This window comes from uncultured Fibrobacter sp. (assembly GCF_947166265.1).
Classification (GTDB): domain Bacteria; phylum Fibrobacterota; class Fibrobacteria; order Fibrobacterales; family Fibrobacteraceae; genus Fibrobacter.
Window position 1 is genome coordinate 115,343 of the sequence record NZ_CAMVDO010000006.1, and the last position, 43,442, is coordinate 158,784.

General features: G+C 51.6%; 35 protein-coding genes (1 of these 35 cut by a window edge). 12 read left to right on the forward strand and 23 right to left on the reverse strand.

Annotation, left to right across the window (positions count from 1 at the left end; all coding sequences use genetic code 11):
• The 6 genes from Q0W37_RS05015 to Q0W37_RS05040 all read right to left on the reverse strand — a co-directional run.
• Positions 1 to 219, reverse strand: partial view of an MFS transporter gene (locus tag Q0W37_RS05015; protein ID WP_297699355.1) — the 5' end (the start) only. 3,171 nt of this gene lie to the left of the window's left edge; the window shows 219 of its 3,390 coding nt (coding positions 1-219); the start codon lies at positions 217 to 219; its stop codon lies beyond the left edge, outside the window.
• A 115-nt stretch (positions 220 to 334) separates the two neighbouring features.
• Positions 335 to 1,987 (reverse strand): sodium:calcium symporter, encoded by a 1,653-nt coding sequence (locus Q0W37_RS05020; RefSeq protein WP_297699357.1) that lies wholly within the window; start codon positions 1,985 to 1,987, stop codon positions 335 to 337.
• A gap of 41 nt (positions 1,988 to 2,028) precedes the next feature.
• Positions 2,029 to 2,634, reverse strand: coding sequence for an ABC-type transport auxiliary lipoprotein family protein (locus tag Q0W37_RS05025; protein ID WP_297699358.1), 606 nt, complete (start codon positions 2,632 to 2,634; stop codon positions 2,029 to 2,031).
• A gap of 160 nt (positions 2,635 to 2,794) precedes the next feature.
• Entirely contained in the window at positions 2,795 to 3,742 is a 948-nt protein-coding gene (locus tag Q0W37_RS05030) for an MlaD family protein (protein WP_297699360.1), read from the reverse strand.
• Between the two features lie 12 nt (positions 3,743 to 3,754).
• Complete coding sequence (locus tag Q0W37_RS05035; RefSeq protein ID WP_297699362.1) at positions 3,755 to 4,540, reverse strand: ABC transporter ATP-binding protein; 786 nt, start codon at positions 4,538 to 4,540, stop codon at positions 3,755 to 3,757.
• 7 nt (positions 4,541 to 4,547) lie between these two features.
• Positions 4,548 to 5,609: an ABC transporter permease gene (locus tag Q0W37_RS05040; protein ID WP_297699364.1), complete on the reverse strand. Its 1,062-nt coding sequence runs from the start codon at positions 5,607 to 5,609 to the stop codon at positions 4,548 to 4,550.
• Between the two features lie 80 nt (positions 5,610 to 5,689).
• Between Q0W37_RS05040 and Q0W37_RS05045 the strand changes: the two genes are divergently transcribed.
• Entirely contained in the window at positions 5,690 to 8,011 is a 2,322-nt protein-coding gene (locus Q0W37_RS05045; protein ID WP_297699367.1) for an ATP-dependent helicase, read from the forward strand.
• 111 nt (positions 8,012 to 8,122) lie between these two features.
• Here the strand turns inward: Q0W37_RS05045 and Q0W37_RS05050 are convergent, their stop codons facing one another.
• The 4 genes from Q0W37_RS05050 to Q0W37_RS05065 all read right to left on the reverse strand — a co-directional run bounded on the left by Q0W37_RS05050 (position 8,123) and on the right by Q0W37_RS05065 (position 11,349).
• Entirely contained in the window at positions 8,123 to 8,263 is a 141-nt protein-coding gene (locus Q0W37_RS05050) for a hypothetical protein (RefSeq protein ID WP_297699369.1), read from the reverse strand.
• Complete coding sequence (locus Q0W37_RS05055; RefSeq protein ID WP_297699371.1) at positions 8,256 to 8,402, reverse strand: hypothetical protein; 147 nt, start codon at positions 8,400 to 8,402, stop codon at positions 8,256 to 8,258. The genes Q0W37_RS05050 and Q0W37_RS05055 overlap by 8 nt, the downstream gene beginning before the upstream one ends.
• 13 nt (positions 8,403 to 8,415) lie before the next feature.
• Complete coding sequence (locus Q0W37_RS05060; protein ID WP_297699373.1) at positions 8,416 to 8,742, reverse strand: hypothetical protein; 327 nt, start codon at positions 8,740 to 8,742, stop codon at positions 8,416 to 8,418.
• 132 nt (positions 8,743 to 8,874) lie between these two features.
• Complete coding sequence (locus Q0W37_RS05065; RefSeq protein ID WP_297699375.1) at positions 8,875 to 11,349, reverse strand: MBG domain-containing protein; 2,475 nt, start codon at positions 11,347 to 11,349, stop codon at positions 8,875 to 8,877.
• A 258-nt stretch (positions 11,350 to 11,607) separates the two neighbouring features.
• On the opposite strand from Q0W37_RS05065, the gene Q0W37_RS05070 reads away from it, so the two are divergent.
• Entirely contained in the window at positions 11,608 to 12,753 is a 1,146-nt protein-coding gene (locus Q0W37_RS05070) for an ATP-binding protein (protein WP_297699377.1), read from the forward strand.
• A gap of 83 nt (positions 12,754 to 12,836) precedes the next feature.
• On the opposite strand, the gene Q0W37_RS05075 is transcribed toward Q0W37_RS05070, so the two are convergent.
• Positions 12,837 to 13,115: a hypothetical protein gene (locus Q0W37_RS05075; protein ID WP_297699379.1), complete on the reverse strand. Its 279-nt coding sequence runs from the start codon at positions 13,113 to 13,115 to the stop codon at positions 12,837 to 12,839.
• A 36-nt stretch (positions 13,116 to 13,151) separates the two neighbouring features.
• On the opposite strand from Q0W37_RS05075, the gene Q0W37_RS05080 reads away from it, so the two are divergent.
• The 3 genes from Q0W37_RS05080 (at position 13,152) to Q0W37_RS05090 (ending at position 14,610) form a co-directional block, all read left to right on the forward strand.
• Positions 13,152 to 13,298, forward strand: coding sequence for a hypothetical protein (locus Q0W37_RS05080; RefSeq protein WP_297699381.1), 147 nt, complete (start codon positions 13,152 to 13,154; stop codon positions 13,296 to 13,298).
• A gap of 248 nt (positions 13,299 to 13,546) precedes the next feature.
• On the forward strand, positions 13,547 to 14,290 hold the full coding sequence (locus Q0W37_RS05085; protein WP_297699383.1) for an Rpn family recombination-promoting nuclease/putative transposase: 744 nt from the start codon (positions 13,547 to 13,549) through the stop codon (positions 14,288 to 14,290).
• Positions 14,291 to 14,328: 38 nt separating this feature from the next.
• Complete coding sequence (locus Q0W37_RS05090; RefSeq protein ID WP_297699385.1) at positions 14,329 to 14,610, forward strand: hypothetical protein; 282 nt, start codon at positions 14,329 to 14,331, stop codon at positions 14,608 to 14,610.
• 81 nt (positions 14,611 to 14,691) lie between these two features.
• On the opposite strand, the gene hflX is transcribed toward Q0W37_RS05090, so the two are convergent.
• Positions 14,692 to 15,861, reverse strand: coding sequence for a GTPase HflX (gene hflX / locus Q0W37_RS05095; protein WP_297699387.1), 1,170 nt, complete (start codon positions 15,859 to 15,861; stop codon positions 14,692 to 14,694).
• Between the two features lie 151 nt (positions 15,862 to 16,012).
• Here hflX and Q0W37_RS05100 point away from each other — a divergent pair, with 151 nt between their 5' ends.
• From Q0W37_RS05100 to Q0W37_RS05110, 3 genes are all read left to right on the forward strand, one after another.
• Entirely contained in the window at positions 16,013 to 18,490 is a 2,478-nt protein-coding gene (locus Q0W37_RS05100) for an ATP-binding protein (RefSeq protein WP_297699389.1), read from the forward strand.
• Between the two features lie 9 nt (positions 18,491 to 18,499).
• Positions 18,500 to 19,579, forward strand: coding sequence for an ABC transporter permease (locus Q0W37_RS05105; RefSeq protein WP_297699391.1), 1,080 nt, complete (start codon positions 18,500 to 18,502; stop codon positions 19,577 to 19,579).
• Positions 19,580 to 19,989: 410 nt separating this feature from the next.
• A complete protein-coding gene (locus Q0W37_RS05110; RefSeq protein ID WP_297699393.1) occupies positions 19,990 to 21,138 on the forward strand; it encodes an ABC transporter ATP-binding protein in 1,149 nt (382 codons plus the stop codon).
• 139 nt (positions 21,139 to 21,277) lie between these two features.
• On the opposite strand, the gene Q0W37_RS05115 is transcribed toward Q0W37_RS05110, so the two are convergent.
• Both Q0W37_RS05115 and Q0W37_RS05120 read right to left on the reverse strand, forming a co-directional pair.
• A complete protein-coding gene (locus Q0W37_RS05115) occupies positions 21,278 to 23,824 on the reverse strand; it encodes a DNA gyrase/topoisomerase IV subunit A (protein ID WP_297699395.1) in 2,547 nt (848 codons plus the stop codon).
• A 151-nt stretch (positions 23,825 to 23,975) separates the two neighbouring features.
• A complete protein-coding gene (locus Q0W37_RS05120) occupies positions 23,976 to 25,562 on the reverse strand; it encodes a hypothetical protein (protein WP_297699396.1) in 1,587 nt (528 codons plus the stop codon).
• Positions 25,563 to 25,677: 115 nt separating this feature from the next.
• Here Q0W37_RS05120 and Q0W37_RS05125 point away from each other — a divergent pair, with 115 nt between their 5' ends.
• Entirely contained in the window at positions 25,678 to 26,964 is a 1,287-nt protein-coding gene (locus Q0W37_RS05125) for a cyanophycin synthetase (RefSeq protein ID WP_297699398.1), read from the forward strand.
• A 67-nt stretch (positions 26,965 to 27,031) separates the two neighbouring features.
• Positions 27,032 to 27,202, forward strand: a complete 171-nt coding sequence (locus Q0W37_RS05130) for a hypothetical protein (RefSeq protein WP_297699400.1) — start codon at positions 27,032 to 27,034, stop codon at positions 27,200 to 27,202.
• Positions 27,203 to 27,212: 10 nt separating this feature from the next.
• Here Q0W37_RS05130 and Q0W37_RS05135 read toward each other — a convergent pair whose 3' ends face one another.
• The 9 genes from Q0W37_RS05135 to Q0W37_RS05175 all read right to left on the reverse strand — a co-directional run bounded on the left by Q0W37_RS05135 (position 27,213) and on the right by Q0W37_RS05175 (position 39,900).
• Positions 27,213 to 29,261 carry an ATP-dependent DNA helicase RecG gene (locus Q0W37_RS05135; protein ID WP_297699402.1) on the reverse strand — a complete coding sequence of 683 codons (2,049 nt, stop codon included), beginning with the start codon at positions 29,259 to 29,261 and terminating at the stop codon, positions 27,213 to 27,215.
• A gap of 2 nt (positions 29,262 to 29,263) precedes the next feature.
• Positions 29,264 to 30,262: an MlaD family protein gene (locus tag Q0W37_RS05140; RefSeq protein WP_297699404.1), complete on the reverse strand. Its 999-nt coding sequence runs from the start codon at positions 30,260 to 30,262 to the stop codon at positions 29,264 to 29,266.
• A 132-nt stretch (positions 30,263 to 30,394) separates the two neighbouring features.
• A complete protein-coding gene (locus tag Q0W37_RS05145; protein ID WP_297699406.1) occupies positions 30,395 to 31,678 on the reverse strand; it encodes a GspE/PulE family protein in 1,284 nt (427 codons plus the stop codon).
• A gap of 173 nt (positions 31,679 to 31,851) precedes the next feature.
• Positions 31,852 to 35,025, reverse strand: a complete 3,174-nt coding sequence (locus Q0W37_RS05150) for an efflux RND transporter permease subunit (protein WP_297699408.1) — start codon at positions 35,023 to 35,025, stop codon at positions 31,852 to 31,854.
• A gap of 12 nt (positions 35,026 to 35,037) precedes the next feature.
• Positions 35,038 to 36,090 carry an efflux RND transporter periplasmic adaptor subunit gene (locus tag Q0W37_RS05155; protein WP_297699410.1) on the reverse strand — a complete coding sequence of 351 codons (1,053 nt, stop codon included), beginning with the start codon at positions 36,088 to 36,090 and terminating at the stop codon, positions 35,038 to 35,040.
• A 16-nt stretch (positions 36,091 to 36,106) separates the two neighbouring features.
• Positions 36,107 to 37,528 (reverse strand): TolC family protein, encoded by a 1,422-nt coding sequence (locus Q0W37_RS05160; RefSeq protein WP_297699412.1) that lies wholly within the window; start codon positions 37,526 to 37,528, stop codon positions 36,107 to 36,109.
• Between the two features lie 168 nt (positions 37,529 to 37,696).
• On the reverse strand, positions 37,697 to 38,005 hold the full coding sequence (locus tag Q0W37_RS05165) for a YbaB/EbfC family nucleoid-associated protein (protein WP_072800809.1): 309 nt from the start codon (positions 38,003 to 38,005) through the stop codon (positions 37,697 to 37,699).
• A 156-nt stretch (positions 38,006 to 38,161) separates the two neighbouring features.
• Entirely contained in the window at positions 38,162 to 39,577 is a 1,416-nt protein-coding gene (gene gatA, locus Q0W37_RS05170) for an Asp-tRNA(Asn)/Glu-tRNA(Gln) amidotransferase subunit GatA (protein WP_297699414.1), read from the reverse strand.
• Positions 39,577 to 39,900 carry a DUF4321 domain-containing protein gene (locus Q0W37_RS05175; protein ID WP_297699416.1) on the reverse strand — a complete coding sequence of 108 codons (324 nt, stop codon included), beginning with the start codon at positions 39,898 to 39,900 and terminating at the stop codon, positions 39,577 to 39,579. Before Q0W37_RS05175 ends, gatA begins: the two co-directional genes overlap by 1 nt.
• 123 nt (positions 39,901 to 40,023) lie before the next feature.
• Between Q0W37_RS05175 and Q0W37_RS05180 the strand changes: the two genes are divergently transcribed.
• Positions 40,024 to 41,718 (forward strand): proline--tRNA ligase, encoded by a 1,695-nt coding sequence (locus Q0W37_RS05180; protein WP_297699418.1) that lies wholly within the window; start codon positions 40,024 to 40,026, stop codon positions 41,716 to 41,718.
• Positions 41,719 to 41,903: 185 nt separating this feature from the next.
• Complete coding sequence (locus Q0W37_RS05185) at positions 41,904 to 43,205, forward strand: FKBP-type peptidyl-prolyl cis-trans isomerase N-terminal domain-containing protein (protein WP_297699420.1); 1,302 nt, start codon at positions 41,904 to 41,906, stop codon at positions 43,203 to 43,205.
• The last annotated feature ends 237 nt before the right edge of the window (positions 43,206 to 43,442 follow it).

A 43,442-nucleotide genomic window follows, 5' to 3' on the forward strand; every position in this document is an offset into this window, starting at 1 on the left:
GTGAAAACGGCCTGCAAAGTAGCTCGCAGCAGGGATCATAAAGATGCTGGGCGCAAAAATGGCCACTTGCAACAGCATGCTGCGCCACCAGAAGGCGGACCCTTCGAACGAGAACGAGAGCCATCGCTGAAAGTGGACGAACAGGCCCATTTGCACAAAAATGCTACAGAAAACAAAAATCAGGTACGCAATGGAACTCTGGTACTTGGTCAGTTTCATAAATCCTCAAAACTATTTCTTCTTGAACACCTTGTAAAAGCAGAAGGTGCACATCCCGATAATGCTTGCCCACGAGAGCACCATAAAAATCAGGCCGCTAGTAGAAAATTCCATGTTATGCCTCCTCATTGTCGGAATCGCCGACGGTCATGTTCTGCTTGTGAAGAATGGTGGTTTTTCGGGCAGGGCCGTTTTTTTTCCAGGCGTAGTAGATGGCAATGTTCAAAAGCACCACGAGGGCGAGCAGGAATCCGCGAACGCCCCAGGTAAAGCCAATCTGCGAGAATTCGCTACCGAGGAATGTGACCTTGGCGTCGGCCGGAACGTTGCTTAACAGAAGTACGCCCATGCCATCGTGAATAATCCAGGCGACCAGCACGACTGCCAGGTAAATCGGGCACACGTACATAATGATCGGCCTAAAGAATCGGGGGAGTTTCAAGGCGGCACCGTCGTTCATCAAGGCGAAAGCTTCGCATTCCGGCTTGCCGTCTTCGCCAATCACGTCGGATTTGCGGCGACCGAGTACGAACGAGAAAATGAACGCCTGAATCGTGCCGAGAACCACGAGCAAGAAGCTTCCGCCCCAGAAGTCGAGCTCATCGACCGCGCCTGCGGCAAGGCCGAAAATACCCACAAGGCCTCCCAAGAAGGTCACGGTACCGGTGGCGGTAATGGAGCCCTTGCGGCTAAACTTCAGGTCGTCTTCGCAGAAACTGATCAGCGGCTGGATAATCGAAATGGCGCTAGTGACGCCCGCGATAAAGAGCATTGCAAACCACAGCGTCTGGAAGAATCCGCCGAACGGCAGCTGGCCGAACACGAACGGCATAGTCTGGAAGCCGAGGCCGAAGGTGCCGAGTTTTGCACATTCTTCAATGTTGTTGCCGGCAATGAGTACGGCCATCGGAATCACGATGGTACCACCAAGAATGATTTCGGCAAAGCCGTTGGTGGCGCCCGCAGTCAAAGACGAAAGCACCAGGTCTTCCTTGGGCTTCAGGTAGCTTGCGTAGCAGAAGACGATGCCCATACCGAGGCTCATGGTAAAGAACACCTGGCCGGAGGCGGCAAGCCAAACGGCGGGGTTAAGAATTTCGGAAAGGTTCGGGTTCCACACGAAGGCAAGACCCTTACCGATGTCGGTAATCGTAAGTACGCGCACCACGAGGATAATGCCCATGATCAAGAGAATCGGCATGGTAATCTTGTTCACGCGCTCGATGCCCTTGCGCACGCCGAACGAAAGGAGTCCCATGTTGCAGGCGAAGGTGAGCAAGAAGAAGAGGATGGCTGCCGGAACCGGGCCAATCTTGGTGTTCAGCATGATGTAGTTGCCGAAGAATTCCTTCATCGGTTCGTAACCGCCGGCGACGACTTCCATCAGTTTGCCCGTGGCGGAGTAGTAGGTAAACGCCAGAATCCAGGACTGGATAAAGATGTAATAGAAGCTGATGAACAGGGGCGGGAGAAGACCGAGCGAACCGAGGTGCTTTGCCCAGGGCTTTTTGTTCAGAATATAGTGGAATCCACCCGGAGCGGTGCCGTGGTGCTTATTGCCGGCTGCGCGACCCAGAGTCCATTCCATCCAAGAAAGAGGAATGCCCAGGAGCAGGAAGGCGATGAGGTATGGAATAATGAATGCGCCGCCACCGTTTGTGGCTGCCTGTACCGGAAAACGCAAAAAGTTGCCAAGTCCGACGGCGGAACCTGCGACTGCAAGGATAACGCCAAGTTTCGAACCCCAGTTGTCTCTAGAGTTTTTCATTTTCTTATTCCTTTAAAAATTTGCGGGGGAAAATTTAGCATTTAGTTCTTGGATGCAATTCCCTTGAGAGCCTCTTCCATATATTTGCCGAAAAGTTTGGAGATGTTTTCTGCCGTAGTTCTCGGTTCACGGTCGTTCATGCTCATTTTTTGGTCGAATATCTTTTCCCAAAGGGCTTCTTCGCTATTCGTGCTCTTGAAGGTCAGCTGGAGGGCGAGGTGGGCATATTGGCTGCTGCCTTCGTCCACTTCTTCGATAGCGACAATGTTTCCGAGGAACTCATAGTCGGGCTTGCCGTTAGGTTTGGTCTCGACGGATTTGAACAGTTCGCTCTTGTTCAGGTACTCGCTTGCGACTTGAGTCATCATCTGTTCGGGGCGGCTAGCCCACAGGTCCAGGTCGTAGAACATGAAGTCGTAGGCGGATTCGCGGTAGACGATGTTTGCACGCTGGTAGGCGGGCTCGATGGTGAACTTGCGCACTTGCAGGCGCTTGTCCTTGAAAGTGCCGGATGACGGCATCTGAACGTTTTCGACCGCGAGGGTGTAGTAGCGCGTGGGCTCCGTATCACCGCCGCCGAGGCATGCCGTGAGAGATAGTGCGAAACAGCATAAAATTGATGCGAGAAAAATGGATCTATAATTCATTATACAATCCTTTCGTCAAAAAATGAAAGCGTGGCCGGGCGGGGGAGGGGTGCAGGGGAGTGGGGCTGGCGGCCTTCGCAACTATGAGCGCGGGCCCCCTCCCCGCTAGATGCATTAAACTTATTTATCATAATTGTTTTTTCTTCTTTTTTTCAAAAAACTACTTCCTCCGGCTCTTGTTTTCTGAACGAATCAGTACCGACGGATTGTTCTTGATTTTCTGTGTAAATTCTTCGAGGTTTTCAAGTACGGCGTTGAGTTCCACGACGGCATCCCCGACCTGATCCTGGTTCTTGTAAACCACCTGGTCGAGCCGCTGCGTGAGCTGGTTGACAGATTCCATCGCTTGCGTAAGGTTCTCGTTCATCGCCTTCGTGTCGATTGCGTCGAGCTTTTCCTTGAGAATGTCGAGGTTTTCGCCCGCCTTGGAGGCGATTTTCGCATCTTCGATTTCGGCAAGAACGTTTTTCATCGAAGAAGCCGCGCTAGAAATGTTGTTTATGGGTGTGTAGAGGTCCTGCGACATCTTGTTCAGCCGCAGGGTCAGCTTGTTCAGGTTTTCAGTTGCGCCTTCAAAGTTTTTGATGGCGTTGCTGATGTTTTCGGTATTTTCTGCCGAGAATACATGGTTCAGGTTGGTGACCAAGGAGTCGACATGTCCTACGATGGAGCTTGCCTGCGAGGCGATTCCGTCAAGCGAAGATTCTTCTGCTGGTATAAAGCCGCCTTCCGGAACATCGGGTTCGTCGAACTTCCCGCCCGAAAGAACAATCTGCTTTTCACCCGTCAGGGAAATCCCGTGAGTCATGCCTGCGCGTGTTCCCCTCTTGATGGGGGTTCCCTTGTCGACACGGAAACGCACGACGACCTGGTTCAGGTTTGTAGAGTCGATGTGTATGTCTGTTACGCTACCGACCTTGATGCCGTTCAGCATCACATGCGCTTCGCCATATAGGCCGATGACCGACTTGTTGAAAATGGTATAGTAGTTGTCGTACTCCCGTGTCAGGTAGCTCGAAAGCACGTAGCCCAGAAATACAAGGATGAGAACCCCGCAAAAAAGCATGAATGCGCCGATTCTGATGCGCTCTCTTCGTGTGGTTTCCATAGTTACTCCGAATCAGTCGATAAAGTCAAAGTGGTAATATTCGTTGTTGTCAGGCTCTTTGGGACATTCTCTGTTAAAGAAAGTCTTCAAAATGGGGTCTTCGCTTTCCAGACCTTGCTTGAGAGTCCCGTCCATATACACGTAGCCGTTTTCAAGGTAAATGAAACGGTCGCAGATAATCTTGATGCTTTCGAGTTCGTGGCTTACGATAACCATCGAAATGCCCAGCGTATCGCGAAGTTCTAGCAGAAGTTCGTCTAGCGAGCGGGCGGTCAACGGGTCAAGGCCGGTTGAGGGTTCGTCGCAGAACAGGAGTTCTGGCTTTAAGGCAATTGCGCGGGCGAGGGCCGCTCGTCTTTGCATACCGCCCGAAAGTTCCGACGGGTACTTGTGGAACGCATGTAGCAGGTGGACCTTTTCGAGTCTGTCTGCGACAATGGCTTCCATCTGGCTCTTGGGCATGTAGGGCATACTGCGGATAAGCGGAAGCATTGCGTTTTCGGCAACGGTCAGGTCCGAAAGGAGAGCGCCGTTCTGGAACAGGACTCCGGTACGCATACGGGTGGTGTAGTCAAGTCCACTCTTGGCAGGGAAAGTTTTCCCGAAGTAGGTGATGGTTCCGCTTTCGGCCTTGTAAAGCTTGAGGATGTTGTTCATGAGGGTTGACTTGCCACAGCCCGAACTTCCAAGAATCATGCGAATTTCGCCCCTTCTAACGTCGAAGGAAATATCGTGCAGGACAGTCTTTCCCTTGTAACCGGCTTTTAGGTGATCTACTTTGAGTGTAATGTCTTCCATGTTTCTCCTAGTAGAATGCGAAACTGAACGCGCAGTCGGCGACAATGATGCTGGAAATCGAAATGACGACGCTAGAAGTTGTCGCTTGGCCGACTGCTTCGGCGCCACCGGTCGCGTTCATCCCCCTATTGCATGCAATCAGCGTGACAAGCCAACCGAATACGATGGACTTGATCGTGCTTTTTAGGAACAGTAGGGGCGGAATGCCTTCGCGAATTTCTTGCATGTAGTTCATGAACGTGATGTCGAAGAAGAAAAATGCGATAACGAAACCGGCGAGGCAACCGGCGATGGCAGAACAGAACGAAAGAATCGGTGTGCAGATAGTCATGGCGACAAAACGCGGAACTACCAGGTATTGTACCGGCGAAATGGCCATGGTCTTGATGGCCTTGATCTCTTCGCAGACGGACATGTTCGCAATTTCCGCGGCGATAGAGCTGCCCGAGCGCCCTGCCAAGATAATGGTCGTGAGAAGGGGGCTGATTTCTGCGAAGATGAGATATCCCAGTCCCGAGGCGAGGTAGGAACCGCCACCGACAGCCTTAAGCATAAAGGAGCTCTGGAGTGCCATGGTAAAGCAGATAAGACCCACCATCAAAAAGCAGATGCCCATGGCTTCGGCGCCAAGGCGGTAAATTTGCTTTGCGTTACCGCCGAACTTGCTTTTCGCCTTGTCAAAACGTCCGTAAATGGTCCAGTAGACGCATGTGTTCAAGAGAATGAAAATCTTTGCGACACTGACTGCCGCAACAATTGTCTTTTCTCCAAGGTCTTCGAGGAAGTTTTTCTTGACTTTGACTTTTACGGGGACTTTCTGCTTTTTAAGGTGTTGCAGGTGCGTCTTGATATCATTGTTAAAGTGGGCGAGCGTAAGCTTGTTCCCGGTCTTTTCGCTAGTTTCTGCAAGAAGTGCGAAAAAGGCGTCTCCGCTGTAGTCCATGTAGGTCAAGTTAGAACCATCTACGCAAAGTTCGCCTGCGTTGAGCTGCTTTATGCAATCGTACAGCAAATTTTTGCTGTTGGCCGCAGTCAGTTTTTCGGGAAGTGTGATGGTCTTTCTTTCCATATAGGTGTAAATTTAGAAAAATAAGAAAAAAATTACATTGCGGATTTTATAATTTTAGGATGAACAGCGATAAATAGATAATGATGGGTGAAATTGACTTGACTAATGGGCCGGTTTCGGCGATTACCGACGGCCTCGATAATGAACAGAGGCTCGCTGTAGAGACTACTGAAGGCTATATTCGCGTGATTGCGGGGGCGGGTTCCGGCAAGACTCGGACGCTTACGCACCGTTACCTGTACCTGGCCAAGGAACTGGGAATTTCGCCGTCGAACATCTTGTGTGCGACTTTTTCGAATAAGGCCGCCTTCGAGATGAAAAAGCGAATCCGCACCATGCTGAAGGGCGACGATTCGGGCTACATTTCGACTTTCCACAGTTTTTGCGTGCGGCTTTTGCGCGAAGATATTCATGTGCTCCAGTTTCCCAAGGAATTTCTGGTGCTCGACGAAGAAGACCAGAAGTCGCTGGTGAAAAAGGCCTACGTTGAACTCGGCTATTCGCTTAAGGATTTGCGCATCAGTAGTGCCATCGACTTTATCGGTGGGCGCAAGGCGAATGATATTTCGTATGTGGAATGGTTTGCGGGGCATGATTCGGCTTCGGCAAACGATGACCTGCTCAAAATGGTGGAGAACGCTCCTGACAAGTGGCACAAGGTCTATTATCGCTACCTTTACGAGCAGAAAAAGAATTTTGCGCTCGATTTTGACGACCTGATTCTGGTGACCCTGTACATTTTACAGCATTATCCCGAAAAGCTCAAGAAATGGAGCGAGCGCATGATGTACGTGATGGTCGATGAGTTCCAGGACATTGACCTGCAGCAGTACCAGCTCGCCGAACTCCTTTCGAGCTACCACCATAATTTGTTCGTGGTGGGGGACCCTGACCAGACGATTTACGGCTGGCGCGGTGCCGATGTGAACCGCATCTTGGAATTTGACAAGGTGCATAAGGACGCGAAAACGATCCTTTTGCAGAACAATTACCGCAGTACGCCGAGCATCTTGAAACTCCCCGATGCGGTTATCAGGAACAACGAGTTCCGTATCGAGAAGGTGCTGCGCCCCATGCGTAGCGGCGGAAAGACGCCCGTGTTCTGCCACGCGAAAAATACCCGCGAAGAGGCTTCGTGGATTGTCGAGAACATCGAGGAAGCGATTGCGAACGGGGTCGCGAAAAAGGATATTGCTGTGCTTTACCGCATGCACGCGCAGTCGCGCTCTGTCGAAGAGGCGCTGATGACAGCCGATATCCCGTACAAGGTCTATAGCGGCGTGGGCTTTTACCAGCGGGCAGAAATCAAGGATGCCATTTGCTACTTGCGCATGCTGGTGTACGGCGACGATATGGCTTTCTTGCGTACGGTGAATACGCCTAAGCGGCAGTTCGGTCCGAAAAAGGTGGCTGCGCTCGCGGCCTTGGCCGATGAACAGGGAATGTCTCTGTATGAAACCTTGCTGCAGATATGTTCTGTGGCGGGAGCTTTGCCGCTTGCCCAGGCGAAGGATGCGGCGGTTGCGAAACCCTTTGCGCTGAGTGCGGAGCAGTGCAAGGCGTTCCTCGCAAAAAGCAAGGTGGGGGAGTATGTGTCGCTCATTGAAAAGTTCCGTTTCAAGTACCGCGACATGCCCATTACCGAGGTGTTTACGCGACTGATGCGCGAATCCCGTTACGAAGAAATGCTGCGCCTCGATGGCGACGAAAACCGCCTCGACAACCTCGCGGAACTCAAGCAGGGATTGCTCGAATTCGAGAATCTGCTCGAAGAAGATGCGACGCTCGACGAGTTCTTGCAGAACATTGTGCTGTTTACGAATGCCGACGAGAACGACGGCGACCGTGACCGTGTGCAGCTGATGACAATCCACAATTCCAAGGGGCTGGAATTCCCCTACGTGTTCGTTTGTGGAATGAACGAGGGCTTTTTCCCGATCAAGCGCATCGAGAATAAGATGCAACTCGAAGAGGAACGCCGCCTTGCGTATGTGGCGCTCACTCGCGCCGAAAATGTGCTGTTCCTGAGTGATGCCGAAGATGGAGTCGGCGAAGAATCGAGCCGGTACCCGTCGCGGTTCCTGCTCGAAATGGACATGACTGATCTCCACGTGGTTCGCGGCGTTTCCGAGAAATTGCTACAGGAGGCTCGCGCCTACATCGCCGAATCCGACCGCAACCGCGAACTTTTCAGCGACGAAACTCTAGGCCTCGTGAAAAAGGCCCCTGTCGCGGAATTTACCGTGGGCGACCGCGTTTTCCACCGCATTATGGGCTTCGGGAGCGTCGCCAAGGTCGACGAACAGGCCCTCTGCTACCAGATTAAATTCGACAAGATTGAAACCCCGCGTGCCATCCAGTTCGACTTCCCGCTTAAGCGGGTGATGGAAGAATTGTCCTAACTTTTACATTTTGTCCGGCTTGTCAACATCAGCCATTCCGACTTCAATGATGCAAGAAAGAACCCCGTTGCCAGGGTTCTTTGTTACATTTGGTAATTATCTAGCCTGTCGCTAGTCCTTTTCCACTTCCATGCACGCAGGGAACACGCAAGGGCTTGATTCCAGCAGGCTCGCGGTTTGCTTCAGCGCAATAATCTTGACTGCGGGAGTGGAATACTCCTTCTTTTGCCTTACCGTTTCCGTGTTATGCATAGAAATCCTTGGGGCTGTCAGCCTGACCCATTTCTTCCATGCAGCCTCCGCTACATTCGAGAAGGCTAGGCCGATATTGAATTTCGATGACCTCGATGGTCGGGACAGTGTAGGGTTTCTTATTTTGTTCGTTATTCATTCGCATTCTCCTACTACTTAACAATCTCTATTTTACCGTTGTGCAGATAGCGTCCCTTCACGCTGGGCTTGCCATTGAGTACGCGGCCCTGCAAGTCAAACCAACGGTCAACCGAGCGGCTGTTCAAGCGGATTTCGCCCGTACGGGTGTTGATCTTACCGATGACAGTCGTGCTGCCGTCCTTGTCCACGATTTCGACATCGAGAGCCTCGGGAATGGAGCTCACACTCGGCGCCGAGAAACTTCGCGATTCGTATTGCGGCATCGGGGCATTCTTCTGGGAGTCTCCGTCGTTTTCATCGCCATTTTCAACCGGCCTGTAAACGAGATAACCTCGCATAGGCAGGATGTAGGACTTGGAGCTCGTCCACCTGAACTGTCCTACCTTGAGACCGTCGGCCTGGTCCTTGGCGACAAAGTCGTAAGACTTTCCGATTAGGTGTGTGGAGTCATTGGCGAAGTCGAAGTAGTGCTACGTGCCGCGGAACTCCCACTGAACACCTTCCTTTTTGAAACCGTAGGGATGCTTTTCGCTAGTATTGAGAGTGACTGGTTCTTTGAAGGTGAGCTTCGTGGCAGTGGGTTGCAGCAGGTAGGGCGTATTTGCCTCAATTTTGTCAGTAACCTTGGCAATATGGACGAGGCCCCAAATGGTGTCGTTGCCAACAATTTTGACATCAATGTCATGAATCTTGTAAAAAACGGCACCTTCAACTGAACCCGCTGCAATTCCAAACGGGAGCACAATGGTGGAATACTTGTCCACTGTGAACGTACGATTGAATTCAACCGAAACGTTCTCGATGTCTTTGGGGATATTTACAGTACCTTCGCCCTTGTACTCGCCGTTGATTTCGGCTCGCTTGCCGTTTTCGTCTTCGAAAACTTGGATTGCAGCGAAAGTGGTTTTCTTAGTTTCAACGGTTAGCGTTCCACTTACGAAATTGATTTCGTAATTATCCGCAGTCAAACCGCCCGGCGTAATGGTATATTCGCCAGTCTTGTTCCCCTTCTTGTAGTTGTATCCATAAGTCAGTGTTCCGCCCAAAACAGATGCATCATCCGAGCCCAAGAAGCCGTTGTATTCAACACCGTCATTCGCAGGCTCATCACCGTAGACAATGGTTTTGTCCTTGGCGGTGATTGTCAAGGGAGCCTTGGTAATTTCAAAAGTCTTCGAAATGGAGCCGGGGTAGTCGCCCATGCCGGTGATGGTCATGTTGGCGGTTCCGGCCGATACGTTGTCAGCACATTCGACCGTATAATCGGTACCAAGGATGAGCGTTGTTTCGCCGTCTTTCACGGAAATTTCGGGACAAATCTCAGAACCAGAGTAAGTCTGGTCGGGGATGGTGGCGATAGTGATATCTGAATGAGTGAGGAGTTTAATAATTCTAAATGTCTTCTCCACATAGCCCAGCGATGAATAGTCGCCTTGGAAGGTGGCTCTTACGGTCGCCGTGCCAGCATTCGTATTATTCATGTAAGAATATACATAGTCCGTGCCTTTGGTGAGGTTGAGCGAGCCGGCTATGACGAGCGGCTCGGGGGTGATTTCGCTGCCTGTGTAGGTCTGGTCGGGCACGACATCTATCTGACCGGCGGTTTTCAGAATAGATACATTCCACCTGCCGTTGCCGGCATCGGTCATCGTGATGTCGTAGTAGCCTGCCGGGGCCACACTTTCAAGGCTGAATTTTGTATTCATCCCCGATTCATAGAATGCCCCTGTGCCACCGGAATAGGGGATGTTCGCTTGGTATGTGTTGTTGTCTAAAAAGAATTTGCTGTAGCTGTTTACTGCATATTTCCGAATCTGACACGACCAACCCTGCTGAAGATTTACAGTGGTCAAGCCGTCGTATATGGTTTCTACGACTTCGCTGTACGGACCATCTGTTAAAAACCTCCACTCGAACTCTGTTGTGCCGTGAGTACCTTGTTCAAACACTGCACTAACTGTCACATTGCCCTTGGGCATCAGGAAAGTATTACTAGTTGATGAAACATCATTGTTTTCAGCATCCTTTACAACAAGGCGGCTTAACCTGTATCCAAAATCAGGCGTGGTGGTTATCGTCACCATTTCCATATACTTAGCCGTAGTAGCACCCGTCAACGTACCGTGCTCGATACCGTCCGCAATGGTGATGGTGTAGTCGGTATCGTCTTTCGGTACGATAACACGGCGGTTGCCGTCCTCGTTGATAGTAAAGTAGTCGCTGGCGATTGAGGTCACATCAGTCTCACCGTGTTTGTATGTTACGCTCTGGCTGATGCTCGATGCCTCCACGAGGTCGATGCCTGTGGTGATTGTCACCATACCGACAACAGTGTTGCCATAGGAATAAGCACCACCTTTTCCGATACCGCTGCCTGGAAAGTATTGATTTGTTCCTCCTATTGCGGTTACCGTTCCGCCCTTGATGGTGATGTTTCCGATTGTAGCCGTATGATTAGCATCATCACCAAAACTTAAGCCCGTACCGATACCAGCTCCCATGCCATTGCCGGTTGCCGTGATGTTTCCGCCCTCGATGACAATATCGCCACCCGTAGCGTTAACATCCCACGCACTGCTCAGACCGATGCCTGCGGAATTATCAGCACCGTTTGCCGTCAGCGAGCCGTTGCCCTTGATGGTGAGCGTAGTGCCTGAACCGCCGACCTGAATGCCCGCCATATTTGTTGCTCCACTCACGCTGTTCGTGCCGACGAGGGTAATCTCCGCTGTTCCAGAGCATACGATGCCGCCGCTGATGGTAACATCGCTTAGCGTAATCTTTGCTCCGTTGGCAATCGTCACCGTGCCTGATGTCAAACCTGTCAGCACGTCACCGTTCTGTGCCTCATAGCTCTCGCTGCCGGAAAGAGTCTTGTTTGTTGCCCATGCACTTGATACAAGAGCGGTAAAGAGTAACATCGCAAGAAATTTGAAACTTTTCATATTCTCTCCAACGAAAAATGATATCGTAAAAATAGATAAAATGTAACTGTTTTTTACAAATGTTAAAAACTGCATACAGATTATTATAGGGGTGTAATCCGGTCAAATTCATCAAGTTCGTCAGCGAAATAACCAAGAAAGTCGATGTTTTTGACAATATTTCGTGTTTATGCACTTGTAAATGCAAAATATCTAGTTTTTATGTGTTTGTAAATGCAGAATATTGACTTTTTGCCAAGAATGAAGTATATTTAAACCATGAACGGCAAAATTTCAAGAATTATCGCAGAGGATGTTTCCCGCAAGTTTTTTAAGGGTAAGGTTATCGTTGTTTACGGTCCGAGGCAGAGCGGCAAGACGACCCTTATCAAGGAACTGCTGCGAGAAATGGCTGTTTCGCCCGTATTTTTGAATGGCGACGATGATTTGGATGTCCATTATTTTGATACGGTGACGGCCAGTCGCTGGACTCAGTTGATGGGCGAAAAGAAGGTTGTTTTTATCGACGAAGGTCAAAAGATTCAGAACCTGGGGCGTGCGGTAAAGTTGCTTGTAGATTCCCGCGACGATGTTCAAGTGGTGATTACCGGGTCAAGTTCGTTCACCTTGGCAAATTCCGTGGAAGAACCCTTGACTGGGCGCAAATTTGAATACAGGTTGTTTCCGTTGAGTTATGCGGAACTTGCTAAGCACTTTGGATTTTTGGAAGAATCGAAAAAATTGGAGCTGCGCCTTATTTACGGGAGCTATCCCGAAGTCGTGACAAACGAGGATGGTGTCAAAGAAACGCTCAAGATGCTTGCGGACAGCTACCTGTATCGTGATTTGATGCAGTACGAAGGAATTCGAAAACCAGCGGTGCTTGAAAAATTGCTGCGAGCGGTGGCCCTGCAGGTGGGCAGCGAAGTCTCTTATAACGAATTAGCCGGACTCATCGGTGTATCGCGAACACTTGTGGAATCATATCTGAAAATATTGGAGCAGGCGTTTATCATTTTCCCGCTGACATCGTATTCGAACAACTTGCGCAACGAAATCAAGAAAGGCGTAAAGTATTACTTCTGGGATAACGGAATCCGCAATGCCGTACTGAACGATTTTACGCCCGTGCCGCAAAGGAACGATATCGGGGCACTTTGGGAAAACTACGCCATCAGTGAACGCATGAAAAGGAACGCCTACGGCCGTGCAGATGGGCTCCCTTATTTTTGGCGGACAACCGACCAGATAGAAGTCGATTACCTCGAAGTCTGCGGCTCAAAAATCAAGGCGTTCGAATTCAAGTGGAACCCCAAAAAGAAAAGCCGCGTCACCAAAGCGTTTACCAACCGATACCCTGATGCAGAGGTGGAAACCATTACGCCGGAGAATTTTGGGGAATGGGTGGGGAACGGTATATTCTGAATCCTTACGAAATATCACTTTTTTAGCCACTTTCGTAAAGGATTAGAAATTGAAATGTTGCGAAATAGATGCTCATATGTAGTTTATTCTTTTATTAAAGCCACTTTTCCATCTTTTTTTTCTTCCCAATCAGGCTTTTTTCCCCCAACGGGTTTTGAAAAATATGTTCGCCCACAAAATTGTTTTTCTAAACTTATTAAACCTTGAACATCCCCTACATTAACCTGATTTGTTTGAATCTGCCCTCCAATTTTTTTGTATAGCTCAAAATTCGCTTGAACAGCCGCTCGGCAGGTCGCTGGTTTGATTTGCAGGGCCGCGTGCTTAATGGTAAGCCTGTCGTGAAGGGCAAGTATCTCCACAACGGAAAAGTAGAAGTAATTAAGTAGGAGCTTGCAATGAACCGTAAATTTGAAAAGAAATATTATATAGCTCCTGCTATAAAGGTGGTAGAACTCCGTCGTCAGGAAAATCTGCTACAATGCAGTAAGTGTAATCTTGAAGAATTGGGCTTGGCTGACCGCCCCAAGGAATTCTTGGGGTAGGTGTTACCGTAGGTTGTCCTCAAAGTTTCCAAAATCGCAAAATACTGAAGTGTGAAATCTTGCCAAAAACGCAAGGTATTGTATTTCAAAAAATTGAACTCACAAGATATCCTTGTGAGTTGTTTTTGTAAAAAGAAATAAATTTTTCGGGGAAATGGGGGGTGAGTGCTTCAAAAATACGTGTATAGTATAAACAGAGAATTTCTCCCTGTTCGCGAAAACCGACGCGTTTCGGCTATGATGAGAAAATGACCAAGAAAAAGAAGATTTTTCGTCGTAAGCATGACCCTTTCTTTCGTTACATTTATGCGATTCCTGCGAACACTCGCGCGCTATTGCGGCTTGCGCAACGTAAAAATCCCGAACTTCGCAGGATGCTGTCCTCGGTGGATATGGATTCTCTGGAGTTGATTCCGGGTAGTTTCAGCAATGTGAAGGAGTGGGGTGAATCAGACCTTGCCTTTAAGGCACGTATCAAGGGAGGCCCTGAAATTTTTGTGGGCATCTTATTGGAGCATAAGTCTTATCGCAAGAGTGATGTTCTTTCGCAGATTTACCGCTATACCTTTGAGGTGATGCAAAATAAGGGCGCAACTGATTTCGGCTGGCTTCCGACGAAGGCGATTATTATTTACAATGGTCAGGGCGACTGGAATCCGATGGCGGAATTCCGTTCCAAGTATCGGGGGCAATTCAATGGCCGCGAATTGCCTTTTGAATGTGTCCTTGTGAACCTTGCGGATATCCCCGATATGGCCTGCTTCAGGGAAACGAATATTGAGGCTGCTGTCGGGACCTTGGTGATGAAGCACGCCTTTGATGCTGACGGCCTGAAAAGTATTGTGGATATGTTGGCCAGATTGCTTTCCAGATTGGAAAACGAGGCTAGGGCTACCCTTTCCGAAAAAATTGTAGTATATTTCCAGAAAAACCTTCGCCTCGGCAATGGGAATGCTAGCATTCCCGCTGCGCTCGGCTTGAAGTTTTTTTAAACGAGTATCTTGATGAAGAAGTCGTGGAGGAATTGCGTATGCGTATGAGTATCGGACAGGTCCTGGGAATCAAGACCGCTGGAGACCGTTTGCGTGCCGCGGAACGCGCCGCAGTTCGCCGTGGCAGGAAACGTGGCTTGGCACAGGGCCTCGAACAGGGCCTTGAACAAGGCATTGAGCAAGGTCTCGAAAAGGGTATCGAAAAGGGCATCGAACAGGAACGTGTACGGAACGATGCTCTTAATACAAAACGGGTTAAGTTTCTCCGTTCGCAGAACGTGCCGGACGATGTAATCTCGGCAATGCTTGCGATTAAGTAGTATTCTCCCCCCAAAAATTTTTTTAAAGCCGATCCCTTGGGATTGGCTTTTTACAAATCGGAAGGGGGAGATAAAGCGGAACTACTCCCGCCACGGGGCTTCGCTGCGTTCTTTCTCTTTCTGTTCGTGGGCTTCGCGCTTTATGTGCCAGGCGGCGAGCTGTTCCTTGAAGGTTTCGCGGAGGCGTTCCATGCCAATGTTCTCGCGGGCGCTCACCTGGATGGCCTCGGGGTAGTTCTCGCGGAGTTCCGTGCGGCGGGCCTCGTCGCAGATTTCGGCCTTGTTGAATACGCGGATACGTGGCGTCTCGGAACTGATGATGCCTTCCAGCGTCTTGTGGGTGACTTCCAGATGCTCCCGGTAGTCGGGAGCGGAGCCGTCTACGACTTCCAGGATGCAGTCCGCGTGCGAGGCGACGCCGAGTGTACTCTTGAAGGTCTCAATTAAGTTATGCGGAAGTTTACGGATAAAGCCTACGGTATCGGATAGAATGATGTTTTCTCCGTCGAGGTAGAGCTTTCGCGTGGTGCTGTCGAGGGTCGCGAACAGCTTGTCTTCTACATACACGTCGGCGCCGGTCAGGCGGTTGGTGAGCGTAGACTTGCCTGCGTTCGTGTAGCCAACGATTCCGATGTGGAAAATGTCGTTTCGGTTTTCTGCCTGGCTTTCGCGGGCGTCCTCGATTTTTTCAAGCTTCTTTTTAAGTTCCTGAATGCGCTTGCGGATCATGCGGCGGTCGGTTTCGAGCTGAGTTTCGCCGGGGCCCTTGGTGCCGATGCCTCCGTTGTGTTGACGGCAAAGGTGTGTCCATGCACCGGTAAGGCGCGGCATCATGTATTGGAGCTGTGCTACTTCGACCATCAGGCGGCTTTCTGCCGTGACGGCGTGCTTCGCAAAAATGTCCAGGATAAGACCCGTACGGTCAAGTACCTTAATTCCGGGGAGTCTCTGTTCCAGGTTCCTGACCTGCGAACCTGACAAATCGTCGTCAAAAACGACCATCTTGGCGTTCAGTTCTGCAAGGGCAGCCTTGACCTCGTTCACCTTGCCTTCGCCAATGAGCGTTGCTGGGCTAAAGTTCTGCACCCTTTGCAAAAAACTCTGCACCACTTCGGCGCCTGCGGTTTCGGCGAGTCTGCCCAGTTCGGCGAGCTGTTCGGAGGCAAGCCAGGGGCGAACCTTCGGGGTAGAGATCCCCACGAGAATGCAACGTTCCTTTTCGGCCTTGTGTTCGATGGTCAAATCCTTCATACGCCCTATATATTAGCAAAAATTTTGTTATAATTGGTTGTCATTTATTATTATGGGAAAGATTAATCTAAAACGTTGGCTAACGCTTAATCCCGCTATTGCTGTAGTTGCACTCTTGGCAATAGTGGTAGTGTGTTTGTATGCATTCTATATGCGTGAGGCGTTCTTTGTGCAAATCGAGCAGACCATTGCCGAAAATACACGCAAGGAAGCCTCTGAAATAGAGACGAAACTTCGTTTTGCCCGAAGCGGAATCCAGCATATTTCTCAGATGGTTGCTCGAAAGATGGATGGCCCCGTCTTGCAGTACCCGAATTCAGTGATTCATCCGCTGCTAACGGAAAGCCCTTTTTCGAGGGTGGAGTATATTCGTGGCGATGGAATTAATATGGTGAACGGGGAGCCTGCGTTTGACGCTTCGGATAGGGAATATTTTAGGCGGGGGATTCTGGGTGAAACCGGAATTTGGATTAATTACTCGCCTCGCTATTCCAAGGAAGCCCTAGTGGATGTCTATACTCCGCTTATTTATAACGATTCCGTTGTGGGGGTACTCACGGGACTTTTGGGCGGAAATACGGACCTGCGTCCTGTTCTGGATTATAGGATCTTTGGCGAAAATACGGTGGGAATCCTGTGCGACCAGCATTTGAACATTATTGTTTCGAATGTCGTCGACAATGATTTTGGAAAATCTTTTGAATCGCGGGCGACCGAGTTCTTTCCTTCCGATGTTGTTGAACTGTTTAAGCAGAATGCCATGCTGGACGAACCGAAGGCGTTCCGTTTTTCTTCGGATGCCGGAACTTCTGTGGCCTGTGTGTTCCAGGTCGGGGGCACGGGGTGGTTTGTGGTTCAGATGGTGCCTTACCATGTGCTTACGAACTATTCCCGCTGGACAGCCTTGAGTGCGGCTGCCGCCGTCTTGATCGTCGCGCTCTTGTTTGCGGTATATATGCATTCGGCGTACAGGACGAATCGTCGGCAACAGACCGAAAACGATGGCCGCCGGCTGAATATTATCAATGCCTTGACGGAGTCGTATGGAAGTGCATTCGAAGTGGACTTGAATACGGGGCGAGTCGTTGTGTATCGACTTAATCCCAACGTGGCAAGGTTGATGCGTGAATTCGACAATCAGGACCTTTTCTATGATCAGCTGCTTGCGCACTATATCAAGCGTGCTGTCTTGCCCGAAGATTACGCGGTTCTGGGCCCCGTCGTTACCTTGGATGTCCTGCGTCGTGAATTTATCAAGCGAGACCGCTTTGAACTGGTTTATCGAGTCCTGGTGAACGGTGGAATTCATTATTTGCAGGTCCATTATGTGAAACCTTCGAGGGACCGTTCGGAATTCGTGGTGGGCTTCAAGAATATCGACGAGGCCATGACTGCCGAACTGGAAAAACGTAAGGAACTGAACGAGCAGAGAATGGAACTTGTCCGTGCCCTGGAACAGGCGCATCAGGCCGATGCGGCCAAGTCGAAGTTCCTGTTCAACATGAGTCACGATATCTGTATCCCGATGAATGCGGTTCTCGGTTACGGAAACTTGTCCAAAAAGCGCCTTGCCAGAATGAGCCTCCCGGCCGAAGAAATGTCGGTGATAGGGCATTATCTTGATAATATCCAAATGGCGGGAACCCAGCTCCTCGATATGATTCAGTCGGTGCTGAACAAGGCTCGCATTGATTCGGGTGCCGAGGTCCTGAATGAAACTCCTGTTCTTACGGTCAAGATGTCGGACTGGCTCGTGGCGACTTTTGAACAGGCCGCCCTTCAAAAGAACGTCTTGTTGCAGGTTTCTAGAAACTTCGAGCATAACTGTGTGGTTGCCGACAAGGTGAAAATTCAGCAGATTTTGCTGAACGTCGTGAGCAACGCAATCAAGTTTACCAAGGAATGGGGACTGATTCGTATTTCGCTAAGGGATTTTCCGCACGAAATGCCTGGCATGTGCTATATCGAAATGGTCGTAGAGGATACGGGTATCGGAATTTCGGAAGAATTCATGCCCCGTATTTTCAATGACTTTGAACGCGAACAGACAGCGCGTACCAGGGGTATTAGTGGCGTTGGGCTAGGACTTAGCATTGTAAAGAAACTGGTGGACCTGATGCAGGGGACGATTGAGGTGACAAGCCGCGTCGGGGAAGGAACCCGCGTTGTCATTAAGACGCCTCATGCGATTGCCGAATGGAATAGCGCTTCCAGGAACGATCTGATGGCTAAGCTTCCGGAGAATTTTGCAGGCAAGCGCGTGCTTCTGGTGGACGATGATTCCATGAACTGCGAAATCGTGGGCGATATGCTTAAGGAATGGAAAATGGACTATTCCTGCGTAGTAGACGGATCGTCCTGTATTCACAAGTTGGAATTTTCACCGTCAGGAACATTTGATGTGGTGCTGCTTAATTTGCAGTTGTCTATCCTCGACGGTTATGATGTGGTTCGCCATATCCGTAAAATGGAAAACGGCCAGAAGGCGAATATTCCCGTGATTGCGATGGCTGCCTGTACCGATGATGTGGACCGTGAAAAAATGATTTCTGTCGGAATAAACGGATTCTTGACGAAACCGATAGAAGCGGAGCAGCTGAAAGAGGCCTTGGCGAAGACTTTTATATAGATTTAGGGTATGAAACTTCGCCTGACACAGGAAACGTTGAAACGATTGAAGCGCTTTCGCAAGAATAAGCGGGCGTTTTGGTCGTTAATCGTTCTGGTGATCGCGTATCTGTTGTCGCTTACGAGTCCGTGGACGGTCAATGACGAACCTCTGTATTTGCGTTACGAGGGAAAGTCCTATTTTCCGGCTTTCGTACGTTATAGCGAAAAGGATTTTGGCGGGGAATACCAGACCGAGCAGGATTACGCTAAACTGTTTGCTGCGGTTCAGGAATGTGAAGAGGATGCTGCCGAAGGTTTTACCCGTGCAGGGGGCTGCCCTGAATTTTGGGCTTTGATGCCTCCGATTGTGCACGACCCATTAAAGGCGGACTTGAGCGAAGAAGGGGCGCCTCCGTTTGCTCCGAGTGCAAGGCATTGGCTTGGAACCGATAGCAATGGCCGTGATGTTCTTTCGCGACTGATTCATGGTTTTCGTATCTGCATCAGTTTCAGCCTGCTTTTGACGGTGCTCGGAACATTCCTCGGAATTGTGATTGGCGGAATTCAGGGGTATCTTGGAAAATTCTGGGATACGGGAATGCAACGTTTTATCGAAATCTGGTCATCGCTTCCGATGCTTTATGTGGTGATTTTGATCGGGAGCATTTACGGGCGCAGTTTCTTGCTTTTGATTCTGATTATGGCGGCGTTCAACTGGATATCGCTCAGCTACTACATGCGTGCGGAATTCCTGAAATTGCGCGGAATGACTTACGTACAGTCCGCAAAGGTTCTGGGGCTTGGACACCGTCACATATTCTTCAAGGAAATTCTGCCGAATGCGATGACTCCCGTGGTGACACTTTTCCCGTTCACGCTGATTGGTGGAATTGGGAGCCTCACGTCGCTGGACTTTTTGGGATTTGGCCTGCAACCGCCGACTCCGAGCTGGGGCGAACTCATGAGCCAGGGACTCAACAACTTGTATGCCCCCTGGATTTCCGTGAGTACGGTCGCTGCATTATTTGTGACGCTTCTCCTTACCACGTTCGTGGGCGAAGGTGTGCGTGATGCGATGGATCCGAAGTCGGGAGATAGATATGTTTGATGAAATGCGACTGAAGGATCCATGCCAAGCGAGTACGATTCATATTGATGAATCGTGGGAGCGCGGAGCAATCGACTTCGGATTTTTATTGTTGCGTAGGTCGATTGCGGAGTCGTGTGTTTATCCGAAGTCGGGAGACAGATATGTTTGATGAAATGCGACTGAAGGATTCATGCCAAGCGAGTACGATTCATATTGATGAATCGTGGGAGCGCGGAGCAATCGACTTCGGATTTTTATTGTTGCGTAGGTCGATTGCGGAGTCGTGTGTTTATCCGAAGTCGGGAGATAGATATGTTTGATGAATCCAGAAACTCTGGGCTCGTTAGTTGTCATGCCCGCGAAGGCGGGCATCTCCAGTTTGCGGGTGTCATTCTGAGCGGAGTGAAACGGAGTCGAAGAATCTAGATATGAATCCTGTACTTTCGGTGAAAAATCTTTCGGTAGCCTTCGGTTTCGACAAGAAGGGCAAACCCCGTGACGGCGTGACTCCTTTGCAGGTGACGGACCGCGTCTCGTTCGATATTTTCCCCGGAGAATTCTTTGCGCTGGTGGGGGAGTCGGGTTGCGGAAAGAGTGTGACGGCAATGAGTGTCTTGCGCCTGCTGCCGCAGCCGAGTGCGCAGATTGTCGATGGTTCGGTGCTTTACAATGCTGCGGCTGTTGAAATTGCAGAAACGGTTGAATCTTCCGTTGCCGATTCGAAAAACGCATCGGTTGATCTCGCCAAGTTGCCGCTTGCGGAATTGCAGAAAGTCCGCGGATCCGAAATAGCCTGCATTTTTCAGGAACCGATGCAAGCCTTGAATCCTGTCGTCACCATCAAGAAACAGTTGCTCGAAGTTTTCAAGTTCAGTGCTCCTTGTAAATCGCAGAAATCTGCACGGCTTTCACCTGAACGTCATTCCCAAAGTTCTTTTAGTTGTCATTCCCGACTTGATCGGGAATCTCCCTTGGCGCTTATCCGCGAACAGCTTGCGCTTGCAGGCTTCAAGGATATTGACCGCGTCTTGGAATCGTATCCGCATGAGCTTTCGGGCGGAATGTTGCAGCGAATCTGCATCGTGATGGCGCTCCTTTCGAAGCCCAAGTTGATTATTGCCGACGAACCGACGACTGCCCTCGATGTAACGGTGCAGGCGCAGGTACTCGCCGTGCTCAAGGAAATGGCGAGTCGCACCGGCACGGCGGTTCTCTTGATTACGCATAATATGGGGATTGTTTCGCAGTATGCCGACCGAGTGGCTGTGATGTATGCCGGGCGCATTGTCGAAACGGGTGCTGTCCGCGACGTGATTGATCGTCCGTTGCATCCTTATACGCAGGGGCTTCTGGCGGCAATTCCCGAAAATCACAGCGACATGCGCACCATGAAATCGATTCCTGGCTCCGTGCCGCATCCGCGTGACTTTGTCAAGGGGTGCCGTTTTGCGGACCGCTGCGAAAAATGCACCTCTGCTTCCGCTGAAATTCGCGAAAAGTGCAAGTCTTCGCAGGAACCTCCGTGCGTTGCCGCTGAAAAATCAGCGACGCATACGGCAAGTTGCTTTTTGCTTTAATTTTCGACTGAGATAAATCCGATACTGGTTCCCGTCGGTCTGAAGACCGACAGGATGACAGTCTTGTTGAAGTCCCCCTCGACCGAAGGGAGGGGGTCCAGTTCTGAATTCTGGCGCAATGACAGGTGGGGTGAGGGCTTTAGTCGAACAACTGCGGGTCAGATTCGTCGGAACCTTCGTCGTCGTTGCTACCGTCGTCGAAGCTGTCGGGCGGGGTGATTCGGGTGGCGCGTTTCACCTTCTTCGCTGTGAACTTGCTGCCCAAGGCCTTGTAACCCTTGATTTCGGCGACTTCGGTCAGGTCGAGTTCTTCCTTCTGGACTTCGCGGCCTACCTGGTATTCCATGAGTTCGCGGGCGTCGTCTGTCGCGAAGAATTCGATCATCTGCGTATCCTTATGGTCGGACACGAGGCTGAATTCCGTGGTCATGGGGCAGCCTTCCAAGTTGAAGCGTTTCACCATGTAGTTGAAGTTGCCGCCTTCGAAGTAGAGAACCGTAAAGACCTGCGCTGGGTCGAACTTGTGGATGTACTTGATGCCTGTTCCCACGAGAATCGGGTCGGCCATGTCGTGGACGCGGGCCGTACCGTTTTCCTTGACAATGAGGATCTTGTCCTTTTCGCCGAATTCGCCGATACGGTCGCCCTTCTTCTGGGTGCTGATGATGCCGGCGAGGGCGTCAAAGTAGAGAACGCGGGCACCCAGGGTGCTTACGCCCTTACGAACGCGCTTGATGCTCTTGACCGGGTACTTGGTAACGATGTTACCCATGGCACCACGGCCCTTCACATCGATAGAGCTGAAATCCACCTCGAAGTTGAGCTTGGTGCGCGGACGCGGCTTGAGTGTGACTTCCACGACTTCGGCTTCGCCGTTCAGGTTGCTCGACATGTACAGAATCTTGCTGCCGGGCGTGCCCTTACCCATAAAGTAATCCTTGTCGCGGGTGACGCCACCCACGTTGAATCGCTTGATGTAGTAGGCGCCGTCCTTGCCGTCCTGGTGAATCACGTTGTAAATGTGGCGGTCGTCGTCTTTCTTGAACTTTTCCACGAGCAAGATGTTCTTGCCCACGAAGTCCTTGTCGCTGACCTTCACGACCTTGAAGCTGCCGTCGGCCTTGAACACGATAAGGTCGTCGTATTCGGATACGTCGAAGAGGTATTCTTCCTTCTTCATGCCGGTGCCCACGAAGCCTTCCTTGCGGTTCACGTAGAGCTTCTGGTTGGCAAGAGCCACATGCACGGCTTCGACCTTGCCGAATTCCGCAATCTGCGTGCGGCGTTCCTTGCCTTCGCCGTACTTCTTGAGGATGTTCTTGAAGTGGTCGATGGTGTAGTCGGTGATGTGTTCCTGGTTGTACTTGCAGGTCGCGATGCTTTCTTCGAGTTCGCGCAGGAGCTGGTCTGCCTTTTCGCGGTCGTAATGGCTTATACGGCGGATCGGAATTTCGATGAGCTTTCCGATTTCTTCGTCGGTGATTTCCTTGCGGTGCAGGCGCTTCACATAAGGCATAAGGCCTTCGCGCACGAAGTTGATAATCTGTTCGCGGTCCTTTGCCTTCTTGATGACCTCGTAGACTTCCTTTTCGATGAAGATCTTTTCGAGCGTGGTCATGTGCCACTTGTCTTCGAGGTGCTTGAGCTCGTTGGCGAGTTCCCATTCGAGGAGCTTGACCGTATGCTCCGTGTTCATGCGGAGAATGTCGGAGACGCCGAGGAATTTCGGGTGCTTGTCGACAATCACGCAGGTGCAGGGAGAAATGGACTTTTCGCAGTCGGTAAAGGTATAGAGGGCGTTGATGGCGACCTGCGGATCTGTGCCCGGCTGCAGGTGCACGAGGATTTCGACTTCCTTGCTGGTGTTGTCGTCCACGTGCTTGATCTTGATCTTGCCTTTGTCGTTAGCCTTCACGATGCTTTCGATCAGGCTCACGGTCGTGGTGCCGTACGGGATTTCGCGGATGGCGAGCGTCTTGTTGTCGACCTTTTCGATCTTGGCACGTACGCGGACCTTGCCGCCGCGCTGACCGTCATTGTATTCGCTGACGTCGATGATGCCGCCGGTATAGAAGTCCGGGTACAGCGTAAACTTCTTGCCCTTGAGGATGGCGATGCTTGCTTCGCAGAGTTCCTTAAAGTTGTGTGGGAGTATCGATGTGGAAAGACCCACGGCAATGCCGTCTACGCCCTGGGCGAGCAGGAGCGGGAACTTGACCGGAAGGGTCACCGGTTCCTGGCTGCGGCCGTCGTAGCTCGGAATCCATTCGGTAGTTTCGGGGTTGAACACGACATCGATCGCAAACGGCGTGAGGCGGCCTTCGATATAACGGGGGGCTGCAGCGCGGTCGCCGGTGTAGGGATTACCCCAGTTACCCTGGGTGTCAATCAGCAAATTCTTCTGGCCGAGGCCCACGAGGGCATCGCCGATGGAGGCGTCACCGTGCGGGTGGTAGGCCATGGTTCGACCGACGATGGTGGCCACCTTCTGGTAGCGGCCGTCGTGGTTTTCGAAAAGGGAATGCAGAATACGGCGCTGCACCGGTTTGAGTCCGTCTTCGTAGTACGGAACGGCGCGGTCCAAAATCACGTAGCTGGCGTAGTCCAGGAACCACCCGTCGTAGAGTTTTTCAAGGTGGTTGACGTTCGAAAGTCCAAGGGTCGAATCTTTAATTTCTTCGCTCATATTTTAAAATGATGACTTTTTTGCTTTAATTTCAACTTACGGACACAATGTAGTAAAAAATCCTGTCAAAAAAATGACACTACTGCACAAAGGTGCAAAAAATCCCCCGGCAGCGCCGGAGGATTCTTGCAAAGGTCTTTGCCGTTTTCGCTTAGAAGCTGAACACGGTTTCGACACCGAAGTAGAGGTTCAGGTCTTCGCCGTAGTCCTTGGTGCTAACAGATGCTGCGTGACCGGCCTTTTCCCAGTCGTTACCCATGGGGAGGATTGCCATGGCAAAGCCTGTGACTTCGAGACCGTCTACAGGTGTGAAATAGGAACGGAGACCGAAGTTGAGCGTTCCGAGGTCTGTGTCGTCATCAAGAGAGTTTGTGTGCAGTTCGCCGACGGCGCCGATGGTAAGTGCATCGGTAAACTTGATGTCGCCTTCACCGTAGGCAAACATGTATTCAGGGAGTTCAGTATCGTGGACGGTCGGGGCCTTGTCGTCAAGCAGGGCATAGAAGAATCCGCCCTTGATGTTCACGTTTGCGATCTTGAACGTGGGTTCAGCCAAGAAGGCATGCGTGGCCTTGGGATCATCTTCGGTCAGGCGGTCGGCATGCAAACCGTAAACGGCGTGGATGGCGAACGGACCAAATTCAAGAGCGGCTTCCAAACCGGCGTGGAGTTCGTTGGCCTTGGGCTCCTGCCAGCTCTTGTAGTGAGCGAACGGACGCAGGGACTGACCGGCATAGTCAAACTGGTAAGCGACATGGGCGTCGTAGCTCTTGCCCGTGCTGGCGTAGCAACCTTCATCTTCGCCGTTGCCAGTGCAGACAACGTAGATGTCGTTGCCGCCACGACCAAAGCCCAAACCGAGCTGCAGACCGTAGAGGTCGAGTTCGAGACCGCGAATGTCGTGTTCCTTCATGCCGGCACCGTAGTCTGCGGGGTCGTTATAGTCGTAGTAGTTGAACGAACCTTCCGCATGGGTCAGGTCGCCAAACTTGACTGTAAAGTTTTCGCCTTCGGTGTACTGTACGAAAGCTCCGTTATAATGGACGCCAGGGGCTTCGTTGTCGGCATCGGCTTCGATTTCGACCTGTGCAGACCACTTTTCGTTAAGCTTTACCTGGAAATCAACGTCAACGGTAGACCAGTAGTCGTGAGTCAGTTCCTTTTTCTGGTCATTTCTCCAGTAGCCGTAAGCGTCAAATTCTGCTGCACCGGAAATATTGAATTCCATAGCCTTCTTGGCTTCGGGGGCTTCGTCTGCCTTGGAAATGTTCAAACGGTCAATAAAGGAGGCTCCGTTGGATTCATCCTTCTTTTCTTCGGCTTTAGCTTGTTCAGCCTTCTTTGCTTCTTCAGTGGCCTTGGCTTCTTCTGCCTTCTTCGCTTCTTCGGCGGCCTTGGCTTCTTCTGCCTTCTTCGCTTCTTCGGCGGCCTTGGCTTCTTCTGCCTTCTTTGCCTCTTCGGCGGCCTTGGCTTGTTCCGCCTTCTTTGCTTCTTCAGCGGCCTTGGCTTCTTCCGCCTTCTTCGCTTCTTCGGCAGCCTTAGCTTCTTCGGCTGCTACGGCTGCAGAGTCGGCAGCCGGCTGTGCTGCGGGCTGAGCGGCTTCGGCCTTCGGGGCTTCGGCGGTGCTTTGTGCCGGCTGTGCTGCGGCCGGGGCGGCTTCATTTGCAGGTGCTGCCTGTGCAAAAGCGCTTGCGGCGGCAAGGCCGAGCACGATTGCAGAAAGTTTCATGGATTTCATTTTTACTCCTTGATTGTGTTAAAATTATACGCTTTAAATATAGCTTGTTTACCTGTGAATGGCGTTGTATGCCGAAATGGACTAATGCTATATTTGTTGTATGCTACAGTCTGGTATGGATTATTTGAATTCAAGACTCATGTTCGGCATGGTCCCCGGACTTGAATCCACTCGCAAACTTTGTGAAGTTCTTGGAAATTCCCAAAACAAGTTCAAGACCATTCATGTGGTTGGTACAAATGGAAAGGGATCGACTAGCTATTATTTGGCGGGCGTTCTGCAGGCTCACGGATTTAGGACAGGGCTTTTTACGAGTCCCCATTTGGTGAGTCTTCGCGAAAGAATCCGCATTGACGGTATTCCCATCGGTGAAGCCGATTTAGACCGATTGTTGTTGCAGGTGAAAGCCGCCGCAGAACAGGTTCATGTAGAACCGACTTTTTTCGAAGTGCTTACGTTGGTCTCCTTCCTTTATTACGCTGAACAGGGAGTCGATGTTGTATCGATGGAAGCGGGAATGGGCGGGCGCCTAGATAGTACCGCTGTGGCCTGCGGCGATATTGTCGTTTTGACGAGTATTGGTCTTGAACATACCGAAATTCTTGGCCCGACCGAAGAGGCTATCCTTTTTGAAAAAATGGCGATTGTCGAGGCCGATGAACGCCGCGTTTCTAAAGCGTTTGTGTTGGGCGGAATCTCGGACTCGTTGAAAAAGGAAGCTCTTGACTATACCCAAAAACGGGGCGATGAATGTATTTTCCCTGTAGTTCGTAACGACATCGAACTTCCGAACCTGGGACATCATTACATTGAAAATGCGAGCCTGTCTTTGACGGCTGCCGAAAAATTTATGCGTCAAAACGGTGGCGTGGCTTATAATGACGCTCTCGCACTTTCTACACTCAAGTCATTGTCCTGGGCGGGCCGCATGCAAAAATTGACGGATGCCCAGGGGCGTTCACGCTATATCCTAGATGGTGCGCATAACTCCCATGCGGTTCGCAGGTTGGTCGAAACCCTTGAAAAGTATTATCACGGATGCAAGTTCCATTGCGTATTCGGGGCTCTCAAGGATAAAGATGTCGGCGAAATGCTTCGGCTGATGTCTCCTTATGTAAGTCATTGGCATATCACCAAGACTCCGTATCCGCGGTTCCGTGAATTGAGCGACTTACGTCAACAGCTGGAATCTTTGGGTTTGCCTGTGGCAAGCGAAGGTGAACTGAACCGAGATTTTTTGAATTCGGTTGATGCCGCGGCGTTGGGCGAAAATACCTCCACTCCGGTGCTTGTGACGGGAAGCCTTTACATGATCGGCGAAACGGTTCAGTTGCTCAAGAATGACTATGATGCACTTTCGTTTTTTAGGGGGATGACTCCTTCTACAAACGAACATCGCTGAAAATAAATTTTGTCAGTTTTTGACATTATTTTGAATCTATATTTACCTGTGTAAAAGAGAGGTAAATATGAATCATTTTAGCGTTGCTTCAAATAATTGGCTGTTTATGGCTTTGCTCGCCTTGACCCCTGCCATTTTTTGGGGAATGTGGGTGGGCTCCGAAAGTGTGGCTGCCGCCATTGCCGCAAGCGTCGCGTATGCAAGTCTTGTAGTGGGTGAACGCCTGGAAGTGGGGTAGTTCAGGTCTTCTAGTGAATTCCGTCTTCGTTCGCCGATTTCTTTTCGGCGTACCAGAGCTGAATCTTTTCACGGGAGTCTTCGTCGAAGGCGTCCTTGTCTTTCAGGATGGATTCCGCCATCTGCAAAGTTTGCGCAATGAGTTCCTGGTCGTGAATCCAGTCGAACCAGCGGAATACCCAGGAACCGCTCTGCTCGTTGCCTTCCAGGTTTCCCGCACCGCGGGTCTGCAAGTCAAGTTCCGCGATTTCAAATCCGTCGTCGGTGTGGCTGAATTGCGTCAGGCGATCGAGCGTGTTGTCCGTCGAAATGTTTTCGGGTAGCATCAGGAAACACCAGGCCTGTACATCGCCGCGTCCAACACGCCCGCGCAGCTGGTGCAGCTGCGCCAGCCCGAATCGGTCGGGCTGGTCGATCGCCATGATGTTTGCCTCGGGGACATTTACGCCGACTTCGATGACGGTGGTTGCAACAAGTATATGCACCGCCCCCTCTGCAAAACGTTTCAGGATTCCGTCGCGAACCTCTTCGTCCATCTGCCCGTGGATTCCTTCCACGACGACGCTTGGGTCGAATGCGCGGAGTTCGCTTACCACGTCTTCGACGCTTCTTGCGTTACTTTCGTCATCGCTTCCGACGCGGCTTACAATCCAGTAGCAAAGGTTCCCGCCTTTCGCTTCGCTGCAAATGAATTTCTTCATGTCCGTACGCTTGTCGGGGCGGACGAGACGCGTCTTGATAGGCTTTCTTCCGGCGGGCTTTTCCTTGATGGATATCACTTGCAGGTCACCGTAGAGCGTCATGGCGAGGCTTCGGGGAATCGGCGTCGCGCTCATCACGAGCATGTCGGGGTATTCGCCCTTTGAAAGCAGTGCCTCGCGCTGGTTTACGCCAAAGCGGTGCTGCTCGTCGATAATCACAAGGCCAAGCTTTGCAAATGTGACGTCTCTGGAATACAGGGCGTGTGTGCCGATAACGGCTTGGCATAGTCCCATCTGGAGTTCGCCCAAGATCTGTCTTTTTTCGGCGGTGCTCGTTGCACCCACCAAAAGCTGGACTCGCATTCCCGCCGCTTCAAAAAAGGGCTTCATCTGTTTGAAATGTTGCCGAGCCAAGATGTCGGTCGGAACCATCAGGGCGCACTGTTCGCCTGCTCCGCATACGGCAAGCATCGCAAGCATGGCGACGACCGTTTTTCCGCAGCCGACATCGCCTTGCAACAGGGCGTGGAACTGCTGCTTTCCGTTGAGCCCGTCGATAATCCGGTTGAGCGCTTTTTCTTGGCCGTCGGTGAGACTGAAAGGGAGCCTCGATTTGGCGAGCATCACCTGTCCGAGGTCTATCTGCCGTTCGTGTCCGCGAATTTTCTGGTTCTCGCGCCGCTTGATCATGCGCAGGCAGAAGGGGAGCAGTTCCAGAACCTTGAGTTCTCGCTTAGCCTTGCGAATAGAATCGAAATCTTTGGGTTGGTGTAGAATCCGCAGGTTCTCGAGCACCGGAGCGTAGTGCAGGTAGTCCGTTAGCTCCCTTGGGCAAATTCCCGAAAGCGAAAGTGCAGGAAAATGGAAAATGACGTTATACCAGTTGCGCAGGGATTTTTGCGTAATGCGAGCCTTGACCATTGTTTCGGTCATGGGGTACACCGGTAATATTTGTCCGTTGAACTGCTCGTCTTCGTCAATGGGCTGCATGTCGGGATGCGTCATCTGCATTCCGCGGTAATCCCCTACAACGCCAGTAGCAACCCACCTTGAACCAATTGTGAGCCTCTTGCTGTGGTACTGCGCCCCCTGAAAAAACGTGAGCGTCAGTTCACCCGTTCCGTCGGCGAGGGTGGCGACAAAGCGACTGCTACGGCCCCGGATGATTCCTGCCCGGATAATTTTTCCGATAACGACGACTCGGTCTCCTTCGTGCAGGTTTCCGATGGGGGTTACCCTTGTCTGGTCGAGGTAGGTTCGCGGAATGTTGTACAGAAAATCCGATAGCGAAACGATTCCCGCCGACTTGAGCGCATCAAGGCTCTTTGGCCCCATCTTGGGAAGGTTGCAGAGGTCCATATCTATTCGGGGAGCGATTCGCCTTTTTCAGCCCTTTCGCGGCCTTTTTCGCGGGCAGTCTTTCCGATGATATTCAGGTTCTTCCAGGAGAACGCCTTCACCGGGTTGCCATTTTCGTCGAGAACCTTGATTCCTTTGGTATCGATGGCCTGAACGAGCTGGTTCAGTTTTCCGATCAGGTCGTTCACCTTATCCACGGTTTCCGAAGAATAGAGAATCTTGCTGTAGAGCTGGTTGTTTTCGATATTGTTGATGATGTCGTTTGTCTTCTGGGCGCCTTCCGAGATCGCCTTGAATGCGGATTCGGCGAGTGTCATTTTTTCGTTGACCATTTCGGTGAGCGTCTTTACGGCGGAATCCGCTTGCAGGGAAACTTCGGCGAGGTCCGCACTAGCCGTGTTGATTTGCTTGAATAGGTTGTTGAGTGCCGGTTGCAGTGTAGAAAGCGTCTGTTCCGTGTTTTCCAGCGTCTGTTCCACGCCGAAAATAATCTGCTCGAAGATGGCGCTTACAGGTTCGTGGAGCGAGTCCCCTTCGACGGCCAGATGGACAAGTTCGCGTATGGCGGCGATTTGTTCGTTCACGTTCTCGATCTGGCGGAGCGCTTCGGCGATGCCCGGTTCAAAATGTCCCTGGAAAATATGGTCGTCCGGCAGAATTTTCCCTGTCTTGGAGGGGATAATTTCTAGCCTGCGGTGCCCCATGATAGCGTAGTTCACATTGTTGAATTGGGTCCCTTCGCGAATGATGATGGGTTCGTTGAACTTGATTTGAACCCTTGCGCGGTCGCCAAGCCAAAGGACGCGGCCGATGGTTCCCACCGTGTAGCCGCGAATGACCACCTGGTCTTCGGGTTGCAGTGATCCCAACTCGTTAAAGTCGACTTCGATGATTTTCCGGGCTTCGTGATGGGCTTCCCACATACAGTAGGCGATGAACGCAAAAAGTCCTATTAGCGTTACAAGCGATATGTAGCCCAAGGTTCTGTCGGAAATTCTCATATGCGGAAATGTAGTAAAATAGTAGGTAGTGACACGAACGTGTCATCCTGAACGTGGTTCGACAAGCCTCCAACCGAGTAAGGTCCCTGAGCCTGCCGAAGGGCGTAGTCGAAGGATCTCTAGTTGAAGTGACTAGTGATTCGTGGTTAGATTCCCGAAGACCCTTCTAATTTCGGCGTTGTCGGTAATTCCTGCTTGAACAAGTCGCTGCGCATTTTCGTGTAACGTTCCATCGACATATTCTCCGTCGCTTTTCAAAATCTCGATGACCGCGGTTCGGCCCGAATAGTTCTGATCGGGGTGGGGGCGGCACCGCACCAGACGCTGTGCCATAATGCCTAGCAGCGATTCCTGCAGCGAATTCTTTGACACTCCTAAATCTTCCAGTCGTGCAAATGTCGCCTTGGCGGAGTTTGTGTGGAGCGTCGATAGGACTAGGTGTCCCGTCTGAGCGGCACGCAGGGCGATTTGTGCCGTTTCCGAGTCTCGTATTTCTCCGACAAGGATTACGTCCGGGTCTTGGCGCAATAGGGCGCGTAGTGCTGTAGCGAATGTAAAATTGCACTTTTCGTTGACCTGCACCTGTGCGGCCCCTTCAAGAGGGTATTCTATGGGATCTTCGATCGTGGTGACATTGACCTGCTTGGAAAGAATTTCCTGAAGCCCCGCGTGTAATGTCGTTGTCTTTCCAGAGCCTGTCGGCCCCGTTACCAGAAAGATGCCCTGCGGGCTGTTGAAGACGTGTCTTAGAAAAAGAAGGTGAGGCTTGCTCAAATGGAGCGAATCGAGCTCCTTAAACGAAGCCTGTTCCGAATCCTTTGCTCCACTAGCAACAGGCAGTAAGCGAAGAACGCATTTTTCGCCACCTTGTACGGGGAGCGTGCTTACGCGTATGTTGGCGCTGTGCCTATAGCCGCAAAACGTAAAGCTCCCGTCGTGGGGGATTCTTTTATCTGTAATGTCGATTTCTGCGAGAATTTTAAGCCGGACAAGTACGGGCTCGCTTGCCCATAGGGGGAGGTTCCTGTATTCGTTCAGTAGTCCGTCCTGCCGGAGGCGAATTCGAAAATGCCCGTGATCCGGTTCTAGGTGTATGTCGGTCGCCTTTCCTTCGAGAGCGTCGTCGATAATGCTTTCGACGAGATTGACGACGGGTTCAGCTTCCCAGGAGGTACTCGTTGCGTTTCCCTGTGAAAAGAAGTCCTTTTCGTTTAGCGGAGCGTCCTTTAGCTGAATGCGTCGAATTTCTCGAGGATTCATTTTTTGGGGCATGATACTTGCGTTAAGCTCCATTCGAATCTTTTCGAGAAGAAATTCATCGCAATCATCGGGGACTGCCACCCTGTAGGGGGCACTTTCGCTTAGAAGTGCGATTCCGTGTTCGTGACACCATTGTGGCGATAATAACTGTTCCATGGTGCGAAAATAAAAAAAGAAGCTGTGGATAAGTGCAAACAAGTGTTTGCAAAATTATAAGAAGAAGATCCCCGCCTGCGCGGGGATGACAGTGTGGGATACGGAATGAATATGTTGAAAAAAAATTCCGAAGCATTGCGCTCCGGAACTTTTTTCTCTCTATTGTCTAAAGGTTATTCCTTGCTACGACGACGCTTGGCGATAATCTTGTTCGCCTTGCTCTTTACCTTGCTTGTAATGGCGTTCGGGAGCCAGAAGAAGGTCGGCACCAGGTACATGGTGAGAATGGCGGACACAATCAAGCCTCCCACCGAGGCGATACCCATCGGCTGCGTCATGGCGGCCACGTTACCACCGAGAGCGAATGCGAGCGGGAGCTGAGCCACCACAGAGGCAAACGTTGCAAGCACAATCGGCTGGAACTTCGTCTTGCCTGCAGTCATGATGGCAGAACGACGTCCCATAGCGCCACTTCGGAGCAGTCGGTTCGCTTCGTCAAGGAGTAGAATAGCGTTGTTCACCACCACACCGATAAGCATCACGATAGCCATGAGTGCAATCATCGAAAGAGCCTTGCCCGTAACGACGAGGGACAGAATCACGCCGATAGCACCCATCGGAATCGTCGTCATGATAATGAACGGCTGTGCAAAGCTTTCGAGGAGGGCAATCAGCAAAATGTAGGTGAGGATGATAGCCATAAGAATTGCGGTCTTGAATTCAGCCACCATGTCGTTCTGCATGTCTGCGTTACCACCGAAACCAAACGAAATGCCATCAGGAACTTGATCCTTCATTTCTTCAGCAAGCTTACCGACCTTACCCATGATTTCACCGGTCGTGTGTCCCGGGAGCAGGTTCATTGACACGTCTACACGGGTGCGTTTGCGCTTGCGGTCGATTCGGGTCGGACCGGCACCGTCTTCAATGAAGAACAGTTCGTTGGCGTTCACGTATCCCTTCGCTGTCAAAATGGGGAGCGTTTCAATGTCGCCATGGCTCTGACGGTCTTTTTCCATCATGCGCACGTACACGTCATATTCTTCGCCGTTATCGGTGAACTGTCCCGCTTCGTAACCGCTCACTGCAATATAGTTGTAGGTGGCGATGGTCTGGAGCGTGACACCGTAGTCGGCGAGAGCCTGGCGGTTCGGAATCATACGGATTTCAGGCTTACCGGCTTCGTAGCTCATCTTCACGTCCACGATACCGTCGATTTTTTCCTTGATCTTGTCCATCACAATCTGCGATGCCTTCACGACGGAATCCTTGTGCAGGCCGCTCACTTCGAGCACCACGTCACCGGCAGAGTTGTTGTTCGTTTCAGAGGCGGAGGTGGACTTGATCGAAATGAATGCGTCGGGAATGTCTGCCAGGTAGGGACGCAACGAGTCCACAATCTGGTCGGTGCCACGATGACCGCCCTTCCAATCCGGCATCTTCTTCTTTTCCCAGTCCTTCAAGAGCTTGATACGCATGGTGGCCTGGTTAACGGAACCGCCGTTGCTGCTTGTTCCACCCACGTTCATGTTGTAGTGAACGATTTCGGGAATATCCTTGACTCTGCTTTCAATAATGCGGGCGACGCTGTCGGTTGTTTCGATGTTGGTACCCACGGGCATTTCAAGCTTTATAGAAATCATACCTTGGTCCTGCTTCGGCATGATTTCGACGGTCAAGAAGTTCTTGGCGAGAACACCCACAAAGAAAATGCCTGCGACAAGGGCGACCACCTGGAAAAGCACACCGGGAATCGAAAGGCAGAACGAAAGTGTCTTGAGGTAGATGAAACGGAATCCGTTCAATGCCTTGGGGAACAGGGCCAAGATGCGTCCGATAATGTTCGGCTTTTCTTCGATGATGTTGCCGTTTTCGTCTTTCTTCTTGCCTTTGAACAGGTAAGCGGCCATAAGTGGCGTCAAGGTGAATGTCACCAGGAGCGACACGAACGTGGCAAACACCATGGTAAGGCCGAAGGTTCTAAAGAAGATACCTGCGATAGACTTCATGAAGGCAATCGGTACGAACACGCAAACGTTGGTCAGCGTAGAAGCCATGATGGCGACCATGATTTCGCTCGTGCCCTTGTAAGCGGCTTCCTTCGGATCGAGACCGTCATTCAGCTTGTTGTTGATGTTTTCAAGCACCACGATGGAGTTCGTCACCAAGAGACCCACGGAACTTGACAGGGCCATGAGCGACATCATGTTGATGCCAAATCCTGCAAAGTACATGAGCGTAAAAGCACCAATCACAGAAATCGGCATCGTAATGGCGGCGATAATCATCGTCGAGAACTTGCCGAGGAAGAGCAACAATAGGACAGAAGTAAGACCGATGGCGATAATGATATTCTGGATCACGTTGTCGATGGATTCGTTCACGGCTTCGGACTTGTCGTAAACGAGAGTCAGCTTGAAGCCTTCGGGAAGCGTCTTCTGGACTTCGGCCATGCGCTTGAGTACGCCCTTCGAAACTTGCACCACGTTGGCATCGGAACGCTTCTTGATGTCGAGAGAAACAGAGTTGATGCCCTTGAAGCGGGAGTTCGATGTAATCTTTTCAACCGTGTCCTTCACATCGGCGATTTCGGAAAGCTTGATGACGCCCTTTGCTGTGGGAATGTCCAGGTTGCGCATTTCGTCGAGGCTTGTGAACTTACCGGCGGTACGCACGGATGTGTTCTTGTGCTTGCCAATCACTTCACCCACGGGGAGGTTCACGTTGGCCTGACCGAAAATGCCCATGATGGTCGCAATATCCACATTGCGGTCGAGCATTTTGTCCTTGTCGAGTTCAATCGAAATCTGACGGGTCGTACCACCGAAAAGGTCCACACTAGCCACACCCGGAACGGATGTGAACAACGGTTCGATTTCGTCTTCCACCTTCTGGCGGAGTTCAGTAGAGTTCAGCGGACCGGTAAACGAAATGGACATAATGGCGGCACCGTTAATGTCCACCTTGGAAATAATCGGAGCCTGCACAGCGTCCGGGAAGTCGGCCGCGGCAAGTTCAATCTTGGAACGGACGTCGTTTGCGGCAACGTCGACGTTCACGCCCATGTTGAACATAGCGACCACGATACCGTAGTTTTCAAGGCAGATGGACTGCACGTAGTCGATACCGTCCACCAGTTCCACCTGTTCTTCGATGGGCTTGATGATGGTCGTTTCGATTTCTTCAGGGTTTGCGCCCTGGTAAATGATGGTACCGGTGACCACGGGAACGTCGAATTTCGGCATCAGGTCGACCACCATCATGCTGTAGGTATAGAGACCAAAAACCACCACGGTCAAGATGACCATGAGCATGGTAATCGGTTTATAGATACTGGCCTTAATCATTCAGCAAAACTCCTATTCGACGATCAGAACCTTGTCGCCGTCGTTCATCTTGGACTGGCCTTCGACAATGATGGTTTCGCCTCCTTCGAGACCTTCGATAATCTGCACGTCGTCCTTGGTCTGTACACCCAGCTTCACGATCTTGCGGAGTGCCTTGCCGTTTTCGTCGACCGTCCAGACGGCGTTCAAACCGTTACGGTAAACGATAGCTTCTGTCGGAACGATGATGCCTTCGACCTGCTGGGCGTCAAGTTCGGCGGTCACGTACATGCCGGGGAGCAGCTTCTTCTTCGGATTGTCGAAGGTGACTTCCACCGGGAAGAAACGGGTGACAGGGTCTGCGGCAAGAGGAATGAGCGTGACTTTTCCCTTGAGTGTTTCTCCGGCGACGGTCACGGTCGCGGAAGCACCCTTCTTGAAGTAGCCGATATCCTGGCTTGTGACGTTCAGCTTGAGGATGACCTTGTTCAGCTTGGCGATCGTTGCGAACCTGGCGCCGACTCCGGGGGTTTGACCGACCTGGAACTTGAGCTCGGTCACCACACCTGCTTCGGGGGCGAGAATTAAGGTGGCGCGGCGGGCTGCTTCGAGGTTCATCTTTGCGACCTTGAGCTGCATTTCCTGAGTGTCCATGTCCTGCTGGCTGATGCCGCCCTTCTGGTGAAGTTCGCGCATGCGTTCCGTAGCCTTTTCGAGAACCGCAATCTGTTCCTGGGCCTGCTGGTACTGGGTGTTGTCACCGGTGTAGAGGTATTCGGCGATTACCTGGTCCTTTTGAACCGTGGAGCCGACCTGCACGTTGATCTTTGCAATGGGGTCACCCATCTTGCAGATGGCGCTGTTCTGGTTCATGCCTTCGATGGTGCCGCTGAACTTGCGGACATCGGTAATCTTTGCTGTGCCGGCCTTCACTACGCGGGCGGGCTTGCCTTTTTCCTTCTGGATTTCTTCGATGGTAGAGGCTTTCTTGGGTTCGTTGTTCTTGGCCTCGTCCTTTTGGTTACAGGCGACGAGGAGCATAGATGCTGTAGCGAGGGTCAGGAGGGTTTTAACAGTCTTGTTCATTCTTTTCCTCTTCTTATTAATATTCACCGGTGGCCTGAAGGAGCGCGTTGTAGGCCTTGTTCCAATTCACGATAGCCTGCATATAGTCAAGCCTTGCGGTGCGGAGGCTGTTTTCTGCACTGAGCAGGTTCAGCTGCGTTTCGCGTCCGAGCTTGTAGGCATCGTTCGTCAGGTCGTAATTTCGTTGCGCAAGATCAATCTGGCGCTTCGCGATTTCAATCTGCGAGTTGGCATCTTCGAGCGTGTTCGCGCAAGACTCAATCTGTACGCGGAATCCGCGTTCGGCTGTTTCTTTCTTAATCTGGGTGCTGCGCAGGTTCGACTTCGCCTGGACCACGGCTTCCTTGGTTTTCATGCCGTTGAAAAGGTTCATGGTGAGGTTCAGGGCGATATACTTGTTAATGTTCTTGTCCCAATCCGGAGCGTCCCACTTGTAGAACTCGTTCTGGTTGTTGGCGTACTTGAGACCACCGACCAATACGATCGTCGGCTTGTAGCCGCCTTCTTCAATCGAGACATTCTTGTTGAGCATTTCTTCGGAGGCTTCGAGCATCACCAGTTCCTTGCGGCGCTTTTTCACGTTCGACATGGCGGTGTCGGGGTAGGTAAAGCCCGCTGCCGGGTCACGGAGGTCACCCTTGAACTGCACGTCGGTTTCCCATTCCATGCCCATGGTGTTCAGGAGGGCGTTACGGGCGAGTACGCGGCTCTTTTCGGTGCTGTTGATTCTAGAGTTCAGCTGGTCCATGGAAAGCTGCACGCGAATCAGGTCGAGTTCGGTGGCAAGGCCGCTCTTGAGCGACTGTTCCACGAAGTTCAGGTTTTCCTGGAGCAAGTTCTTCGATTCATAGAGGATGGTGACTGCAGAATCTAGGTAGATGAGCTGGTCAAAGGCGTTTTCGACGTCGTAGCGGACGTTCGCCTTGGTATTTTCGAGGTTTACCTCTTTCACGTGCTTGTAGGCTTTGGCGATTTCGATACCCGTGCCGACCTTGCCCTGGGCGTAAAGAATCTGGGTGGCGGTGAGGCCTACCGATGACTGCCAGCGGTATCCCTGAGCCTTCATACCGTAAATGAGGCCGTCCATGGCGGGGCCAATTACGTTTTGGTCAAAGGCGTTTGCGTTCGGGTGGCCGTTGTCGTCCTGCTGGCCTGCCATTCCCGTGGCGGCGTCCGTAATGTCGGATGTCTTTTTGACATCATCTAGGCCGAAAATACGGGTGACGGTTGCGTTGAGGTCAATCGTCGGGAGGGCGTTGCCGTAGCCGGCTTCCACCTGGGAGTTTGCCGAAACGAGTTCTTCTTCGGCTGTTTTTACGTCCGAGGACTTTTCGAGTGCTATATTGACAGCCTCTTCTCGCGTATAAGTCGTGGCCCAAATCTGGGGAACCGCGATGCTCAGCGCCAGGGCCGATAATGCTGCTAAATGCCTGGGCATTCTTTCTCCTATATATTTTGCGCCCCAAATGTAAAAAAATATTGCACTATATAAAAGGGGAGGTGGGGTGTTTAGGGGATGAAATGCACTAAATGAAGTATGAACGGAGGAGGGTGAATAAAAAAATCGCCCGCGTTAGCGGGCGAAATTAAGCTTAAAAGGCGCTGATTACATCAGTCCGGGGATTTTCATGCCACCAGTGATGCCGCTGATGCTTTCCTGCGTAGCCTCGTCCTTTTTCTTGACGGCTGCGTTGATGGCTGCCATCAGGAGGTCTTCGAGAGCTTCTACGTCGTCCTTGTCAACGGCATCGGGGTTGATCTTGATCATGGTGACAACGCCCTTGCCATTCATGGCGACCTTCACCATTCCGCCGCCGGCTTCGGCTTCGAAACTCTGTGCCTTGAGGTCGCTCTGTGCCTTCATCATCTTGCTCTGCATCTTCTGGAGATCGCGAAGCATTTTGCTCATATCCATAGTAAAATCCTTTGTATCTAAAATTTTAGTGCTTGTTTGTTCAGTTGCTGGCGTCTGGCTTCTGCTGTACGTCGCCTTACTTGTTTAAGCGTTGACGCCTTTGGCGTCCGCTGCTGCGTTCGGTCATACAGTCAAGTAAACTTGACTGTGCGACACTCACTTGGCAAGCTTTTCCGTAGCAGCGGCGACGCTGAGCAGGTCGGCTTCCATAAACGGCTTGCCGATCCACTGGAGACCCACGGGGAGTCCGCCGGCCATGCCACACGGCACGCTCACGCCCGGTAAGCCGGAAAGGTTCAGGCTTACGGTGTAGATGTCGCTGAGGTAAACGGCCATCGGGTCGGATTCGTTCATGCCGCACTTGAGCGGCAGCCCCGGCATCGTGGGGCTTGCGATCACGTCGCAGCTTTCGAATGCCTTGTTGAAGTCGTCGGTAATCAAGCGACGGACCTTCTGGGCCTGCACGTAGTAGGCATCGTAGAAACCTGCAGAAAGCACGTAGCTGCCGAGGAGAATACGGCGCTGGACTTCCTTGCCGAAACCTTCGCTGCGGGACTTGGCGTACAGGTCGAAGAGCTTGCGGGCTTCCTTGCTGCGGTAGCCGTAACGAACTCCATCGTAGCGGGAAAGGTTCGAACTTGCTTCGGCGGTTGCAATGATGTAGTAGCTGGACACAGCGTAGCTGATGTGCGGAAGGCTGATTTCCTTGAGGGTGGCGCCTTCGGCTTCGAGCTTTTTCAGCATGCCTTCGATAGCGGCCTTGCATTCTGCGTCGAGACCTTCGCCAAAGTATTCCTTGGGAACGCCGATTACCTTGCCCTTCACGCCGGCATTGAGCTTGGCGGTAAAGTCTTCGGTCGGGCGAGTGCTGGTGGTGTTGTCGTGCGGGTCGATGCCGCAGATTGCACCGAGGAGGGTTGCGGTATCCTTAACGGTTGCGCCGAAGGGACCAATTTGGTCCAAAGAGCTTGCGTAAGCCAACAGGCCGTAACGGGATACGCGGCCGTAGGTGGGCTTGAGGCCCACAACGCCTGTGCAGGCGGCGGGCTGACGAATAGAACCACCGGTGTCGGAGCCGAGCGCACAGGCGACCGTGCCACTGGCCACGGCCACGGCCGAACCGCCACTGGAACCACCCGGAACGCGGGTTTCGTCGAGCGGATTCACGACCTTACCGAAGTAGGAGGTCTCGTTGCTCGAACCCATGGCGAATTCGTCCATGTTCGTCTTTCCGACGATAACTGCACCGGCGGCCTCGAGCTTTTCGATAGCGGTCGCGGTGTAGGGGGCGACAAAGTTTTCAAGAATCTTGGAGGCGGCGGTAGTGCGCGTGCCCTCGATGCACATGTTGTCCTTCACGGCAACGGGAATACCGTCGAGAGCGCTGAGTGCCTTGCCTTCGGCGCGGCGCTTGTCCGATTCTGCTGCCTTCTGCAAGGCGCGTTCGTTCAATACGCTAATGTAGGCGTTCAAATTCTTGGTAGATTCAATCTTTGCAAGCGATTCTTCGGCGAGCGAAACGGCTGTTGCGCCGCCAGCGAGCTTAGCTTGGAGTTCTTCAATAGTGAGCATTACCTTTCTCCGGACCATTTCATAATGTAGATGCCGATAATCATGCCGATGACGCTAACCACGTTCAGCTTGATGCCAAAGCCAAGGGCAAACTTGACGAGGTAGAGGTCAAGGACTACGGGTTCAGGCTTGTCGCCAAAACCGATGTTTAAGTTGAATGACGACACGAAGAAATTGTGGACCACGTTGTTGTATCCACCCGCATTCATCAATTCACCGAGCTGACCGAACAGCACACCGAGGCATTCGCCCAGGATTCCGCCGATAATCAGGCCCAATACAATAAACAGCAATAAACGGCCAAATGTATTCTTGCGATTCATGCGAAAGAATATAGTAAATTCGAGTCGTTGGTCGCGAGTGTCTTGCTTAAACCTATTCGTCCATTGCTAAAAAAAGAGGAATATTCTATTTTTTACGCCGAAAAAATTTAAAAGGTTACAACCATGAAACTCTCTAAGTACTTTTACGTGACGCTCCGCGAAACGCCGAGCGATGCCACCATGCCCAGCCACATCTTCCTTATGCGCGGCGGCTACATCAAGCCTGTTTCTACCGGTATCTACTCCATGATGCCCATGGGTTTCCGCGTGATCCAGAAGATCGTGAACATCATCCGCGAAGAAATGAACAAGATTGGCGGTATCGAAGTGGACCTGCCGGTGGTGCAGACCGCTGAACTCTGGAGCGAATCGGGCCGTTACCAGGCTATTGGCGAAGAACTCCTGCGCTTCAAGGACCGCAACAACCACAACATGGTGCTTGCCATGACGCACGAAGAAGCCATGACCGACCTCGTGCGCTACGTGCTCAACAGCTACAAGCAGCTGCCGGTGATGCTCTACCAGTTCAAGACCAAGTACCGTGACGAAGCTCGTGCCCGCGGTGGTTTTATCCGCGTTCGTGAATTCCTGATGAAGGATGCTTACAGCTTCCACACCAGCCAGGAAGACCTGGACCGTCACTACCAGGAAGAATACGACGCCTACCTCCGCATCTACCGTCGCGTGGGCATTGAACCGGTGGTGGTGCAGAGCGATACGGGTATCATGGGCGGTAAGGTCGCTCACGAATTCATGCTCGACACTCCGAACGGCGAAGACTACTTGATTCTCTGCAAGAAGTGCGGCTACCAGGCCAACCGCGAAATCGCCAAGTTCCAGCGCGTGCCGTTCAAGGGCGACGAAAACGCAGCCCTCGAAAAGGTTGCTACGCCGAACAGCGAAAGCATCGAAGAAATCACCAAGTTCCTGAATGTTCCGGCCGAATCGACAGCCAAGTGCGTGTTCTTCGACTTCGAAGGCAAGCTCATCACGGTCGTGGTTCCGGGCAACCTCGACGTTTCCGAAATCAAGCTTCACAACTTGCTGAAGGCGAAGGAACTTTACCCCGCCGAAGACAGCCTCATCAAGGCTTGCGGCATGGTTCCGGGCTTTGCTTCCCCGATCAATTCTCATGACACCCGCATCATCGTGGACGAAGCCATCGCAGATTCCTTCGATCTCGTCACGGGCGCAAACGAAGAAGGCTTCCACTTCAAGCATTGCAATCCGAAGCGCGACTTCCCGAAGTTCGAAGTGGCCGACATTGCTGAAGCTTCCGAAGTCTGCAAGTGCCCCTGCTGCGGCGAACTCCTCACCGAGACCCGCGGTATCGAAATGGGCAACATCTTCAAGCTCGGCACCAAGTTCTCCGAATCCATGGGCGCGAAGTTCCTCACCGCCGAAAAGACGACCGCTCCCGCCATCATGGGTTGCTACGGCATCGGCGTGGGCCGCCTGATGGCTTCCGTCGTGGAAAACAGCCACGATGACTTCGGACCGATTTGGCCCAAGTCCATCGCTCCGTTCCAGGTGGAAATCGTCCCCATCGGCAAGGAAGCTGAACTCGTGGAACTCGCTGAAAAATTCGAAAAGGAACTCGAAGCAGCTGGCATCGACGTGCTCGTGGACGACCGCGACGAACGCCCGGGCGTGAAGTTCAAGGACGCCGACCTCTGGGGTTCTCCGGTGCGTATCGCAATCGGCAAGAAGGGCCTCGCGAACGGCGAAGTCGAATGGAAGTTCCGCAACGAAAAGGAATTCTCCATGGTCAAGGTCGAAGACGTTGTCGAGAAGGCCAAGGCATACTTCGATGAGTAATGACAAGGGGGAGGGGGTTACCCTCCCTAAAACCCTCCCAGCGTACGAAACTAGTTTCTTCGCGGGATCCTTCGGTACAAAGATTTTAAGTGCGGCAGAAATGCTCGCACTTTTTTTATAAAGTTGTTTGAATTGGGGCTTTTTTCTATATTTAACGGCGAAAAATTTTCTCTAAGGAGATTCTTATGGACATGAAGAAGATTGCTCTTGGATCTGCAGCTTTGGCTGCATTTGGTCTTATGGCTTGTAACCAGCAGGAAAGCAGCAAGGCTACGGTTAAGGCGCCTGCCGCCATTACTGCAAATTCGACCGATGATCAGAAGTTTGCCTATATGCTGGGCGCTCAGTTCGGTGGCCAGAACTTTACGATTATTCCTCGCCAGATGGGTGAAGAACTTTATGAAGATGCCCTTTTGCAGGCTATTCGCGACAATGTGAAGGCGAATGAGGATACCAACTTCAACGTCCAGATGACTCAGGATTCCTTGCAGGCTGTGGGAAACCGCTATACGGCGATTGCCCGTAAGCGTATGGAAGAAACTCGCCCGGATAGTGCGACAATAGCCTCTTTTGAAGGAAACAACGAAAAAATCCGTGCCTATATTGATTCCGTGAGCAAGGGCCAGCCGATTGCCAAGGCGCCTGTATCGACGGGTGCTGCTGTGACAATCAAGGGTGATTCTCCGGACAATGCCAAGTTCTCCTATTTGCTTGGTCTGCAGTTTGCAAATCAGTTCATCTCTATTGGAAAACAGTTCCAGACGGAATTTGATGAAGACTATTTTATTCTGGGCATCAAGGAATCCGTGGCCAAGGTAGCTGACTCGACTTACACGATGCAGCTCCCGCAGGATTCTTTGAACGCTGTCGGAATGCGTTATCAGCAGAAGATGCAGAATCTGCGTGCTGAAGCGATCAAGAAACAGCAGGAAGAAGAAGCCAAGCTGAAAGAAGAAATCGCACCGCTCCGTGGCGATACTCTTGCAAACGGTATGCCGCAAAAGCTTAACTACAAGGTGAAGACAACAAAGATTTCTGTGGACAAGGCGATTGCCAAGGATCTTGAAAATCTTGAACCTTTTGCAAATAAGCCGCTTTTGGTGATGTATTTCTCTGCAACTTGCGGCCACTGCGCTCATGCAGCTCCCGAAATTCTTGAAATTGCGAAGGAATTTGCTCCGAAGGGCCTCACGACGGTTGCGGTTGCAAGCGGTGGAAACCAGAAGGTCGGTATCCGCAAGTTCGTGGACAATGCCAAGTGGGACGAAACCATCAACGTGGTTTGGGACGAATCCCGCCAGTTCGGTGAACTTTACAGCGACGGCTATGTTCCGAAGGTCTACGCCGTGAATCCGGACGGAACCTACAAGCTCTATGCCGCTTTCGAAAAGGAAAAGGAAGACCTGAAGAAGGATCTTGAAGGTATCCTTTCGGGCAAGAATGTGGAATGGAAGCCTGAAGCTCCGAAGACGGAAGAAAAGAAGTAAACTAGCATTGAGGTTTGAGCTCGGGCTACGCCCTTTGAGGAACCTTGCTGCGCTAGGTATTGAGTTGAATAATGGCGCCAGGGGCGCATGACAAAAGCTCATTCCTCATCGCTCAAAGCGAGCTTGCGAGCGACCTCGTTACTGTTATGTCACTTGTTGCTGAATTTGATGTTGTAGTTGTTGGGGGCGGTCATGCGGGTATTGAAGCCACGCATGCGGCCTGGAAACTCGGTGTAA

Coding starts and splice junctions, on each gene's coding strand:
- Q0W37_RS05085 (WP_297699383.1), top strand. CDS start 13,547: ATGACCAAGAAAAAGAAGATTTTTCGTCGTAAGCATGACCCTTTCTTT.
- Q0W37_RS05130 (WP_297699400.1), top strand. CDS start 27,032: ATGAATCATTTTAGCGTTGCTTCAAATAATTGGCTGTTTATGGCTTTG.
- Q0W37_RS05140 (WP_297699404.1), bottom strand. CDS start 30,262: ATGAGAATTTCCGACAGAACCTTGGGCTACATATCGCTTGTAACGCTA.
- Q0W37_RS05185 (WP_297699420.1), top strand. CDS start 41,904: ATGGACATGAAGAAGATTGCTCTTGGATCTGCAGCTTTGGCTGCATTT.
- Q0W37_RS05020 (WP_297699357.1), bottom strand. CDS start 1,987: ATGAAAAACTCTAGAGACAACTGGGGTTCGAAACTTGGCGTTATCCTT.
- Q0W37_RS05155 (WP_297699410.1), bottom strand. CDS start 36,090: ATGAACAAGACTGTTAAAACCCTCCTGACCCTCGCTACAGCATCTATG.
- Q0W37_RS05050 (WP_297699369.1), bottom strand. CDS start 8,263: ATGCATAACACGGAAACGGTAAGGCAAAAGAAGGAGTATTCCACTCCC.
- Q0W37_RS05045 (WP_297699367.1), top strand. CDS start 5,690: ATGATGGGTGAAATTGACTTGACTAATGGGCCGGTTTCGGCGATTACC.
- Q0W37_RS05065 (WP_297699375.1), bottom strand. CDS start 11,349: ATGAAAAGTTTCAAATTTCTTGCGATGTTACTCTTTACCGCTCTTGTA.
- Q0W37_RS05030 (WP_297699360.1), bottom strand. CDS start 3,742: ATGGAAACCACACGAAGAGAGCGCATCAGAATCGGCGCATTCATGCTT.
- Q0W37_RS05125 (WP_297699398.1), top strand. CDS start 25,678: ATGGATTATTTGAATTCAAGACTCATGTTCGGCATGGTCCCCGGACTT.
- Q0W37_RS05160 (WP_297699412.1), bottom strand. CDS start 37,528: ATGCCCAGGCATTTAGCAGCATTATCGGCCCTGGCGCTGAGCATCGCG.
- Q0W37_RS05090 (WP_297699385.1), top strand. CDS start 14,329: ATGCGTATGAGTATCGGACAGGTCCTGGGAATCAAGACCGCTGGAGAC.
- Q0W37_RS05060 (WP_297699373.1), bottom strand. CDS start 8,742: ATGCGAGGTTATCTCGTTTACAGGCCGGTTGAAAATGGCGATGAAAAC.
- Q0W37_RS05105 (WP_297699391.1), top strand. CDS start 18,500: ATGAAACTTCGCCTGACACAGGAAACGTTGAAACGATTGAAGCGCTTT.
- Q0W37_RS05110 (WP_297699393.1), top strand. CDS start 19,990: ATGAATCCTGTACTTTCGGTGAAAAATCTTTCGGTAGCCTTCGGTTTC.
- Q0W37_RS05070 (WP_297699377.1), top strand. CDS start 11,608: ATGAACGGCAAAATTTCAAGAATTATCGCAGAGGATGTTTCCCGCAAG.
- Q0W37_RS05040 (WP_297699364.1), bottom strand. CDS start 5,609: ATGGAAAGAAAGACCATCACACTTCCCGAAAAACTGACTGCGGCCAAC.
- Q0W37_RS05180 (WP_297699418.1), top strand. CDS start 40,024: ATGAAACTCTCTAAGTACTTTTACGTGACGCTCCGCGAAACGCCGAGC.
- Q0W37_RS05100 (WP_297699389.1), top strand. CDS start 16,013: ATGCGTGAGGCGTTCTTTGTGCAAATCGAGCAGACCATTGCCGAAAAT.
- gatA (WP_297699414.1), bottom strand. CDS start 39,577: ATGCTCACTATTGAAGAACTCCAAGCTAAGCTCGCTGGCGGCGCAACA.
- Q0W37_RS05080 (WP_297699381.1), top strand. CDS start 13,152: ATGAACCGTAAATTTGAAAAGAAATATTATATAGCTCCTGCTATAAAG.
- Q0W37_RS05135 (WP_297699402.1), bottom strand. CDS start 29,261: ATGGACCTCTGCAACCTTCCCAAGATGGGGCCAAAGAGCCTTGATGCG.
- Q0W37_RS05165 (WP_072800809.1), bottom strand. CDS start 38,005: ATGGATATGAGCAAAATGCTTCGCGATCTCCAGAAGATGCAGAGCAAG.
- Q0W37_RS05175 (WP_297699416.1), bottom strand. CDS start 39,900: ATGAATCGCAAGAATACATTTGGCCGTTTATTGCTGTTTATTGTATTG.
- Q0W37_RS05120 (WP_297699396.1), bottom strand. CDS start 25,562: ATGAAATCCATGAAACTTTCTGCAATCGTGCTCGGCCTTGCCGCCGCA.
- Q0W37_RS05115 (WP_297699395.1), bottom strand. CDS start 23,824: ATGAGCGAAGAAATTAAAGATTCGACCCTTGGACTTTCGAACGTCAAC.
- Q0W37_RS05150 (WP_297699408.1), bottom strand. CDS start 35,025: ATGATTAAGGCCAGTATCTATAAACCGATTACCATGCTCATGGTCATC.
- Q0W37_RS05055 (WP_297699371.1), bottom strand. CDS start 8,402: ATGAATAACGAACAAAATAAGAAACCCTACACTGTCCCGACCATCGAG.
- Q0W37_RS05035 (WP_297699362.1), bottom strand. CDS start 4,540: ATGGAAGACATTACACTCAAAGTAGATCACCTAAAAGCCGGTTACAAG.
- hflX (WP_297699387.1), bottom strand. CDS start 15,861: ATGAAGGATTTGACCATCGAACACAAGGCCGAAAAGGAACGTTGCATT.
- Q0W37_RS05145 (WP_297699406.1), bottom strand. CDS start 31,678: ATGGAACAGTTATTATCGCCACAATGGTGTCACGAACACGGAATCGCA.
- Q0W37_RS05025 (WP_297699358.1), bottom strand. CDS start 2,634: ATGAATTATAGATCCATTTTTCTCGCATCAATTTTATGCTGTTTCGCA.